General features: G+C 40.9%; 76 protein-coding genes and 1 pseudogene (2 of these 77 only partly in view). 8 read left to right on the forward strand and 69 right to left on the reverse strand.

The genetic code is table 11. The features are described 5' to 3' along the window. The 5 genes from guaA to BA81_RS13730 form a co-directional block, all read right to left on the reverse strand. A protein-coding gene (gene guaA / locus BA81_RS13710; protein WP_024424487.1) for a glutamine-hydrolyzing GMP synthase crosses the window boundary here: on the reverse strand, positions 1-144 show its 5' end (the start). It extends 1398 nt beyond the left edge of the window; only the first 144 of its 1542 coding nucleotides appear in the window; its start codon is at positions 142-144; its stop codon lies off the left edge, out of view. A 186-nt stretch (positions 145-330) separates the two neighbouring features. After that, positions 331-2535: a DUF4129 domain-containing transglutaminase family protein gene (locus BA81_RS13715; protein ID WP_034282874.1), complete on the reverse strand. Its 2205-nt coding sequence runs from the start codon at positions 2533-2535 to the stop codon at positions 331-333. A gap of 9 nt (positions 2536-2544) precedes the next feature. Continuing rightward, on the reverse strand, positions 2545-3735 hold the full coding sequence (locus tag BA81_RS13720; RefSeq protein WP_034282876.1) for a DUF58 domain-containing protein: 1191 nt from the start codon (positions 3733-3735) through the stop codon (positions 2545-2547). Beyond that, complete coding sequence (locus tag BA81_RS13725) at positions 3732-4694, reverse strand: AAA family ATPase (RefSeq protein WP_034282878.1); 963 nt, start codon at positions 4692-4694, stop codon at positions 3732-3734. The genes BA81_RS13720 and BA81_RS13725 overlap by 4 nt, the downstream gene beginning before the upstream one ends. Before the next feature lie 102 nt (positions 4695-4796). Then, positions 4797-5696: a cation diffusion facilitator family transporter gene (locus tag BA81_RS13730; RefSeq protein ID WP_034282879.1), complete on the reverse strand. Its 900-nt coding sequence runs from the start codon at positions 5694-5696 to the stop codon at positions 4797-4799. Positions 5697-6178: 482 nt separating this feature from the next. Between BA81_RS13730 and gabP the strand changes: the two genes are divergently transcribed. The 3 genes from gabP to BA81_RS13745 all read left to right on the forward strand — a co-directional run bounded on the left by gabP (position 6179) and on the right by BA81_RS13745 (position 9843). Beyond that, entirely contained in the window at positions 6179-7567 is a 1389-nt protein-coding gene (gene gabP, locus BA81_RS13735) for a GABA permease (RefSeq protein WP_024424482.1), read from the forward strand. A gap of 98 nt (positions 7568-7665) precedes the next feature. Then, positions 7666-9198 carry a multicopper oxidase family protein gene (locus BA81_RS13740; RefSeq protein WP_034282881.1) on the forward strand — a complete coding sequence of 511 codons (1533 nt, stop codon included), beginning with the start codon at positions 7666-7668 and terminating at the stop codon, positions 9196-9198. 273 nt (positions 9199-9471) lie between these two features. Continuing rightward, entirely contained in the window at positions 9472-9843 is a 372-nt protein-coding gene (locus BA81_RS13745; protein ID WP_034282883.1) for a carboxymuconolactone decarboxylase family protein, read from the forward strand. Between the two features lie 214 nt (positions 9844-10057). Here the strand turns inward: BA81_RS13745 and BA81_RS13750 are convergent, their stop codons facing one another. Together BA81_RS13750 and BA81_RS13755 are read right to left on the reverse strand one after the other, a co-directional pair. Beyond that, entirely contained in the window at positions 10058-11107 is a 1050-nt protein-coding gene (locus tag BA81_RS13750) for a hypothetical protein (RefSeq protein ID WP_034282886.1), read from the reverse strand. Between the two features lie 73 nt (positions 11108-11180). Further along, positions 11181-11549 (reverse strand): RlpA-like double-psi beta-barrel domain-containing protein, encoded by a 369-nt coding sequence (locus BA81_RS13755; RefSeq protein ID WP_024424478.1) that lies wholly within the window; start codon positions 11547-11549, stop codon positions 11181-11183. 209 nt (positions 11550-11758) lie between these two features. Here BA81_RS13755 and BA81_RS13760 point away from each other — a divergent pair, with 209 nt between their 5' ends. The 3 genes from BA81_RS13760 to BA81_RS13770 all read left to right on the forward strand — a co-directional run bounded on the left by BA81_RS13760 (position 11759) and on the right by BA81_RS13770 (position 13514). Further along, positions 11759-12433, forward strand: coding sequence for a hypothetical protein (locus BA81_RS13760; protein WP_024424477.1), 675 nt, complete (start codon positions 11759-11761; stop codon positions 12431-12433). 124 nt (positions 12434-12557) lie between these two features. Further along, entirely contained in the window at positions 12558-13025 is a 468-nt protein-coding gene (locus tag BA81_RS13765; RefSeq protein ID WP_024426723.1) for a hypothetical protein, read from the forward strand. Between the two features lie 138 nt (positions 13026-13163). After that, entirely contained in the window at positions 13164-13514 is a 351-nt protein-coding gene (locus tag BA81_RS13770; protein WP_025092751.1) for a DUF4064 domain-containing protein, read from the forward strand. 30 nt (positions 13515-13544) lie between these two features. Here the strand turns inward: BA81_RS13770 and BA81_RS13775 are convergent, their stop codons facing one another. Beyond that, on the reverse strand, positions 13545-13979 hold the full coding sequence (locus BA81_RS13775; protein WP_024426725.1) for a hypothetical protein: 435 nt from the start codon (positions 13977-13979) through the stop codon (positions 13545-13547). Positions 13980-14223: 244 nt separating this feature from the next. Here BA81_RS13775 and BA81_RS13780 point away from each other — a divergent pair, with 244 nt between their 5' ends. Then, on the forward strand, positions 14224-14760 hold the full coding sequence (locus tag BA81_RS13780; RefSeq protein ID WP_024426726.1) for an LptM family lipoprotein: 537 nt from the start codon (positions 14224-14226) through the stop codon (positions 14758-14760). Positions 14761-14870: 110 nt separating this feature from the next. Here the strand turns inward: BA81_RS13780 and BA81_RS13785 are convergent, their stop codons facing one another. The 4 genes from BA81_RS13785 to BA81_RS20075 all read right to left on the reverse strand — a co-directional run bounded on the left by BA81_RS13785 (position 14871) and on the right by BA81_RS20075 (position 16762). Next, on the reverse strand, positions 14871-15509 hold the full coding sequence (locus BA81_RS13785) for an FMN-binding negative transcriptional regulator (protein ID WP_034282891.1): 639 nt from the start codon (positions 15507-15509) through the stop codon (positions 14871-14873). Positions 15510-15529: 20 nt separating this feature from the next. Further along, a complete protein-coding gene (gene paiA, locus BA81_RS13790; protein ID WP_034282894.1) occupies positions 15530-16048 on the reverse strand; it encodes a spermidine/spermine N(1)-acetyltransferase in 519 nt (172 codons plus the stop codon). 21 nt (positions 16049-16069) lie between these two features. Then, on the reverse strand, positions 16070-16522 hold the full coding sequence (locus tag BA81_RS13795) for a MarR family winged helix-turn-helix transcriptional regulator (protein WP_024426729.1): 453 nt from the start codon (positions 16520-16522) through the stop codon (positions 16070-16072). A 108-nt stretch (positions 16523-16630) separates the two neighbouring features. Next, positions 16631-16762 (reverse strand): hypothetical protein, encoded by a 132-nt coding sequence (locus BA81_RS20075; RefSeq protein ID WP_255290936.1) that lies wholly within the window; start codon positions 16760-16762, stop codon positions 16631-16633. A gap of 478 nt (positions 16763-17240) precedes the next feature. Between BA81_RS20075 and BA81_RS13800 the strand changes: the two genes are divergently transcribed. After that, positions 17241-17576, forward strand: coding sequence for a YolD-like family protein (locus tag BA81_RS13800; RefSeq protein ID WP_034282897.1), 336 nt, complete (start codon positions 17241-17243; stop codon positions 17574-17576). A gap of 171 nt (positions 17577-17747) precedes the next feature. Here BA81_RS13800 and BA81_RS13805 read toward each other — a convergent pair whose 3' ends face one another. From BA81_RS13805 to BA81_RS14070, 57 genes and pseudogenes are all read right to left on the reverse strand, one after another. Further along, positions 17748-18212, reverse strand: a complete 465-nt coding sequence (locus BA81_RS13805) for a hypothetical protein (protein ID WP_034282900.1) — start codon at positions 18210-18212, stop codon at positions 17748-17750. Between the two features lie 183 nt (positions 18213-18395). Then, the gene (locus BA81_RS19365; protein ID WP_034282902.1) at positions 18396-19211 is read right to left on the reverse strand and encodes a peptidoglycan recognition protein family protein; all 816 of its coding nucleotides are present in this window, start codon (positions 19209-19211) and stop codon (positions 18396-18398) included. Positions 19212-19266: 55 nt separating this feature from the next. Continuing rightward, the gene (locus BA81_RS13815) at positions 19267-19530 is read right to left on the reverse strand and encodes a phage holin (RefSeq protein WP_034282905.1); all 264 of its coding nucleotides are present in this window, start codon (positions 19528-19530) and stop codon (positions 19267-19269) included. A 19-nt stretch (positions 19531-19549) separates the two neighbouring features. Continuing rightward, positions 19550-19828, reverse strand: a complete 279-nt coding sequence (locus tag BA81_RS13820) for a hemolysin XhlA family protein (protein WP_080701224.1) — start codon at positions 19826-19828, stop codon at positions 19550-19552. A gap of 64 nt (positions 19829-19892) precedes the next feature. Beyond that, on the reverse strand, positions 19893-20093 hold the full coding sequence (locus BA81_RS13825; protein WP_034282908.1) for a hypothetical protein: 201 nt from the start codon (positions 20091-20093) through the stop codon (positions 19893-19895). A gap of 1 nt (position 20094) precedes the next feature. Then, positions 20095-23652 carry a phage tail spike protein gene (locus tag BA81_RS13830; RefSeq protein WP_034282910.1) on the reverse strand — a complete coding sequence of 1186 codons (3558 nt, stop codon included), beginning with the start codon at positions 23650-23652 and terminating at the stop codon, positions 20095-20097. A 20-nt stretch (positions 23653-23672) separates the two neighbouring features. After that, positions 23673-24440, reverse strand: a complete 768-nt coding sequence (locus BA81_RS13835; protein WP_034282914.1) for a distal tail protein Dit — start codon at positions 24438-24440, stop codon at positions 23673-23675. After that, positions 24437-29587, reverse strand: a complete 5151-nt coding sequence (locus tag BA81_RS13840; protein ID WP_034282917.1) for a phage tail family protein — start codon at positions 29585-29587, stop codon at positions 24437-24439. Before BA81_RS13840 ends, BA81_RS13835 begins: the two co-directional genes overlap by 4 nt. Positions 29588-29591: 4 nt before the next feature. After that, positions 29592-29900, reverse strand: a complete 309-nt coding sequence (locus BA81_RS13845; protein ID WP_034282919.1) for a hypothetical protein — start codon at positions 29898-29900, stop codon at positions 29592-29594. 20 nt (positions 29901-29920) lie between these two features. Next, positions 29921-30427: a tail assembly chaperone gene (locus BA81_RS13850; RefSeq protein ID WP_034282921.1), complete on the reverse strand. Its 507-nt coding sequence runs from the start codon at positions 30425-30427 to the stop codon at positions 29921-29923. 68 nt (positions 30428-30495) lie between these two features. Beyond that, positions 30496-30771: a fibronectin type III domain-containing protein gene (locus tag BA81_RS13855; protein ID WP_285857146.1), complete on the reverse strand. Its 276-nt coding sequence runs from the start codon at positions 30769-30771 to the stop codon at positions 30496-30498. Continuing rightward, the gene (locus BA81_RS13860) at positions 30758-31282 is read right to left on the reverse strand and encodes a phage major tail protein, TP901-1 family (protein ID WP_051627357.1); all 525 of its coding nucleotides are present in this window, start codon (positions 31280-31282) and stop codon (positions 30758-30760) included. The genes BA81_RS13855 and BA81_RS13860 overlap by 14 nt, the downstream gene beginning before the upstream one ends. Positions 31283-31295: 13 nt before the next feature. Further along, entirely contained in the window at positions 31296-31694 is a 399-nt protein-coding gene (locus BA81_RS13865; protein ID WP_034282926.1) for a DUF3168 domain-containing protein, read from the reverse strand. A 15-nt stretch (positions 31695-31709) separates the two neighbouring features. Continuing rightward, positions 31710-32129 (reverse strand): HK97-gp10 family putative phage morphogenesis protein, encoded by a 420-nt coding sequence (locus BA81_RS13870; protein ID WP_034282928.1) that lies wholly within the window; start codon positions 32127-32129, stop codon positions 31710-31712. Between the two features lie 8 nt (positions 32130-32137). Further along, on the reverse strand, positions 32138-32479 hold the full coding sequence (locus BA81_RS13875; RefSeq protein ID WP_034282931.1) for a phage head closure protein: 342 nt from the start codon (positions 32477-32479) through the stop codon (positions 32138-32140). After that, positions 32473-32769, reverse strand: a complete 297-nt coding sequence (locus tag BA81_RS13880) for a phage head-tail connector protein (protein WP_034282933.1) — start codon at positions 32767-32769, stop codon at positions 32473-32475. The genes BA81_RS13875 and BA81_RS13880 overlap by 7 nt, the downstream gene beginning before the upstream one ends. A gap of 4 nt (positions 32770-32773) precedes the next feature. Then, complete coding sequence (locus BA81_RS13885; protein WP_034282935.1) at positions 32774-32965, reverse strand: Rho termination factor N-terminal domain-containing protein; 192 nt, start codon at positions 32963-32965, stop codon at positions 32774-32776. Then, positions 32966-33268 carry a fibronectin type III domain-containing protein gene (locus tag BA81_RS13890; protein ID WP_080701225.1) on the reverse strand — a complete coding sequence of 101 codons (303 nt, stop codon included), beginning with the start codon at positions 33266-33268 and terminating at the stop codon, positions 32966-32968. Then, a complete protein-coding gene (locus BA81_RS13895; protein WP_034282940.1) occupies positions 33228-34214 on the reverse strand; it encodes a hypothetical protein in 987 nt (328 codons plus the stop codon). Before BA81_RS13895 ends, BA81_RS13890 begins: the two co-directional genes overlap by 41 nt. Before the next feature lie 12 nt (positions 34215-34226). Next, positions 34227-34892, reverse strand: a complete 666-nt coding sequence (locus BA81_RS13900; protein ID WP_034282943.1) for a phage scaffolding protein — start codon at positions 34890-34892, stop codon at positions 34227-34229. A 140-nt stretch (positions 34893-35032) separates the two neighbouring features. After that, on the reverse strand, positions 35033-35221 hold the full coding sequence (locus BA81_RS13905; RefSeq protein WP_034282945.1) for a hypothetical protein: 189 nt from the start codon (positions 35219-35221) through the stop codon (positions 35033-35035). A gap of 2 nt (positions 35222-35223) precedes the next feature. Beyond that, positions 35224-36144 (reverse strand): phage minor head protein, encoded by a 921-nt coding sequence (locus BA81_RS13910; RefSeq protein ID WP_034283039.1) that lies wholly within the window; start codon positions 36142-36144, stop codon positions 35224-35226. Continuing rightward, positions 36125-37585, reverse strand: a complete 1461-nt coding sequence (locus tag BA81_RS13915; protein WP_034282948.1) for a phage portal protein — start codon at positions 37583-37585, stop codon at positions 36125-36127. The genes BA81_RS13910 and BA81_RS13915 overlap by 20 nt, the downstream gene beginning before the upstream one ends. Before the next feature lie 2 nt (positions 37586-37587). Then, entirely contained in the window at positions 37588-37863 is a 276-nt protein-coding gene (locus BA81_RS13920) for a hypothetical protein (protein ID WP_024720096.1), read from the reverse strand. Next, positions 37860-39164 carry a PBSX family phage terminase large subunit gene (locus tag BA81_RS13925; RefSeq protein WP_034282951.1) on the reverse strand — a complete coding sequence of 435 codons (1305 nt, stop codon included), beginning with the start codon at positions 39162-39164 and terminating at the stop codon, positions 37860-37862. Before BA81_RS13925 ends, BA81_RS13920 begins: the two co-directional genes overlap by 4 nt. Next, positions 39151-39870, reverse strand: a complete 720-nt coding sequence (gene terS, locus BA81_RS13930; protein WP_034282954.1) for a phage terminase small subunit — start codon at positions 39868-39870, stop codon at positions 39151-39153. The genes BA81_RS13925 and terS overlap by 14 nt, the downstream gene beginning before the upstream one ends. 47 nt (positions 39871-39917) lie before the next feature. After that, the gene (locus BA81_RS19790; protein ID WP_169737555.1) at positions 39918-40085 is read right to left on the reverse strand and encodes a hypothetical protein; all 168 of its coding nucleotides are present in this window, start codon (positions 40083-40085) and stop codon (positions 39918-39920) included. A 126-nt stretch (positions 40086-40211) separates the two neighbouring features. Then, positions 40212-40430, reverse strand: coding sequence for a hypothetical protein (locus BA81_RS13935; RefSeq protein WP_034282957.1), 219 nt, complete (start codon positions 40428-40430; stop codon positions 40212-40214). A 97-nt stretch (positions 40431-40527) separates the two neighbouring features. Continuing rightward, complete coding sequence (locus BA81_RS13940; protein ID WP_034282959.1) at positions 40528-40983, reverse strand: hypothetical protein; 456 nt, start codon at positions 40981-40983, stop codon at positions 40528-40530. Positions 40984-40986: 3 nt separating this feature from the next. Continuing rightward, positions 40987-41475 carry a sigma factor-like helix-turn-helix DNA-binding protein gene (locus tag BA81_RS13945; RefSeq protein WP_034282961.1) on the reverse strand — a complete coding sequence of 163 codons (489 nt, stop codon included), beginning with the start codon at positions 41473-41475 and terminating at the stop codon, positions 40987-40989. Positions 41476-41696: 221 nt separating this feature from the next. Beyond that, positions 41697-41957 (reverse strand): hypothetical protein, encoded by a 261-nt coding sequence (locus tag BA81_RS13950; protein WP_034282963.1) that lies wholly within the window; start codon positions 41955-41957, stop codon positions 41697-41699. 168 nt (positions 41958-42125) lie between these two features. After that, positions 42126-42557: a hypothetical protein gene (locus BA81_RS13955; protein ID WP_034282964.1), complete on the reverse strand. Its 432-nt coding sequence runs from the start codon at positions 42555-42557 to the stop codon at positions 42126-42128. A gap of 16 nt (positions 42558-42573) precedes the next feature. Then, complete coding sequence (locus BA81_RS13960) at positions 42574-42864, reverse strand: hypothetical protein (protein ID WP_034282965.1); 291 nt, start codon at positions 42862-42864, stop codon at positions 42574-42576. A gap of 11 nt (positions 42865-42875) precedes the next feature. Continuing rightward, complete coding sequence (locus tag BA81_RS13965; protein ID WP_034282966.1) at positions 42876-43301, reverse strand: hypothetical protein; 426 nt, start codon at positions 43299-43301, stop codon at positions 42876-42878. A 2-nt stretch (positions 43302-43303) separates the two neighbouring features. Further along, entirely contained in the window at positions 43304-43474 is a 171-nt protein-coding gene (locus BA81_RS19590) for a hypothetical protein (RefSeq protein WP_155267117.1), read from the reverse strand. After that, complete coding sequence (locus BA81_RS19955; protein ID WP_169737556.1) at positions 43471-43953, reverse strand: hypothetical protein; 483 nt, start codon at positions 43951-43953, stop codon at positions 43471-43473. Before BA81_RS19955 ends, BA81_RS19590 begins: the two co-directional genes overlap by 4 nt. Beyond that, on the reverse strand, positions 43950-44126 hold the full coding sequence (locus BA81_RS19595) for a hypothetical protein (RefSeq protein WP_155267118.1): 177 nt from the start codon (positions 44124-44126) through the stop codon (positions 43950-43952). Before BA81_RS19595 ends, BA81_RS19955 begins: the two co-directional genes overlap by 4 nt. Beyond that, positions 44113-44496, reverse strand: a complete 384-nt coding sequence (locus BA81_RS19005; RefSeq protein ID WP_051627359.1) for a hypothetical protein — start codon at positions 44494-44496, stop codon at positions 44113-44115. The genes BA81_RS19595 and BA81_RS19005 overlap by 14 nt, the downstream gene beginning before the upstream one ends. Positions 44497-44499: 3 nt before the next feature. Next, positions 44500-45192 carry a dUTP diphosphatase gene (locus BA81_RS13985; RefSeq protein WP_034282967.1) on the reverse strand — a complete coding sequence of 231 codons (693 nt, stop codon included), beginning with the start codon at positions 45190-45192 and terminating at the stop codon, positions 44500-44502. Positions 45193-45213: 21 nt separating this feature from the next. Further along, positions 45214-45672 (reverse strand): hypothetical protein, encoded by a 459-nt coding sequence (locus BA81_RS13990; protein WP_034282968.1) that lies wholly within the window; start codon positions 45670-45672, stop codon positions 45214-45216. Positions 45673-45699: 27 nt separating this feature from the next. Further along, positions 45700-46164: a hypothetical protein gene (locus tag BA81_RS13995; RefSeq protein ID WP_034282969.1), complete on the reverse strand. Its 465-nt coding sequence runs from the start codon at positions 46162-46164 to the stop codon at positions 45700-45702. Beyond that, positions 46161-46409 (reverse strand): hypothetical protein, encoded by a 249-nt coding sequence (locus BA81_RS14000; RefSeq protein ID WP_034282971.1) that lies wholly within the window; start codon positions 46407-46409, stop codon positions 46161-46163. The genes BA81_RS13995 and BA81_RS14000 overlap by 4 nt, the downstream gene beginning before the upstream one ends. Before the next feature lie 15 nt (positions 46410-46424). Next, positions 46425-46631: an XtrA/YqaO family protein gene (locus BA81_RS14005; RefSeq protein ID WP_034282973.1), complete on the reverse strand. Its 207-nt coding sequence runs from the start codon at positions 46629-46631 to the stop codon at positions 46425-46427. Positions 46632-46704: 73 nt separating this feature from the next. Then, positions 46705-46860 carry a hypothetical protein gene (locus BA81_RS19800; RefSeq protein ID WP_008348759.1) on the reverse strand — a complete coding sequence of 52 codons (156 nt, stop codon included), beginning with the start codon at positions 46858-46860 and terminating at the stop codon, positions 46705-46707. A 113-nt stretch (positions 46861-46973) separates the two neighbouring features. Beyond that, positions 46974-47439: pseudogene (locus tag BA81_RS14015) on the reverse strand (DUF1064 domain-containing protein). Between the two features lie 118 nt (positions 47440-47557). Then, positions 47558-47776: a hypothetical protein gene (locus BA81_RS14020; protein WP_034282981.1), complete on the reverse strand. Its 219-nt coding sequence runs from the start codon at positions 47774-47776 to the stop codon at positions 47558-47560. Between the two features lie 93 nt (positions 47777-47869). Beyond that, positions 47870-48046 (reverse strand): hypothetical protein, encoded by a 177-nt coding sequence (locus tag BA81_RS19805; protein WP_169737557.1) that lies wholly within the window; start codon positions 48044-48046, stop codon positions 47870-47872. A gap of 1 nt (position 48047) precedes the next feature. Continuing rightward, a complete protein-coding gene (locus BA81_RS14025; protein WP_051627360.1) occupies positions 48048-48977 on the reverse strand; it encodes a DnaA ATPase domain-containing protein in 930 nt (309 codons plus the stop codon). Next, complete coding sequence (locus tag BA81_RS14030) at positions 48880-49536, reverse strand: DnaD domain protein (protein WP_034282985.1); 657 nt, start codon at positions 49534-49536, stop codon at positions 48880-48882. The genes BA81_RS14025 and BA81_RS14030 overlap by 98 nt, the downstream gene beginning before the upstream one ends. Before the next feature lie 161 nt (positions 49537-49697). Then, on the reverse strand, positions 49698-50537 hold the full coding sequence (locus tag BA81_RS14035; protein WP_034282988.1) for a recombinase RecT: 840 nt from the start codon (positions 50535-50537) through the stop codon (positions 49698-49700). After that, on the reverse strand, positions 50537-51487 hold the full coding sequence (locus tag BA81_RS14040; RefSeq protein WP_034282990.1) for a YqaJ viral recombinase family nuclease: 951 nt from the start codon (positions 51485-51487) through the stop codon (positions 50537-50539). Before BA81_RS14040 ends, BA81_RS14035 begins: the two co-directional genes overlap by 1 nt. Positions 51488-51489: 2 nt before the next feature. Then, positions 51490-51669, reverse strand: a complete 180-nt coding sequence (locus BA81_RS14045; protein ID WP_034282992.1) for a hypothetical protein — start codon at positions 51667-51669, stop codon at positions 51490-51492. Then, the gene (locus BA81_RS14050) at positions 51662-51901 is read right to left on the reverse strand and encodes a hypothetical protein (protein ID WP_034282993.1); all 240 of its coding nucleotides are present in this window, start codon (positions 51899-51901) and stop codon (positions 51662-51664) included. Before BA81_RS14050 ends, BA81_RS14045 begins: the two co-directional genes overlap by 8 nt. Before the next feature lie 206 nt (positions 51902-52107). Further along, entirely contained in the window at positions 52108-52386 is a 279-nt protein-coding gene (locus BA81_RS14055) for a YqaH family protein (protein WP_034282995.1), read from the reverse strand. Continuing rightward, entirely contained in the window at positions 52383-52949 is a 567-nt protein-coding gene (locus BA81_RS14060) for a helix-turn-helix domain-containing protein (protein ID WP_034282997.1), read from the reverse strand. Before BA81_RS14060 ends, BA81_RS14055 begins: the two co-directional genes overlap by 4 nt. 58 nt (positions 52950-53007) lie before the next feature. After that, the gene (locus tag BA81_RS14065; RefSeq protein WP_034283000.1) at positions 53008-53754 is read right to left on the reverse strand and encodes a Rha family transcriptional regulator; all 747 of its coding nucleotides are present in this window, start codon (positions 53752-53754) and stop codon (positions 53008-53010) included. Continuing rightward, a protein-coding gene (locus BA81_RS14070; RefSeq protein ID WP_034283001.1) for a hypothetical protein crosses the window boundary here: on the reverse strand, positions 53751-53985 show its 3' portion. 80 nt of this gene lie beyond the right edge of the window; 235 of the gene's 315 nt are visible here — the last part of the coding sequence; its start codon lies off the right edge, out of view — the gene reads right to left on this strand; it ends in the stop codon at positions 53751-53753. The genes BA81_RS14065 and BA81_RS14070 overlap by 4 nt, the downstream gene beginning before the upstream one ends.

Raw genomic sequence — 53985 nt, forward strand, 5'->3', positions numbered from 1 at the left:
CATTTCTTTAATTTCTTCAGCAGTTAAAGTGTGCGGATGAAGCTCACTGTACACACCAAATTCACGAATACGGCGTGTGATCAGCTGATTGTACTGACTGCCGAAATCGAGAACCAAAATCATTTCATTTACTAAATTTGTCATGGTGTCACCTCTATGTCCAATATAGTTTTTTATAAACGCACAGAAAAAATGAGAGGAGAAAACCTGCTCTCAGTGTGAATCACGCTTTTGAAGCGCCCAGACTCACATCCGAACGCTTCAATTTCATGTATTTTAGAAGGTTTTAATATTCACCTATTCTAACAACAGGAAGGTACGCGGTCAAGACTATCTCCTGTTTATTAAATTTTCCCATAACTTTGCCGATTGCTGCCAAAGCGCCGACGCATCCTCTCGCCGGTAGAGCGCACGTTCATAAAGCTGCGTCAGCTCTGACATATGATGGTCTCCATCCTTCTCATCAACCAGCGAAGCGAATTCTCTTAGCGTCATACCTGGCTTTTTCTCGATTCCTCTGCGCCCTAGCTGCTTTAATAGAGCTGCATACGCATAGAAGAATGCTTCATCCTCTGGCAGACGTTTCACCTTTCTTACAATAAAGAATGGCAGCCATCTTGTTCTAAATCGATAAAGCAGCCAGCTGATGAATCCAAGCAGGACAATAGCTCCTGCCGCATAACCTATAACCCAACCAACATGCACCATATTTGGCTTTGCCTGCGCTGTTTGTTCCTTTGGTTGTGCAGGCTGCTCTGTCTCCTGCTGCTTCGGCTGGTCTTGCTGCTGATCTTCACTTGCATCAGAACTAGACTGATCTTCTTCTTCTTTTTGATCATCCGTTTGATCGCTTGAAACGGCTTCATTCGTAAATGTCTCTGGGTTTGTAAAGCCTTTTGTCGGTTCAAAGGTGACCCAGCCTCTGTTTGGAAAATAAACCTCTACCCATGAATGCGCATTGTTATTGGTCACTTCATACACATTGTTTCCATCCATTTGTGTTTCATATAACTGGCCAGACGTATACCCTTTCACCCATCTCGCCGGAATTCCGATCGAACGAAGCATTACAATCATAGAGGTTGAAAAATTATCACAATAGCCAATCATCGTATCAAATAAAAATTGATCCACATAATCTTCATTACGACCAGGCACAGCGACATTCTGCGTTTCATATGAAAACTTCGCAGATCCTAAATAATCCTCGATTGCTTTGGCTTTATCATACATATTGTCCTTCGTTTCCGTTAAGCTGTTTGCCAAAGTTTTCACACGCTCTGGGAGTGAGGATGGAAGCTGCAAGTATTCACGGCCAACCTGCTGATTCACCTGCTTCTTTGTCGGTACTTTGATTCTCTGTAAATCCTCCAGGATAAATGTAGGGGATAAAAAGCTGACTTGATAGTTCCCTAAATTTTTAGGTGGGTTTTGCATAGACGGGACAATTTTCTCCGTTTTGCCCATGATTTGCAGCGGAATATTTTCCATTGGCGTCAGTGTAATCGTACCAATCGGATAGACGGCATGATTAAATCGATAGTTCGATTCCATATCGACTCTCGTTTCATGTACCTCTGTTTTCACTCGCTCAGTAAACCACCGATTCGGCACAGTGTCGTCCTTTAACCGAGTAGACTTCGTATCATTTGAAGCATCCTCCCAGCCCTTTCCTGTGTAAATACTTTTTGTTTCTACACGAAAGTAAGACGGCTCCTTTCCGCTCCATTTAAAGACAGGTGTGCGGTCCTCACTAAATGGTCCGCCAAGCGCCGAATCATCTGCACTATATCCCACTTTATTCTGCCCAGCTGTCCCATCTTGATTCGTAACTGCCTTAAAAAACGGGACAGGATCAGGCCATTTCGGATCAGACTTTGGCAAAGAAGCGCCGAGTGACGCTGATAGAAGGACAAGCGCCAGCATGGGCAAAAACCACTTTAGACGTGCTTTCTGTGACACCCGAACGCCCTCAGCCGAACGCAGTCGATCAAAATACAGCAATCCAAGCAAACAAAAGCCAAATACCATAATACGAACGATCGCAAAGGTCGCATCATATGGCGTAAACGTATCAAGAATCGTGACATATACAATCGTCATCAGTAAAAAGAAAAAGATACGCTGCTGATAGACCACCCAATAATGAAGCAAATAGACAAGCAGCCACAGCAAAATATAAAACAACAATGTGCGGAAAGACGGATACATGTCACTCCACATGCCCATGCTCATTAACATGATATTATCCTTGATATCAGCAAACAAAGCAGCCGGATAACCTGGCGCTGATTGATAAAAGATCAAATATAAGGCGAGCAAAATCAGTCCAGCACAAATAGGAAACGTCACATACCACTTCAGACGAAAGAACGTAAACAAACACGTAAGCCCGATAAAAATGATGAAATAAGACGTATGGCTCGTCTCTGTAAAATCTTGAAGTGGACGAAGCCACTCCCACAGCAGCAGAAAAGCTACAGCATAATAGATGAACAATTCAAAACGGCTTTGCCGCAGATGCGTATGCAGCATAAATGTTTGTCACCTCACAGTTCTTTCGTGCAGCCGGTCTTCAAATAAAAGGGTGATGCGTATTCCAGAGGCCTTGAGCCGGTCTACAAGCTGTTTTTCTTTTGTCGTCAAATGGTCAACGGCTTTCTTCACTAAAAGCACGGTGATGTTCTTTCTGTTTCGATTTCCAAAAAGACTTGTCGCAAGCTCCTCCTGCAGCTGACCCGTGACGACATATTTTCCTGAGTGCTGGTACTCACTCGCTGCTAACGGTTTATATTCTAGTGCGCGGGAAGGCTGATGCTGCACCCTTGTTAAATAATAAAGCATGTCCTGTAAATGAAGTTCTCCTTGATCGACTCGAAAGGCATGCTGATCTCCTAGAGGGACAAGACCTGACGGCACGCCTTTTTTCACAGCCGTTTGAAGAACAGATGCTGTAATAGAGACGACTGTTTCAAAAACAGCTTGATCAGTAAAATCAGCAAACACGACAAGGTCCTTTGCTTGATTCTGTTCAAATTCCTTCGTCATCAGCTGGCCTCTTCTGGCCGTTGTCTTCCAGTCCACCCAAGCAAAACGGTCTCCTTGCTGATATTCCCGTACGCCTGTTGTTACATGGGCCGGTTCATTTAACCACGAGTGAACCGCTTTGCCTCCATTTTCACTCACTGACTCAGCAGGCTCCACCGGGATATCCAGCACTTTGGGGTAGACAAGCAGCTTCTTCTCTAACGGAATGATGATTTCTTTCTCAACAAACCCAAACATATCACCCGTTTTAATTCTAACGGCTGTCAAATGATGCTCTCCCCGTATGACATCATTCAATTGATAGGAAAATCGCCAAGTTTTCCGAAACCAAGGAAAGAGCATTTGCTTCATTTCAATCTGTTCCTGTAAGTGAAAGGTGTCTGGCGGAGCATCCTCTATCATGACGTAAACGTACGGAAATGGATGTGTCCGCTTGATCTCAAGGTCAACGGACAGCACATCTCCCGCCTTCAAGCGAGTTTGCTGTAATGTCCTCTTGGCTGTCGCGCGCAGCGGAACGAGTGCAAACAGCAATGCATACAAAGCATATGGTAAAAATGCATAAAAAAGGAACCAGCTCACAAACCCTCCCTGAAACATGGCATAACAAAAGGCTGCCGCAGTGAGAATGATGAGCATCATCACCCGTAACCATAATGAAACTGCTACACGATGACGTGACTTCATTGAGTCATCGACTTTTGAACTGGCACGCCAATTTGCTCAAGCATTTGCCGCAGCAGTGTCTCCGCCTTCTTCCCTTCATATGTCGCTTCTGATGTCAAAATCATACGATGCGGTAATGTATAAGGCGCCAAATACTGTACATCATCAGGAATCACATAATCGCGCTGATTCAAAAGTGCATACGCCTGTGCCGCTTTCATCAAGGCGATCGATCCCCTTGGACTCACACCTAGATAAACAGATGGGTGTTTACGCGTCGCTTGAGCAATTTCAACAATATATTCTTTAATGGATGCATCCACATGAATAGTCTGAACAGCCTGCTGCAATGCATGGATATGATCCTTTGTCATGACAGCTTGGAGCGTATCAATCGGGGATTCTTTCTCCTGCAAGTTGAGCACCTCCAGCTCCTCGAGCATGGTCGGATATCCCATCTGCAGCTTGAATAAAAACCGGTCCATTTGCGCTTCTGGCAGCGGATACGTCCCTTCATATTCCACTGGATTTTGCGTCGCCATGACGAAAAAAGGATCCGCAAGCGGCATCGTTTCTCCGTCCACTGTGACACTGCCTTCCTCCATCGCTTCAAGCAATGCTGATTGCGTTTTAGGAGAGGTCCGGTTGATCTCATCAGCCAAAATAATCTGCCCCATGATCGGCCCTTGCCTAAATTCAAATTCATTCGTCTTTTTATTGTAAATCGACACGCCTGTTACGTCTGAAGGCAAAAGGTCAGGAGTGAATTGGATTCTCTTAAACTCACAGCCAATGGATTTTGCCAAAGCACGAACCATCATCGTCTTCCCTACACCAGGCACATCCTCTAGCAGCACATGCCCCTTCGCCAAAATCGCAACAAGGCTTAATATCGCAATGTCTTTTTTCCCAACCATGACTTTATTGATGTTATCTACGATTTTTTGTAAATCTGAATGCATCGGTTCATCAAATGCCATCCTGATCCTCCTATCACGTTTCTGTCAAATTTCATATAGTCTAACTTTACCATACAACGCGCATTTGCATATAACATCAGCACGTATAAAAAAGAAGCCTTCTCACGATGGAAAAGACTTCTTCTCTTCTTTCGGCTCACTTGCTGGCTCCATATGAACATGAGAATGTAAAATATCATGCTCCTGCTTCATTCTACGTTCAATTTCATCTGCAATATCATGGCTTTCTGCTATGTTCAAGTTAGGCTCGACCTCAACCACTACATCCACATGGACTGTACTTCCAAGATAACGCGCTTTTATATCCTTTAAATCGCCCACTCCTGGTGTTGCTTCAATGGTCTCTTTATATTTAGACATATCTTTTATATGAAAACCGTCTGTTAACGAATGAGAGGCATCTCTGAAAATCTCCCACGCAGTTTTACAAATAATTAAGCCAATGACAAACGCTGCAAGCGTATCAATCCATGCCAGCTGAAATTGAGAAGCCATAATTCCTACAAATGTGCCAATACTTACATACGCATCTGATTTATTATCAGCAGCTGCCGCATGAAGAGCCTGGCTATTGATCCGTTTGGACAGATTGCGATTATAGATATACACACCGTACATCACAACAGCACTTCCTGCTGCTGTCCAAGCCGCGATCATATCCGGCGTTTGATGCTCAGATGAGAAGAGCGACTTGCCTGCACTCAGCAAAACCTGAAGCCCAACAAGCATCATGATAAAGGAAGCCACAAGAGACGCAATATTTTCCGCTCTAAAATGACCATACGGATGATCTTCATCAGGCGGCTTTTGAGAAATACGCAGCCCGATCAACACAGCAAGGGATGCAATAATATCCGTCGTGTTATTCAATCCATCTGCTGAAAGAGCCTCTGAATGAAACACATACCCAATAATGAGTTTGACCGCAGATAAGATCACATAGGCAATGATGCTGACCCAAGCACCTGTTTCACCTTGTCTTAATTCGTTATAGCGCTCCATGCTGAACCGCGCCTCCTCACACATCACTTTTCTATTATTTATCTTACAAAGCAAAGCTCGTGTGGGTCTACAGCAACATGATTCGCTTATGTCAGCAAAATAGGATAAATAGAAATGTGTTGACCTAAGCAAACTTATTTTTACAAGGTCAAATGACCTCAAGACCTACTCCTATCAACCTTTTTCCATTTCTCTTCGAAATAGACATATCGTCAAATCACTCTTCTTGGATAAATTATCAGAATAATTTTATTTTGGGACACAACTTCCCTCCTTCCTTTTTTATGCTATTTTAAAAATAAACAGAGGGAAAAGAGGGAACATAATCTCTCAAATCCTTTCTACTTTTTAACATCATGTTAAGAGGTTTGAAATGTCAGTTTGATAACCTGTCCAATGCTGAATGACAATTCAGTATGATAAAATTTAAAATATTCTAAAAACAAATTCTCTATTCATGAGAAATGTTTGGAGGTAAAGAAATGTCCAACATGACAAACGGTCTTCAAAAAAACCTTAAAACAAGACATATTTCGATGATCTCCATTGCTGGGGTCATTGGGGCAGGGCTATTTGTTGGTAGCGGCGCTGTCATTCATTCTGCAGGGCCTGGATCCATTCTTTCCTATTCTTTTGCCGGACTTCTGGTGATCTTTATTATGAGAATGCTTGGAGAAATGGCATGTGCCTATCCGACAAGCGGTTCTTTCTCACAATATGCGAGCGATGCCATCGGTCCATGGGCCGGGTTTACAATCGGCTGGCTTTACTGGTTCTTCTGGGTGATCGTCATCGCCATCGAAGCCATTGCCGGTGCTGCCATTATTCAATATTGGTATGGAGATGCACCTGTTTGGCTCACAAGTCTTATCCTCACAATCCTCTTAACATTAACAAATATCTTTTCTGTTAAATCTTTTGGCGAATTTGAATATTGGTTTTCATTAATTAAAGTCGTCAGCATCATTCTCTTTCTACTCATTGGTTTTGCATTTATCTTTGGTTTTGGCGGTCATCATACTTCAGGTCTTGCCAATCTAACAGGCAACGGCGGTTTTCTTCCAAATGGATTCAGCTCTGTGTTACTCGGAATTGTCGTCGTCATCTTTTCCTTCATGGGAACGGAAATTGTGGCCATAGCGGCCGGTGAATCAGCAGACCCAGTCAAATCTGTGACGACAGCCACCCGCTCTGTTGTATGGCGTATTATCGTATTCTATGTCGGATCAATTGCTGTCGTTGTCACCTTGCTTCCTTGGAATTCCGCAAGTATTTTAACAAGCCCGTTCGTTGCGGTATTAGAATACATTGGTGTTCCATCAGCCGCTCAAGTCATGAACGTCATTGTCTTAACAGCTGTTTTATCTTGTTTAAACTCCGGGTTGTACACAACGTCCAGAATGCTTTATTCATTAGCAGAAAGAGGCGAAGCGCCGAAACGTTTTATGAAAATCAGCAAACGTGGTGTTCCTGTAGCGGCTACAGTCGCAGGTACCTTCTTTTCCTACATTGCCGTCATGATGAACTACTTTTATCCTGAAACCATCTTTTTGTTCTTAGTCAACGCATCTGGTGCCATTGCCCTTCTTGTTTACTTGGTCATTGCCGTTTCACAATTAAGAATGCGACGCAAAATCGAAAAAGAAAATCCAGAACAGCTCAAAATCAAAATGTGGCTGTTCCCATACCTCACGTACTTTACCATTTTGGTCATTTGCGCCATCTTGGCATCGATGCTGTTTATCGAATCCATGCGGCCGCAGCTCATTTTGACGAGTATCATTACCTTTGGTGTACTAGCTGCTTATTTTATCTTTAAACCGAATAAAAAAGTGCCTGCAAATGCGGCGCTTGAAAATAAACACCCGTAATTTCTCCCGCTGAAAAGCGGGTTTTTTTATTTTATTCACCTATTTGGATGTCCGCACTTATACTGTATCAAATTGAATTTAAGTGAGGATTAGTCAACATGAACCTAGAAAAATTTGTTGACGAGCTTCCAATTCCAGAAGTCGCGAAGCCCGTCAAAAAGAACCCAAGACAAACGTATTATGAAATTGCTATGGAGGAGGTATTCTTAAAAGTTCATAGAGACCTGCCCCCAACCAAGCTATGGACCTATAATGGCAGCTTGCCTGGTCCAACCATTAAAGCCAATAGAAATGAAAAGGTCAAAGTGAAATGGATGAACAAATTGCCATTGAAACATTTTCTGCCTGTCGATCACACCATCCACTCCGGTCATCACGATGAACCAGAGGTGAAAACAGTCGTTCATCTGCATGGCGGCGTCACACCAGCAAGCAGTGACGGCTACCCAGAGGCCTGGTTTTCACGGGACTTTGAAGCAACCGGTCCTTTTTTTGAAAGAGAGACTTACGTCTATCCCAATCATCAGCAAGCCTGCACATTGTGGTATCACGATCATGCAATGGCATTGACACGACTAAATGTGTACGCCGGTTTAGCTGGGTTTTATTTGATCTCAGATGCATTTGAAAAGTCTTTAGAGCTGCCGAAAGATGACTATGACATTCCTTTGATGATTATGGACCGTACGTTTCAGGAGGATGGCTCACTGTTTTATCCTAGCAGACCAAACGACACGCCAGAGGACAGTGACATTCCAGACCCATCCATCGTGCCCTTTTTTTGTGGAGAAACGATCTTAGTCAATGGAAAAGTATGGCCATATTTAGAAGTAGAGCCGCGAAAATACCGTTTTCGTATTTTAAATGCGTCCAATACTAGAACTTACGAGCTGCATCTAGATAACGACGCTACAATCTTGCAAATCGGTTCCGATGGGGGCTTTTTGCCAAGACCCGTTCGCCATCAATCCTTTAGCATCGCGCCTGCTGAACGTTTCGATGTCATCATCGACTTTTCAGCTTACGAAAACAAAACGATCACTCTCAAAAATACAGCCGGCTGCGGACAGGATGTGAATCCTGAAACAGATGCGAACATTATGCAATTCAAAGTCACACGTCCACTAAAAGGGAGAGTACCTAAAACATTACGTCCGATTTTCAAACCGCTGCCACCGCTTCGGCCAAGTCGAGCTGATAGAGAGCGTACACTCACACTTACCGGCACGCAGGATAAATACGGCCGCCCTATCCTATTGCTCGATAACCAATTTTGGAATGACCCTGTCACAGAAAATCCTCGTCTTGGCAGTCTAGAGGTTTGGTCTATCGTCAATCCAACCAGAGGGACACACCCTATTCATTTGCATCTTGTTCAATTTAGGGTTTTAGACAGAAGGCCATTTGATACAGAAGTCTATCAATCGACAGGAGAAATCGTGTATACAGGACCAAACGAAGCGCCTCCTTTACATGAACAAGGCTACAAGGACACCATTCAGGCGCATGCAGGTGAAGTCATTCGGATCGTTGCTCGATTTGTTCCATACAGCGGCCGATATGTGTGGCATTGTCATATTTTAGAACATGAAGATTATGACATGATGAGGCCGATGGATATCATTCAGTAAAAATGAAACCACTCTTCCACTAAATGCGTAGAACTTATGAAACTGCTGATTACAAAGGGGCTAACGGACATCCATTCATTAGCCCTTTTATGATCCATTTCAAAATGGAAAAATAAATCGCATGAATCATTCCTTTGAAGAGCGTTCCATACTTAAAAAGTTGACGCAGCAAACCGATAATACTACTATATACCCATTACATCTATCAAAAGGCACATAAGCCATAATGAACGAACAAATGGAAAATTGCGATAAAAAACGGAGGAGTTCAATTTGAATGAAGAAAAAGAGACTTGCCAGGTCAAACAAGAAACAGCGGCAGGTAACAGAGAGAAGCTTTCAATCCATGAGAACGAGAGCATTCGCTCAAACATTGAACAACTAACCATTGAACTCAGTGAACAAAAAGAATTCAATCACTTCATATTAGATGAAAAACAAAAGGCCATCAGCACATTATCTTCCCTCATCACAAAAGGCGATTGTGAAGAAGACTTAAAGACTCATTTTGAACAAGCATTACATATTGGACTTTCTGTCATAGAGATTATGGAGATTATTAAACACTGTACAAAGGTTGCTGGATTCCCTCACTCCATTAATGCCCTGTTTATCTTTCAGAACTTATTAGATGAAAACAAATAAAACAGAGAAAACGAGATGTCATCAGTCCTCTCGTTTTTTTATGTTCACTCATACTACCCTTTTTCTTTTCTTCTGTCACATAAGTAAAATATGAAAATAGCCCTCGTATCCCTGCTTAAAAACTGATTTTCCTTCTATAAATCCACCATTTCTCCAGCATTTCAAGTGACAAAATAAAAAAACGTCCAGTTATATAAATAACTGAACGTTTCCTTTATCGATTGACAGTGAAATTGTTAACGATTCCGCCATCCTTCTCCCAAGCGGCTTCCACTGTTTTCTTCTTCATATTGTATTCAAAAATCGTTCTTACCTTCGCCTTTCGTCCGGTGTCATCCTTTAATTCTTTTGCGTTTTTTGCAACACCTAAGAAATAAACAGACGACCCGTCCGTAGAAAATTGCGGCTGTGCAGCACTTAAAATATGAACATCCTGGCTGTTTTTAACGAGTGTCGTCGTTTTTCCTGTTTCTACATCAAGCATCTTAATCGAGGATATTTCTTTTTCTTTACGAACCTTTACTTCTGTATAAATCAATTTCTTATGATCTGGAGAAAATGAAATATCATTGATCGTTTGTGAGATACGTGCAATGCGTTTCCCCTTCTCACCTGTTTGAAGGGTGATCTTCATGGTCGTTGGTTCAGGATCTCTTCCCTTTTCATTCGCTTCATCGGTTTTTTGATAATCTTCTTTTAAAGAATAATGCTGGATCGCCAAATCATTTGAAGTCGGATCATATGCAAAAGAACTCACCGTATCATCCTTGCTTTTTTCTGGATACAGCTCCTTCATTTTGTGTGTGTTCAAATCAAAAGACGCGACAAAAAATTGCTCTCCAGAATCCTTGTTATACCTTAGAAATAACTTCTTTCCGTCACCAGACAGCCTCATACTGTCGATAGAATCATCACTCGTAAACAGTGTTTTTTCTTCTTCAGATTTCACATTTAATTCCCGAATACTCACCTTTTGCGTGTCTTCATCCGTATACGTGTAATATAAAACTTGTTTCGTAGAATCATAAGCAATCGAAGGATATGCTGTCAGTTTCTCCGTATGAAGCGCCTGATCATGCAAGTAATAAGTATTGTTTAACTTTTGATCTGTAAATGAAACGAGCAATTCGTCTTTTGCATCTTGATTTGTTTTGACTTTTCCTGTATGTTTCGCCTCTTGCCCAGGCTTCATCATGAAGAAAATAACTGCCGCAATCACTGCGACGCCAATGACTGTGATGATCCACCATGTTGATTTTTTCATTGCCTTTCAGACCCTCTCTACAAGAAAAGAAGCCAGAAAATGAACTTTTCCCGCTTCTTTGCATGCCTATGTATTAATAAGTGTAATGCCCTTTTACGACACCTTTACTTGTTTTATACCCAAGTGCTTTGAATGCTTTTGGACTTACGTCTAGTACAGCATTTGGCATTCTGCCTACATCATATTTATATACTGTAATCACTTTATGTGGTTTCGCTTTTGTTGTCACTCTTAGTTTTGTACCTTTTTTCGGTACGTCAAAGCCCATTTTAGTTGCTGCATCCCAATGACCGAGTTTTTTTCCATCTGCGCCTTTTTTGCCGACACCATTGTACCAAGTAATATTGCCGCTTACTTTTTTTGCACTTGCTCCATGTGAGAAACTGAATGCTAAAAATAAACTAGCTACTGTTACGATTGTCGTGATAAGCTTTTTATTCATTAAGAAATCCTCCGTTTTTGGTTTCTGCACTCATTATACATGAAGATGAACCCAGTTATTTTACAGACACATTACAATTCAAATACAAGTTGACCACTTTATGACCGATAAAGTTCATAAATACTACCATAAACAGCCAGAACATTGTAAGCAGCCCCCCTCCTTCATTTTATATAATGAAAGTGAATCAAATTTAAGGAGGAATTTTCATGAAAAAGTGTTTCACCGTTTTGATTGTAAGTTTGGCCTTCGTTTTGATGTTTTCAAGTCTTCCTGCCTCAGCGGCTAGTCCTCGTCACGGCGCCATTGTGACGCAAACAGATGAAGCCAAATGGTCAGGTATCTCTGCTGATATTGTCCTGCCGAAAACAGCCACCATTAAAAATGGCTATGCGGACTGGTATCTCGGTCTCGGCTCTGCTGTTGTAGAGAGCGGTATTTCAAAAACGTCTTCTGGCTATAAGGTTTTTCTGGGCAGCGGCTCACAAGGCGGCAGTAAATACTGGAACAGCGAATACGATACAAGTATTAAAGATGGCGCACGGGTCAACTTAAAGCTCATCAACAATGGTGATGGCACGGTGTCACTATATGTCAATGGGAAATTGCGCTATAAGCAGCCTGTTTACAACCCTAGCCGTCTGAAAAACCTTGATGTTGTCAAAATGGTACATGGCGTACAGGATAATGGAACAAACAGCTATTCACAAGCAAGCTTTTCGAATGTACAGCTTCGTGCAAATACATCAGGAAGTGTCTATAAAAATTGGGACGGGTCAATCAAATCGTCACTTTTACGTAAAAATTTAGAATCCGGTGCCGCAGCTCCTAAATTCACCGTCATTTCTTCTATCCCATTAAGTACAAGCCTTTCAGCACAATAAGAAAAAAGCACCCTCCATTGGGTGCTTTTTATTGTTCACAGCTTATCAACACTTCTCTTTTAATCAAAACAAGGATTCGTGGTAACATAAACATACAACATTCGACGAAAAAAGGAGAACGAACGTGAAAAAAAGTCTACTTGTTTTCATGAGTCTAGTTGCAAGTCTCTCCATTCTAGCAGCTTGCTCAAATACGACAAAAGAACAAAAACCAGAATCTAAAGCACTTCCAACGATTAATGAACGCATTCAAAAGGAAACGAAAGAAGTGATGGAGCAGTCTAAGCTCATCAAAGACACTGACATCACCGTTGATCAAAAGAAAAAAATCATTTCTTTAAACGTAACGGCTTCCTCTGATACCAATAGTGATTACGCTGAAGTCATCGGTTTAAACTTTGCAAAAACGCTGGCCATTGGAGCATCAACTGAAAAAGAAAACAATCTGCATAAACCTGAAAATGACAGCCTCGGCGCCCTCTATTCCTTTTATGACCTAAACATCACCGTGAAACAAGAAAACGGCAAGGTGCTGGCAAAGGGAACGAAAAAAACAAATGAAACAAAAATCACTTGGGAGAGAGCCCAATAATTGGACAAGAAAATCCTTTATGGATTTTCTTGTTTTTTTTAACAAAACTATTAACTTTATGAAAAGAATGCCGATTAGTAAGATTGTGTTGGTTCTTAAGTACCAATAATTCTTATTTACATATCGGAGGAAAGTATCATGAAAAGAACAACTGAATTTGTTTTAGGTTTAATTGGAGGTATTTTTGGATTTTTCGGCGCAATGTTCGCTCTTGCTTTCGGAGGAATCGATGCAGCATTTAGCGATTCAGGCACGAGTGAAATTACAGGATTAGGCTGGGCAGCAATGCTTTTCTCTATTCTTGCCATTGTCTCATCTGTCATTGTAAAGAAAAAAGCAAAGCTTGGTGGAATTTTATTATTAGTATCTGCTGTAGGCGGCATTATTTCTATTTCTATGTTCTTCATCCTTCCAGCTGTATTAATCATCATTGCAGGCTGCATGGGCGTGTTTAGAAAAGAGCCTGTCGTCAATAACACAACTGCATAAAAATAGAGAATAAAGCTTGTAGAGATTGCTCTACAAGCCTTTTCTCTCTACTCTTTGTAATTCATATTGAATGGCATCAACTAACTCTATTATGTTTTCATCTGTCCAAAGATCCAACATAAATAATATATCATTCACCATGTGTGACAAATCTTCTTGGCTCATCAATTCTTCTTTGTAAGCAGGGACAACAAAGAAATAGAGTAGATCAGCCAATTCAAGAACGACACGTACATCTTTTTCATCCATGATGGCTTTATGCAAAGAATGAATCAGCCATTTGAGGTCTTCATGAATTTCAATAGGAACATACATCAATTGGTGTATTTCATCGGTATCCCTCTCACTTAGAATCCTCTCAGCAGATTCCTTTGAAAGAGCCCCAACTGTATTTGAAGATATATTCAGAAACAAGAATTCATGTTGATCCTCTCTATTAACCGTCTTGATTGACGAACCTTCCATCTCAATCACTCCCAATCCCTTATAATAATTCTATTATAAGGAAATTCAAGTTCGTTTTAAGTCACAAGAAGTGGATTTTATGTAATTTTAAGCTAACTGGTTTATAAAAAACACTCCAAAACAATTATTTTCTATTTTTATCATTTTTTGTTGATTTACAAGTACTTTTATCCTATTATAATAGTCATGATCAATATATAAGCACAGGACGCTTATATAAATTAAACAAAAGGGGATTTTCATTTTGAAGAAATTCTATGCTTTATTTTTAGCTTTAGGGCTAACATTTACACTGGCTGCTTGCGGCTCAACAGAAGATGTGTCTACAGGTGCATCTAAAGAAAAAGAGTCTACAAGCACAAAAACACAATCAAAAAACAAAAAAGACGATGGTTCAAAGAAAATAAATGCGAGCAAACACAAAACAACTGCTCAAGGAATGAAAGTAAACCTTGGCGAGATTAAAATTATGAAGGATAGAATCAATGTTGGGATGAATATCGAAAATACGACAGATAAAGTTCTAAACTTCTATCCAGATCAAGGTAAAGTTGTAGCTGGAAGCATGCAATTAGATGCCAATATGTTTATGACTGATGGTGATATTGGTGGCGAAGTTGAAGGTGGCGTTAAACAAGATGGTGTTATTCAATTCTTAGCTCCTGAGGGCAAAGAGATCAACATTAAAAATATCAAAGAATTAAAGCTGAAATTTGGAAATGTCACAACTGACGATTACATGAATAGTAAAGATGTAACCTTCACAGTTAAAGTAAAATAATTTGTTTCATTAAAGCCCTTGAATGATGAGGGCTTTTTTATTTATCATCACAAAAAAACACTTTCCTAGAAGAAAGTGTTTAAGTAACGTTCTCATTCATTTTTAGCGCTTCATAAGAATAACTGATCTTTCGAGAAGCCTCTTACACGGAACTCTCTTTTCATCGCCTCAGCCATTTCCACTTCACCCTCTGCCTCCAGCTTTTCAATGATGCGGTCATAATCCCTTTCGTGGCGATTTTGGCTTAATTTGAAAGCAGCCTGAACTTCATCAATGATGATCTTAAAACCTACAATGCCTTTCATTTGCTTCTCTAACAGTTCCTCAGACAACGTATCCCATAACACCGGCTGTTCTCTGTGACTTTCGTATGTCTCCAGCATTGTGGTTAATTCCTTAACCAGTTCCGATTTTTCAAGCAGTTCCGCCTTTCCATAAACATGAACAGCCTGGTAATTCCATGTTGGTACTGCTTCTTTTTCATACCATGAAGAGGATATGTAGGCATGCGGCCCTTGAAAGATGACGAGCGTCTTCTCGCTCTCTTCAAACGTTTTCCACTGAGGATTCCCAATCGCCATATGCCCTGAGATCACATACGAATCGTCAACTTGATGAAAACTCAACGGAATATGTGTCGCAATGGGCTTTCCATTCGATGTCGTCACAACTGTTGCAAATGAATGAGATTGAATAAATGATTTGATTTTCTCCATATCTTTCACTTGAAAAAATGATGGAACATGCATGTACCCTTCCCCCTTTTTGATCAGCTCAATGTTTTGGTCATAATGAAATCCATTTGCTCTTCGTCCCCCATGAGAAAGGCGTGCACCCCTGTTTGAACAAACCCAAGCTTTTGATAGAAAGCGATGGCCGCTCTATTGTGCTCCCACACCCCAAGCCAAACATCCCGTTTATGATGATTTTTCGCAATTTCAATGGCTTGATCGATTAAATATTTGCCTAATCCTTGCTTTTGAAAGGATTGCTTGATATAAATTCTTTCAATCTCTAACGCGTCATCGCCCATCTCTTCTGATTGGGCATCATTCATATTGATCTTTAAATAACCAGCTACTTCCCCATTCACTTGAACAAAATAAAACTGTGAAGAAGGGTGCTGTAATTCCTTTAACAGCTGGTTTAGGTGAAAAGCTGTCTTCACGTAAGCTTCGATATGTTCCACTTTGTTTTGATCCAGAAAGGTTTCTTTAAACGTATTGATCCCTATTTTCTGAAGCTCCTTTACATGTTGTACATTGCACCGAATGAAATTGACGGTCATAAAGTCGTCCCTCCTTATTAATTAGTAGCTTCTCTTTATCCCTTTTTTCACATCTTCCCAGTCCTTTTCTATATTCTTTCGCACCCTTAGAAGATACTCATAAATCTGTTCCGCTTCTTCCTCAGAAAACCCACTGAGCGCCACTTGATTCGAATAATCATGTTCTCGTTTGATCATTGGGTAGACCGTTTTCCCTTTTTCAGTTGGAAACAGCTTTTTGATTTTTTTATTCACACGATCATCTTTTTTCTCAATAAACCCATGCAGTTCTAGCTTTTTGATAGCCCGAGCCGCCGTAGTTCGATCCACCTTAATCATTTCCGCCAGCTTTTCCTGAATGATACCAGGCTCCTCACAAATACGCACAAGATACAAATACTGCCCCTTCGTTAAATCGTATTCTTTAAATTCAATATTACTTATGGAATCAAGCGCACGAGCAATCACGCCGATCTCCCGCAAAATCTCTTTCATGTACCTCGTCTCCTTTTGTTGCATTTACAACAAACAACTAAAATCAGTATAACCAATTAATGTTGTATTTGCAATAAAAAACCCAACCTCCAATTGGAAGTGGGTTTTTTATTTATCACGCTTCTTTGATCCAAACACTCCAAACACGACGGCCAGTGCAACAATAATCGCTACCCATGTAGTGAAGCCCATATGATCACCGCTTTTCTTTTTAAAATACCGTATCGGGTAAAAACCCATGAAATCACTTACTCTTATTTTAACGATTGAAAAGCAGAAAAGGTTTCAATTCAGCAGCCCTGATACTTTTTATTGCATGTGATCAAATTCATGAAGACATAACAAAAACCCCTATATTTCAAGGGGTTTTCGAGGGTGTTACATCATTCCGCCCATAATTCACCCTGTTTTCGCGTGATTTCGGTCTCTTTCATTCAAGGGTTTCAGTGATAAAAAACAACAATGACAAAACAAGAAAACATCGCACTTTTTCGTAGTCGGGTGGGGTTTTCGTTATTTTCGTGTTATTTTTAAAAAAATAACAAAAAAGAACTGTCTTGAGAAAGACAGTCTCAATTGTGAGTAATATAAGAAGTTAATCATTGAAATATACGAATTTTTTAATCCCGTTTCCGCGGGTAAACCGTATACTCTAATTATACACCACATTTAGACACCGAACAAATATTCGGTTATAATCTCTAATGAGGTGTATGAAATGTGGAATGAGGAAAAAGATCAAAATCGCTGGAAGATGAAATTCATCTTGCCAGAACATAACGAGGCTTTAAGACAGCTGCATCTTGCGAAACATAAGATTGAACAGCCGGTTCTAAGTCCGGAGCAATTAGAAGAATTTGAATACACCATCGCAACCGCAATGAGTGAGGACATGCCCCTCAATTTTGAGTTATTCGATAATGGGTTTGTCAGAGAAATTTCGGGACGGGTTGTATACGTGGACCACATAAAGAAACTGTTTCATGTAAAAGATAGCCGTTCTGATACAAATTTAATAAAATTTGCAAATATACTTAATGTAAAAACACTTTAAATAAAAAGGCCGTCCTTCTAGGCGGCCAATAACTTTCATTTGTTAATGTTTTTCTTTAAATCCTCAATTTCATTTTTGAGGATTTTATTTTCTTTCTTTATTTTTGAGACCTCAACGACTGTAAATAACAAAGTTGCAACTATAAGTAAAATCAAAATATACTCAAACATGTTAAATATCCATATAGTAGTCATCAAAGCCAAATGTTGCTGCAATTCCGATAACCGGAACAAGTGCTGCTCTGAAACCCCATCTGTGTTTTTTATAAGTTGATTTCGTTAACTGCTTGCGCTTGTAAAGTTGATTGGCGATATAGCGACCAGCAGCATATCCACTCCCCACAATTGCGGTCATCCCAGTAATTATACCGATCACAACAAGTATAGGATTATGTACTGTGGCTTTATCTTCTTTGTCGAAAAGACTGTCGATTTTAAAGATTTCATTGTCAGTTAGGCCAAGATCTAACGCGCCTTGATATAATTCAGGATCGTTTTTAGTAAATGATTCAGACTGTGTTTTTTGTTCATATTGTGGCTGATTAGCTTTTGCATCTGCAAACTCTCCAAGAGTACAGGAGATACCCAACACAGCTACAATGGATAAAGAAATTCTTGTTATCCATTTTTTATTCAAATTAAACCCTCCCCTTTGTAAATCCCAAATTAAGCATAACTTAAAATATACAGTAATTTCCATAGTTACAAATAACCGAATGTCAAATGGTGTATTAGTAGTAAAGTATGTAATTTAAGACAAATAAAAAAGCCCCTTTCCTTAATGGATGGGGGCTTTGCTTGGTTTCCTATAGACATACGACTATAGATTTTTATTTAATAGCTTTTCGAGAGTGGCTTTTGTCTTCGGTCCATATATGCCGTCAGTAGCAAGCCCATGCATGAGCTGGAACCGCTTGACCGCATTCGCCGTTTTTGGGCCATAATAGCCATCAATACCGTTGTTTTTCGCGCCCTTATCAGGATAGAAGAAAAGAGCGGCTAGGGCTTCCTGTACGGCTTTTACGCCTGCACCTTTCGTTAATGGCTTGGTTACTTTTAAAATGCCAGAAGGCAGGTTGTATGTCTTTTTAGCAGGCTTGGAAGCTGGTTTTTTGGATGGTGCTGGTGATGCCTTCGTTGGTTTTGTAATTGTTTGCTTTACTGTACCAGCTAAAACCGCCTTATAATCAAAGACAGGACACGCTTTCCAAGAATAGCCCGGAAACTCATTATGACCTCTTGTTCTTTTGTAGTTCGGCATATCTTTCTTCAATGCCGTTACTAAAGCTCTGAAACTCGCTTCCTGTGCTGCTGTCGGCTTTTCACTTCTGAAATCACCCACAAGACAAATGCCGATCGCAAAGCGGTTTGAATTACCTACATGATAGGATTTGATTCCTAGATCATGATTCCATTCAATTGTTCCGTCTTTGAGAATGACAAAATGATAAGCTACACCCGGCCAACCATTAGTGCCTACATGATAGTTTGCAAAAGCTGCGCTGTTTCCCGATGTTGTTAAGCTATGATGTACCGCGATGTCCGTTTTTGCATTGACACCCACATTTGAATAGCTCCCGTTTCTTTTTGTTTTTCCTCGAAGATCAACAAGCTTGCTTAATTGTCTAAAATTCATTTGCGTTCTCCCCATTCGTTTAATGGAATTTAAAAAAGCCACCCGAAGGCAGCTTCTATTTTGTTAATCCTTTTTGTTTTAGGATTTCTTTCTGCTTCTGTCCTTTAGGTGTCACATAGTTGTTCTTAAACCATGTGATTAGCGTCATAATCGTTGTAAAGATTGTGGAGCCAGCAACATATAAAACGTTGGCTAAATTATTCACAGACTCTTCATCCAATGGTAAAGGCGTTTTACCGAACATAACTAAAAACTGATTGATCAAAGCAACTAAAAGAAGCACTGTTCTTATCACAGTGCCTTTGTCTAAATTCTTCATATTCAATTCCCCATTTCATTTATTTTTGTAAGAATGTGAATGCAAGGGCAATCACACCACCAATTACACCCGTAATAACAGCTGTTATCATTGCACCTGTGATTGTCCTTTTAATCCATGTCGTGTTTTCTTCAATTTTGTTTAGCTTCTGATCAAGACTTATAATTTGCTGATCGTGTCGGTCATACCCTCTTTCAAGTACAGAAACACGCTGCTCCAAAGCTTTTTGACTGGTCTTTAATTCCGATACATCTTTTTGAATTATGTTCACATCGTTAACCTCCGTCATTCCTGACATCAGTAAGCCCCCCTAGTCCTATTTCAAGTTCCTCACCTCCTTAAAGAAGGCAAAATAAAAACGCCTATTCAGCGTGGTTTGAATTGTCTTGTTTTAATTTAAGTAATTCCTCTTTCAGCTGCTTGTTTTCATTGTCGCAAACTGTAAATTGTGCCCTTGCTTCCGCCAGTTCTAAATGCGCTTTTGTTAGCTGCTCCGATAAAGCCATTGCTTTATAAAAAAACAACTCTTCTTTTTCTGTAAGTTGTTGTTGTTTTTGTTCCATCTCAATTCCCCATTTCTTTTATTTGATTTTCTAAGACATACACCTTATCTTTTAATTCCTTAACTATTGGAATTAATAATGCATACAATCGGTCATACATAACGCCTTCGATTTGCCTTTCTCCGTTCTCGTCTGGATCACTCCAGAAAAGATATTCTTTCAATCCCGCTTCGTAAAGATCCTCGGCTATTAAACCCGGAACTCTTTCAAGATATGGTCTATCTCCATCATCTGAACCGTTTGACTCAAGTATTTCTGCATATGATTCCGCAACTTGTTTATCAAACCATGTTTTAGGTTTCAACTTCAAGATATTTTGCAGCTTGTCGTCAGGGTATTCCTCGATGTTTATTTTGTACTTTTTCGATGAAACAACACGGCCCAAAGTTCCGTATTGTGTTATATATACATTTGCCGACCCTGTGTACATTCTAAAGTATATATCTTCTGACCAGACACGCTTTCCTGTGTTATCCCTTCCGAGAAATAATGATCCGTTCCATCCCCCTCCATCCAAAGAAATTCCACCATCTTTTTCTGCCTGCCCTTTTATTGAAACGCGACCATTGTAAGCAGATATATTGATTCCTTTGTCACCGTATATATCAGTTCTTATTCGGCCATTCATCCAAAGGTATCCCTCTGCAAATAAACTTATATCCTCGTCTGCTGACAATGAAGCATATTGTTTTACTGAAACACTATAAGATTTTAATGAAGCCACATGCCCCGTTTTTAATCCATTAAATGCAAAACTTGGTTCTCCACGATTTAATTCAACACTAACCTTGAAGACCACTTCATCATTTTGTGAGAAGATCATATGAGTACCACTACTACCCACGCCTAAATCATTAGGAACCCCTGGATTAGTCTCTATTCTTAACTTATGAGAAATGTTTTCATTTCTAGGGTTCGCTGCTGCAAATAAATTGATTCCACCTCTTTTTATATCAACGGTACTAATCGGTTCTTGCGTCTCATTTTCACCAATTCTATTTCCATATTCTTGTGAAATCAGGCCTGATTGGATTGTGAGTTTCTCATATCTTTTAACAGTGACATCATATATAGTTTTTCTGTATTGATAAATTTTATCGGCTTCAATGAAGGATTCAAATGCAGTTGACCCCGAAATAGGTTCAATCCTTGCCCCTCTAATAAGTGAACCCTCTATCGTGATCCCTTTAATCGTGCCAGCTGTGATTTTGTCCGCAGATAGATTGGCTATTTTGGCATTTGTAATGGCACCATCTGTGATGTGCGCTGTGTCAATTATCGCTGTGCCTAAATGTGCTTTTTGGATTGCGGCGTTTGCAATTGCAGCTGATCCTATCGCCGCATTAGATATGTGCGCTGAATTAATAGCAGCATCATTGATATGCAACGATGTTATTGAGTTTTCAGTAAGCATTACATCGTAAGGACTGGCAGACCATTCTTTTGTAGATTCACCCATTCGTAATTGACATTTTCTAACGACAAACGAACCTTCATCTGTTGTGTTTTCTGTTCGAGCCCCGAACATCATATAATAATTGTTTGCGGTGTCACCTGTGTAAATAAAAGTAAAATTCAGTTTCACAAATTCATCTGAGGGTAAATCAGAGACATCGCTGAATGGCGTTTCGATTATTTGACTTTTAAAAGTAGTAGGTGTGTTGTAATAACGGAAATTCAAATAATTAAAATTCTTTAAACTTCCTCGCTTAACTTCTATTGAGAAAGTATACGTTTCCCCATTAATAAGTTTTAATGACTTGCGATTATTCGTCACTAACCCGTAAAGTGTATTGTTCATGTTCTTTTTCGTTATAGTAACTTCATTGTACTCTTGTTCATTTACAGTTATTTCAGCAGAGTTTAATCCAGTTATGTCACTTGATCTTAAAAGAGAACCCGGAAGGATATTGGAATTCTGAATATCCGTATACAGTTTGTCCGCTGTAACTGATAGAGCTGCCAGTTTATCTGCTGTGACAGCACCAAACATGATGTCGTCATTAAGAACTCTTACCGTCTTCGCCTCATATTCACTAGACCAGTCACTGGCTGTGCCATGTGTGTTTATCGCACGCAAGCGGTAATACCATACTTGATCAACATCCACACCGTCTTGGTGGTGCCAGCCTCCTGTTTTCCCGCGGAAAATAAGTTGTGCGGCTGTTGGCGTAAATCCTTTATTTTGCGATGCATACACTTCATATGCTGCAATGTATGAACTAGGGTTGTAATCCCAAGTAAGAGATACCGTTTTGAACAAACCTTCTGCTTTGATATTTGATGGACGGGGTGGCTTTGTATTCGGAAAACTGCCATCCGTCACGTTGCCCGCTTCCGGTTTTCTTTCCCAGGTACCACGATTGCTATCAATTATCTTTTGCAACTGCTTTACTCGGTCATCACCCTGTAAGACTGACAAGAACTGTCCTATCTCAACGACACACGTATTTTCAGGATCGGTGATATCATATTCCATTGAGATAATGCGCTGTGATGTTTCAATCGGAATAGCAAAATTACGGTCAATAGCGATGGTTGTATCTCCAAGATCGACATGCTCATGCTCATACCCCTCAACACCTTCAAGCAGCTTCACTGATAGCTCATAATTGACCTCTGTTTTTGATGCCACAGTGAGTAAATGATTGTAAGTTGCTTTCAACAATTCTTCGGGATCTTCAATATCTTCATCGCTGAAAATATCTTCTCTGTGGATCAATTCCCCATTTTTTAAGCGGCCGTATTTTTGTAATAGAGCAGGATCACCTACCCACTCTTGCCCCTTTGGTTTGTCTACTGGATCACCATTAGATTTTTTCCACTCAACATCTGCGAAGTCGATGAAACGAGAATAACCTCCCGTCTCTTCCCCGTCTTCGTCAGTCGTCTGTAATGAAGCACCATAACCATACAAAGCGGTCTTCGGATAGCTGATCACGGTACGTCTGATACTTTCAGTGTCCTTATCAATTTCAAAACGCTTGCCGCTGTCTTTTCCTCTTCGTGATAAAACCTTGATCGTGCGTTTAGTGATGGTATTTCCGTCAAACTCCACAACATCTTTAAACTCTCCGCCCCATTTGTTCAAAACATCGCTTAAACATTCAAGAGCAGTCATTTTATAGAATGATGTCGAGTTTAGTCCTAGCTCGGCGGTCACTTCTGCGGTCCATCGGGTTCTTTCAAATACTTGATCAAGAACATATTGCGCCGTTTTATCTTTTGGTCGCTTCTCTTTAATGATTGTTTCAGCCAATTCCATCATTGCGGCTTCGCAAGTAACAAGCGTATTGATCTCAGCACCATCATCTGTATCATCAAGCTCTTTTATAACAAACGCCCGCAATTCGCCGTCCTTATCTCGGAACACGACTTGATTCTCTTCAAACAGATACTTAGCATCTGGATGTGAAGCATCTGCAATAAAAGAAAAAGAAGAACCCAAGTTGAGTTCTTCTTTGTATTTAGCATCCCAGAAATTACACGAATCCTGTCCGTCACTGGACAGAACAGCCAAAAGTTCATCTTCTGGCGATAAAATGAATATCTCAGCCATGACGGACCCCCTTTCTTATTCTATAGATAGGCTTCATTGAATTTGATACTACTTTTATGGCTGAACCTTAGCTTGACCGGCTTTTGAGCAGGAAAATCGAAAAACTCAGATTGGATTTGCAGGCCATTCATGATAGCTTTTCCATTGTTCATTATTTTTCGTTTAGCAATGTCAATCACAAGCGTGTCACCAACGATGAAATTATAAACAATTTTAATAGTTTTCCTCACACTGTTATCTGAGTTTAGAAGAGACACCTCATATGAAGTGGCTGCTGCCGTGAATACACATTCAATCTTTGGTTCGATTATGGCTAAACTTGGATTCGTAAAAGTCCTCAAGCCGCTCTCGAATTCATAAATCGCCGCTAATCCGTATTTTTTTGGATCAGAACAAAGGAAAGTTAGTGTGGCATGTTGTAAGCCTCCCTTTGTCTCACCCTCTGTCAAACTCTCAAATATGGCGTTATATGTCCTGTCTGGTTCATCGAAGAAAACAAGCGGCTTTTCTTCATCTGTGTGAAGAATATAGTTCAATTCCTCCTGTTTTTTCTTCAATTCACTTTCACTACTGAATGCGAATAGCACTTCTAGGGTTATCACTCTTACAGGTAATCTAGTACCACGAAGAAAACCGCCTGCGCGGTTCCCTATCGTGTCTATTTTCACCTCTCGACCTACAACACCCCTGCCGCTGGGTGTCTCTTTAAGGTAGAAATATTGTGATATATCGGTGCCATTAAAAGTGATCTTCCATTCATTGGGGACAAGTTGTTGATAATTAATCATGTGATCCTCGTCCTCCTTGCGTTCGCTCTTTTTTGTTCATTCTCAACAGGCTTCGCGACACCTTGACCAACCTTTTTGCTGTCCATTTCAATAACAATCACTTGTTCAGGAAGTTCAATATTTTGAAGCTCTGCACTCAATTCGTGTTTAACCGCTCCTATTTTACTGTTTGTAATAGAAGCATCGTAAGCGATGTTTAAATCTTCTTGTTTGATATACATAGCGTCAGTAACAGCATTCATTGCCTTACTCACAGTACCCACGCCCTGCTGAATCCCCACAGCAATACCAGCTGGCACCATGACACCCACTTGATCACGCATTAAACGTGAAGGCGAATGAATTTTCAGCTTCTTCTTAATCGTTTTTTCGATTGTAGATGCGATGCTATTGGCTTCCTTCGCAAGCTCGCCTTTCATGTTTTTCATTCCTGAAATAATGCCGGACATCGTGTTAGATCCAATCGCTTGCCCGCTCTTTTTAAGCGATCCCAGCTGCTTAACATTGACAGTCAATTCAGCAATTTTATTCATGTAATCATTTTTCAGTTTGTTTAGCTCTGAATTTGCCGCATTTCTCAATTCAGTGATCTTTTTAGTTGTTGCGTTCTTAAGATCCGCAAGCTCTTTGGTCGCTTGTTCGCTTGCCATGCTGTGTTTTTGTTTCCATAGAGAGATATATTTATCTAGCTCTGGAGCAGACATGGAAGCAATAGCTTTTATTTGATCAGCTGATCCCACGCCCATTTGTCTTAATTCATCAACGAATTCTTTCGGGGCACTGCCTGTTAGTTTTGATAGGTCAGACTGGAAACCTTTCATTCTATCAATTTGCGCTTCCAAGTTTTTTAACAGCCTGGATCCACTGACTTTTTCAGTTGTTACACTATCAAACAACCCCATAGCGTTATAAATAGAATCAGTACGATCTTTAAGAGCATTCTTATACTCTTCATTTGCTTTTTTAATGTCATCAGTCAATTTGTCATTAATGCTCTTAAACTTGGACAAATAGCTGTTGTTGGCAGATAGAAGACCTTTATTCAGCTTGTCAGCCGCTTTTTTCTCATCATCTTTTTTCTTCTGCGCTTCTTTCTGAAGTTTGGTTCTAGTTGCATAAATTTCTTTCTGAACCTTATTACGCTGAGCAGCAGTCAGTTTTTCTTTCTTTTTGATCTTCTCAAGCTGCTTCATATACGTCTGACCACTTATTTTCTTGGTGTCATATTTCACTTCTGCATTAGCGATCTTCTGTGAAACCTTCTTTTGATAAGCAAGCTGCGCTTTTGCCTTTTTGCGCTGCGCCTCAAGTGCCTTCTTCTTCTGTTGACTCTGCGTTTTCTTCTGTGCATTGTATATTTCGCGCTGGATCTTCGCATTTTGCGTGGATGTTAACTTGTTTTTCTTTTTAATCGCGTTTAATTGTTTGATGTATGTCTTTGAGCTGATCTTACCTGTGTCAAACTTGGTTTCGACAGCTCTGATTTTGTTGTCAACGCGTGTTTTTCTTCTAGCATTCGCTTTACGTGCCGCAGCAGCTTGTTTTTTCTTCAATGCTGCCGCTTGTTTTTGCGCTTGCTTTTGTGCTTGCTTCATTTCAGCTTGCGATGCTTTTTGCGCCGCCTGTGTTGTCTTTTTAGCAGAAGAAACAACTGTATTTGTTGATCTATCAAGACCTACAGCCATACCAGCACCTAAGTTATAACCGATCTCATCACGCATCCAGCGTGAAGGAGAATGAATGTTAAATAGTTTGGTAAAGGTATTTTTGACGTTGTTGACAATATCAGTAGCCTTTTTATATAAGCTAGATGCCATCCCTCCAACACCACGCACCAAACCTTGAATAATGTTTTTCCCGATGTTGTAAAGGTTAATTCCTTTGAAGAAAGCCATTACCTTATCCCAAATACTCTTGATCTTGCTTTTGACATCATTCATTTTGCTTCCAACAGTATTCTTTATATCGTTGAACTTGCCAGAAACAGCCTTCCATATACCGCCGACAACGTTTGCGACTGTCGATTTGATCTTATTCCACACACTTCCGATAAACGTCTTAACCGTATTGAAAACAGTCGTTGTCGTGCTCTTGATTTTGTTCCAGTTGTTCACAAAGAAGTTTTTAATGCCGCCTAAAACAGTTGAAAAGAAGGATTTGATTCCGTTCCAAACTGAAGAGGCGGTATTTTTCAAACCATTCCAAACAGCCGTGACAACCTTTTTGATGGTGTTCCAAGCTGTAGTGAAGATCGTTTTATATATCTTAAATACTGTCGTAAAGTACGTTTTAATCCCGTTCCATATGGTTGTGGCCGCCTTCTTGATTCCGTTCCATACTCCAGTTATAAAGCTTTTGATTCCACCCCAAACACTAGAAGCAACTTTCTTGATGCCTTCCCATAACCCTTTCAGGAAGTTTGAAGTTGCTCCCCAAGCTTTGATAGTGAACGCTTTGACTTTATCCCAATTGGCGATGATTAATGCAACAATTCCAATTACTGCGGTCGTTATCCAACCAATAGGACCCATCGCAACAACCCAAGCTGCTGCCATCCGTACAGCATTCGCCATAGCTTGAGCGGCCATAACAGCCATTCGAGCAATGAATAAAGCCATTTGTTTTATTCCATTTTGTAACATGAGAATGAATGAACTCATCTTCGTTGCTGTCCACGCTGCGGCCATTCTCGTTGCTTGTGTTATAGACTGTGCGGCCATGACTGTCATTTGAGTGGTCCATAAGATCATTTGTTTAATGCCGTTTTGCAACATCATGATAAATGAATTTATGTTCATGATCGTCCATGCTGTTGCTGTTCTTGTAGCTTGAACAATTGACTGAGCAGCCATAACAGCCATGTTTCTTATCCATAGAGACATTTGAACGATTCCGTTCTTTAAAGCAGTAACAAACGCCGAAATTTTCATTGCTGTCCAAGAAACAGCCATTTTCGCGCTGTTTGCTATAGCTTGAGCCGTCATAACTGCGTATTTTGCTATGAATTTCGAAATCCATATGATTCCTAATCTCAACTGGCCCACTAAAGTAATTAATTTAACCCCAGCTGCTGTTTCTTTGAAGTTTCTTATATACAATGCCGCTGCTTTAAAATCTTTAAAACCATTAGTTAAAGAGCTAACAGCAACCATTGCCGGAACAATCGCTCTAACGACACCGATAAGAGATAAGCCAGCTGCGATAAATTGTCCAATTGCTGGATTTGCCTCCATTGCAGCATTAGTAAATTTCAAGAAACTGTTTACAGTTTCAAGGATCGTCTTTCCTAGTGGTGCCATTCCAACAAGTAGATTTATAATAGTCCGGGCAATTTGACCAAGTGTGCTCCACACTGTCGGACCTGTTTTTTCAATGTATGCGATGAAGTTTTTAAACCCTTCTGTATGTTGAACGGTACCAGCCCATTCTCTGAACCTCGCAGTCATATCAACCAATGATGTGAGCATGTCTGCTGACATTGGACCAAACGCAGCAAATAAACGGCGTAATGCGCCTGAAAAGTTTGTGATGACTTGTAAGAGCTTTGGCCCATTTTCACGAGTGTAAGCAACGAAGTCTTGGAATCGTTGTGATGAGCTTAAACCTGCCGCCCATTTAGCCCAAGAAGCAGTTGCTTTTTCCATGCTTGCAGCCATATCATTTCCTAGAGGACCAAAAGCCACAATAAGATTCATGACTGTTCTCATAACATTTCCAGCAATGTTCCCGAAGGTCACAAAAGCTTTTCCTGCATTGTTGTTCATCCATTTGATGAAATTTTGCATGTCTTTTGCTTTGAAAGCATTATCAAGGTTTTTCGTTAATGTAACCGCTCCATTTGCCACGTTAACAAACATAGGTCTAAGACTATTCAGAACCGTTTTAAACGTTGTGAGTGAGTTGGTGAATGATTTAAGGATAGGTTTTTGTGTGATCTTCGCAATGTCCTGCCAGTTATCTTTAAAATCTTCTAAAGTAGCAAGGGCTTTCTTCTCTTCTTTCCCTAGCGACTCTTGCAAAACTTTGATTTTTTCCATGATTTTGGCTCGCTCTTTCGCATTGGTGGCATCATCTAGCTTGGCTTGGAGCTTATCTAGGTCCTGACCAGTTTTGATAACACTACCTATAGATGTAACTGCCAATGCACCAAACGCAACTGCACCAGTTCCAGCAGTAGAAAAAGCACTAACAAGCCCCATTAATCCACCTGTAGCCGATCCTATCATTGGACCAAGTGCCCCAATTACTCCCACAGCACCAGCTAAAGCTGGAGCGATAGCAGGTAGTAAAGCAAGCAATCCACCACGTAAAGCATTCCCCATGACGTTTGAAATTGAATTTGTGATCTTTGAAAGTCTGTTCATGGCATTCTCGAATTTATCTAGACGCTTTTCAAACCCCTTCCATACTGCTGTTATTTTAATAACAACATTATTAGGAAGGCTCGCCAAAGCCGCTCTTGCAACTGTTACAGCCCTAATTAAAGCCGCTGAACTTGCATTTATAATTGTTGTAACCCTGTTCGGTATGCTTGCTAATGCAGCACGAGCAGCGGCGACAGATGAATTTAAGTTACTTGCGTTTCCAGCAATCATTGTCGTCACTCTCTGCGCCATTGAAGAAAGAGCGGTACGAGCAACGGCAACTGTTGAAACTAGCGGGCTGGCATTAGCTGCAATGATTGCAGTTACTCTTTGAGAAATAGAAGATAATGCCGTACGTGCAACAATTACAGCTCGTCCTAAAGGAGTAGGATTTCCAGCTATGACGGTTGTCACTCGTTGAGCGATTGACCTTAGCCCTGCTTTAGCACGAGCTATAGAACTAGTTAACGGATTGTTATCACCCGTAAAATAAGTATTGATCCGTTGGGGTATTTCTCGCAATTTTTGACGGGCAATACGAACCGCCCTAGTTAAAGGGTCTGCATCAGCGTCTAGGTCAACTCGGTTGCGTTCGTGTCGGCGTAAGAAACTATCCATCTGCTGCTCTGCCTCACGAACACGCCTTTGGAAGTCAGCGATTTCAGCATCTACTTCGACAGTGTGATGATCACGCATACGGCGCATCATATCATTCACTTTGTCCATTTGCTTTTTAAATTTGCGCGTTTGCGCCTCGACAACCGCCGTTAATTTTTCGATCAAACCCTCACCCCTCTTCTTTTGATTTTCTAAGTATGTTTCTTAATCCAATGTTGAGATCGTTCAAGCGTTTAGCATCCACTTGATTTTTGAAGCCATTTCCAGTGACATCACGCTCAAGATCAGCTCTAGCTTTTTGTGCGTCAAACATTTGTGACGGCTTAACTTTTTTGGCATTTTGCGCATACCGATGAAACATTGCATTTATAGTCATTCGATCTATTTCATCAATCTCACGCAATTTAGCCGCCTTGAGTTTGCGTTTATACTCGTTTGGAGTCCATGACATGATGAGATCGTTGTCATAGACACCCATCCAACGAGCTGCGTCTTCAATTACTTGGAGGTAGTCGATCCCGTCAACTCTTTGCGGGCTTGTTTCAGCATTTCCAAGTATTCCTTGCCGGTCTCTTGTTCCTCGATCCGCTTCGCTGCCATTTCTGGTGTCTCGTTCGGAGCAACTTTCTTCGGTTTGTTCATCTTCTCGAGTAGCGTCCAGTTCTGACGGATCTTTCCTTTGAAAAAACCAGCGTTTTCAAGTGTTTGGAAAGCTTCTTTAACCAAGCGATCCACCGCGTCACCTTTTGTATCTTCTTCAATGATTTTCATAATTGCATCTTCGATTTGCTCTGGAGACGGTTTACTCCCTTTAAGATGAGAAAGAGCGCAATCCCAAAAAGCAGATAACATAAAAGCATCTTCATTGAGTAAACCCATGTAAATGTTAAGCGTACCGCCTGCTTTGTCTTCCTCTTTCGTTGTGTATTTTTCGTTTGCTGTACGGTCAAATGCAAAGTCACATCTTGCTGTATATTCTTTTGATCCAATTGTTAAAGTAGCCATTTATAAAAACCCCCGATTTGTTTTTTGTAATAGAAAAGAGCCTCCAGATAATAGAGGCCCTTCAAGTGTTATTGTCCTGTGGAAGCTGGTGCCGTCTGTGTAACGATTTCACTCATTGGAGACTCGCCAGCTTCATTCACTGCTGTCACATTAATAGTTAGTTTGGTATCAGGATTCATCCCTGTTGCGACATAACTTGTGTCAGTGACGTTTTTATCAAGACGCTTATCAGCGCCTCTATACACGTTATATGAAGTCGCCCCTTCTACCGCATCCCACTTTACTGAAATACTGTCAGACGTGGCGGTAAACGATAGATTTTGGGGCTGCTTAGGGTGTCTCAACTTTCTTATTTAGCTCTCCGAACTGCTTGAAGCTGTCAGCTCCAGCAGTAGAACGAATTTGAGCAATGAAAGCAGGATCAAAAGCCGGTAATTCGCCTTTAAATGTTTTCCCAAGAACAGGAAGAGTGGTTGAAACCTCAATAAATCCATCCTGTGGCGCGCTTTTCTCAAGGTTTTCAATAATTGCATGACCATATTCTGAATCATGCTTTCCGTTTTTGTTTAGGTTTAAATTTACTTTCCATACCTGGATAGCTTCTTCGTTATCAAAAGCATCTTCAATGGCTTTTTGCCCTGGATCATCATCCGCAGCATAGAAAGATAATTCAATAGATTCACTTTTTGTGCCGTATCCAACAATACGACCTGACTTTGTACTTTCATCCAGAGTGTCTTGTTCTTTCGTGTGAGATCCCTCAGTTTGAAAAGCAATAAATTGACCTTTTGTATCTGTCGAATCCATCGCTTGAACAATGTAAATTTCATCTTTACCATTCAATAGGTTTACCACTAAAACCATCCTCTCAATTGTTTATCGTGTATCTCATTCGCAAGATACCGTGTTTTGTATATCCGTCTATGTCTGTGATCACCTGCATCCCTCTCAGCTCAGAACGGCATAAAGAAAAGCCCTCTATTTCTAGGGGCCTTTTGGTCAATGCTTGCAACATAAGGTCTATAACCTGCTGTGCTTCTTTTTTTCCGTTGTAATCTGACCAGCAGTGTAAAACCACGTTTACAACTTCGCCAGCAGATGTTTTTGTCTCAAATAAGGCAACATCGTCATCACCCATTGAGACATAAGGCTTTTTAATATCTTTGGAAACCGCATCAAAAACGCCTGTGACTCGTTCGTTTAGATTCCTGTCCATTGATAGCCTTTCAAATATAGCAGCCTGTAACGGCCACAATGATGAGCGCATTTAAGCAGCTCCTTTCTATTGCATTTCCCTTGCGAAGTGCCTCATGCCTTCTTCGACAGCTGGGTTAAAGAATGGCTGCGCCCTCATACCTCTAGTCATCACCCATCGGCCTAGCTTTTCGTCATAGTAAACCCACGGTGTTTGACGGCCGCCGCCTTCCTCACTATAAATTCCTGTTCCGTATTCCACATATACGGAATAATCGGCACCAACGGTGATGATGGCTTTCAATCCTTCGTCTCGATATTCAACCTCAATCGAGTTTTTAAGGTTTCCGCCATCAATCATTGCTGTTGGTGCGTTAATGACAGCATGACTGTAAATGAGTTCTGCTGTTACTGTGACAATTTGTTTTGCTCGATCTATGACTTTGCGCTCGAATTTCTCAACCGTTTTCGCCATTTGTTTAGCCCATTTGCCGCTTACCTCAGCCATTTAGCACCTCAGCCATTTAGCACCTCTGACACTTGGCATTTGAGACACATAATCTCATTTTCTCCGCCTTGATCAATAGGATCTGATTTCAACGTGAGTATTTTATTTTTGTGTCTAATTCTCATGGTATTGTAAATGTCTTCTCTGTACTCGAAATAGACATTGTGATCAACTGGGTTTTGCAGCTGTTGAGCTTGATAAAACTCTCTTGATGAAACACTCGTGACCCGAGCGGGTATTGTCAGATGGTCCACATACTGTTCAGTGTATCCACCGCCACCGTCCGGCACTTTTTCGAGTTTTTGAAACGTGATTTCATGTGGGAACTCTTCAAATACATAACTCACCAATAAGCCCTCCTATACGGGTACAGGTACTTAGTGACCGTTTCGGGAAAATCAGTGTCATAAGAGTACGACACATCACCCATACTTCGACTTGCCAAACCTGCTGGCTTTAAGTTGTACTCAGCGGCTTTCGCAACAAAGAATTTTACACCCGCCGGCAGGTCATCTGCATCAAACTTGTTCTTACAAAAATCAGAAGCATATTCAACAAAAATAGGAACAACCTCAGACAAGTAATCATCGTGCTTATCTGTGGTCATTTCTATCATTCTTTTAATCTGTTGGATGTCCATTGGATCACCCTTTCAATTTTTCAAGCAGTGTTTCACGCTTCATGTTGTAATAACCAGCGATTCCTTTATCTTTCGCTTCCTGCTTTAGCTGCTCAACAGTCATTTCTTCATAAGACAGGTCGTCTTGAGCATCTTTTTCAATCTTCGCACGCCTTTTCAATTCTTGTTCCAAGAGCCAAAAGGTTGTTGCTCCCATTTACTCGGTGCCTCCTTCTGCTTCTGTTTTAGTTGCGATTTCCGACATTGCAGATTCGCCGCTCTCATTAACAGAAGTGACATTGATTGTTAACTTAGTATCAGGAGTTAGACCGTCCGTGCTGTATTCAGGCTTGGTTACATTCTTATCAAAACGCTTGTCTGCTCCGCGATAAACATTGTATGAATCCGCCCCAGCTACGGCATCCCAATTGACAGTCACAGATTTACTTGTGCTTGTAAACCGTAGGTTTTGGGGCGCATTAGGGCGTAGGAATAGGCTCTTCCACTGGTAGTGAATCATCAACAATAATAGATTTTTGAAGGTATGTTCCGAAACCTACATCAGCTCTGTTGTTAGGAATGAACTCAATCAAGTTTTGTTTCTGTAAATTTGTATGCGTTACCGAATGCATTGCAATTGAAGTAAATTTCCCTTTAGCATCCCCAAGTAATTGAGCTGCATCAAGAATCACTTCTCCGCTTAATTTAGACTTAGCTGCTGCATCTGGCCCTTCATTGGAAATGATCTTCACAATTCGGACTTTCTTTTTGTCATAAACACGTTCATAGTTCTTTGCGCTCGCCAACTCTTTGAATGTAGGCATTTCTTTAGCAACATCAGCTTCAGTCCATTTGAAACCACGTGGATGCATAATAAACTTCTTACGATTGATCAGAATGTCCTCACCTTTTAGTGAGTTTCGATCTGTTTCCGTTGGTGTTTTAGGCATTCCCGGAGCATAACCAACAGCACCGCCAGCAAATAGGTAAGTTGTGTACTTTTTCCCGTCACCGCTCGAAATGTCTAAGACTAGATCACCATCGTTATTAGTGATGTTGCTACCAAAGACACCATCCAACATAAGGAAGATCATTCTTTGAAACTGTCTATCCCAATAGTAGTTCACACGATCCCCAATTGCTCTCATTGGATCTGATCCTGCAAGCTCTCCCGCTAAATCTTCTGCGCTCCAAGCCTTTCCATACTCAAATACCCGGGCAACGTCTTTACCTGATTTGATTTTCTCTGGAGTTAAAGCAAAATCTGATTGAATAGCTTCTGGATCTCCTTCAAGGTCATTCCAGAAAGGCATATTCACTGTATCTCCGCCATTCGGAACAATTAGGCCCGGTACAGCCTGAATAATTCCACTTCGATATACTGCTGTTTGTTCCACAGTGTTATTCATTGTGTACTGGTTAAAAATTTCTGGGATGATAACATCCTGAACTCTAGTTACTGGCATTTAAATTCTCCTTTATAATCCATAGATTGCAGGATTCCCGCCTGCTTGGATGATTAATTTTTTAGCTTGCTCTGGATCACTGCTTAAAATTTGACCCTGCTCAGTCAGGTTTAAATGTTCCTTACTGAATGGATTTTTCGCAGTTGGCAAATTAGCCGCTGAATTACTTGTTCCATGTGGCTGTCTTCCAGCTAAACCTGGAGGGTTATCATTTTCGGTGTCAAACAAATAGCCGTCACTCTCTTTCAGAGCGGCTAACTGCTCTTCAAGACCAATGACCTTATCGCCAGCCAATTTAAGATCTTCAACGTTTAAATTAGCTTTCACAGACTTAATGTTTCGCGCCTTTGCATCACGTAAAGCACTTTCGAGAGCAAAGTCAAAGGCTTGTTTGTCCAGCTTTTGCTGATATTCCTCAGACACCTTTTTATTTTCTTCCTGCAGCTGCTCAATTGCGTTTTGTAGCTCTTCATTTCCTTTTGCTTGCTTTTGCAGTGTGCTTAACTGCTGATCCCGCTCGTCAAGCTGGCTTTTTAATTCCTTCTTTTCATTGTTAACAGCGTCAAATCGCTCTTTAGGGAACCATTGACCATTGCTTACAATATCAATCTTTTGGTCTCCAGCTTTTTCAATGACTTGAGCATACAGATCATCACCGAGTAATTCTTTTAAACTCATTTCAACCTCTCCTTTGATGTTTTTTTGCGTGTCCACCTCACGCACAGGATTTACGCTTAGTTTGGCTCCAAGCCTTTAGAATGAGCAAAAGAGCCTTTTTATGTCATGCTCAGGACAAAAGAAAAACAATTTCATAATGACTAACTAATCCATTCTATTTTTTGAATTTCTCTGATAGGGAAACTGCAATTACAATCGTTGATGTAACCTTCTTCTGCTGAAAGAGCGTCTTTTTTCATGGCAACCAAAATTTGTTTACTCACATGCTCGCTTAAAACCACTCTCTCGCCACTTTTAAGATGTAATACAGCATGACTGATCTTTTCCATCATCATTTCCCCTTTCTCTCAATTGTTTTGTACCACTCTTCATAGGTTTGGTACGGAATGACCTCACCCGCTCCAGAACCGCCTTTTCTCGCTCTTCTCGTGTCAGGCATTTTGCCATTCACTTTGAAAGAGACTGTGCAGCGGCAATTTATATCATCCTTTGCGTTGTTCATATGACCCGGAGCGGGGCCGACACCGCCATATATAGAAACGAACAAGCCATTTTTAGCGGTCTTCCCATCTAGCTTTCTGTGCCCCAGCCTTGTTTTTAGGTCAAGGGTAGAATTCCAAGTCTTTTCTAAATTGGCGTGCTTAGAAGCCTGTTCAGCGCTTTTCATTCTCCCCAAGACTTGTACCCTATGAGTCTCTGTTCTCGCCACGTCACGAGCTTTTTTTCGAGCAAATTCTGTGCTTCTCTCAATTCGCTTGGCTATTTTGCTATAATCCTCACCAGCTTGAATACCTTGAGCAATGGAAATTTGAATCTGCCGGACATAATCATCACGGTGACGCTTATATAAGGCTGAAAGAGTCAATTCAGCTATCGGGTTTAGAATAGCTTGTTGAATCATTGCCGTTGTCGGCAACGTATAACCCATCTTCACCGCTGCTTCTATCTCGTAGAGATAAGCGGATCGCATGTAATTCTCAAGAAACTGCTTGGCGGCTAATGCTTCGACAATGATGATCACAGTTTTGAATGCTTTGCTTGATTCCTCAGTCATCCGTTCCATTTCTTTTTTGAAGCGGTTGTATTTGTTTAGATCAGCCATAGACAGCTTGCCATCTATACTGTATTTCGCATAAAGGGCCGCGATTTGCTGATTAATCTCTTTTAAACGCTGTGCAAAGACAGCATCAATTTTCTTGGCATCCTCTGCGATCATGTCGTCTAGCAGCTTATCAATCTCGTTTTGGTTCATCTTCATCACCGCCCGCTTCTGGTTCGATCTCAGTTAACGGCGGCATGCTGTTTCTGTATTCGGCTTCCTCTGCCTCGATACGCTTTAATTCTGCTTCCACGTCATCAACCCACGGATGATTCGCAATACGCGTTTCTCGGCTTAAATCTGTGCTCTGATTAGACATTTGAACCTGCTCAAGCTCGTTTGTCATTCGAGAGCGGTTAAATGTCATCTGTAAGAGCGTGGGATCGTATTCTCCTTGTCCTGTCATCTTTAGATATTCAGTGAAGAACCAAAAAAAGGCGCTTAAAGCTGGCCGGAACTTCCGCTCTGCTTCATTCGCCTTTAGATCAAGCAAGGAATATAGATTTTTAATAGCAACATTGGTTGGTGAATTTCCCACTTTGTCGGGATTGTTGTTTACTCCCTGTCCGAAGCGGTAAATATTCTCTTCTAATCGGTCCAGATGTGAATTTGCGCTATCCATCGGGATTTCAGCGCTCTTCATTTCTAGTCCTCCATCACCAGACACTTCCACGGCTTTATAGTGACGTAGATTTGTTGTAAACTCGCTTAAATCTTGCCCTGCGAAGTTTCTCAGGACATAGATTAAGTCTTGCATTTCATCAAACGTATTTGCGTTATTTGAAATGTTGTTATTATATTGATCGATCAAGTCTTTATAGAAGATAAGGTCACTGACACCCTCTTCATTGTTCTTAAACTCGATCAGCGGTACCTTACCCCAGCCATATCCATTGCCTTCTTTGTCGTAGAAATGGCTTTCGGGATTCTTCTCATATTCAAAGTCTTGGATCAAAGACCCGTTATGCTCTACATAGTAGAAAATCTGTTCATCTGTGTACAATTCCACTTTGCGGGTGATCTCATCTTCAATGTTTTTAACATCATAGTAACGGATAGCATAAAGCAGGCTGCGCTTTTTTGTTGAATCATAAATCGGTATGACTTCCTCAGCCGGAATGCGAAGATAATCAAAATTACCTTCTTCATCAACAAATGGATGGAGCCACTCTTTACCCTTGTTACTAGCATTCTTGAGCAGTTCTTGCATGCAGTCGTCAAAATCTTCGTCTATAAAGTCGTTCACAACTGCAAGGAACGTTTCATCTTCTGCGTTAAAGGTGATCGGTTTCCCTAAAAGATACTGGACCTTTTGCTGAACAAGCAGCTTATGCCAGTTATGAGAAATTCGATTGTTCGGTTTATCTGTATCAACCATTTTAACGCCATGTTTATAGTAATAGCGAACGCGTTTCTTAATGTCCGCTTGGTTAAGATAATAAGCGACACCTTCGAGCATCTGATCCCGCTCTACAGCGTGTTTATCAATCAGCTTTTGAAGAATGGTTGTATCGGGTAGCTTGTCGGATGTTTCTGCGCTGTCTTTGATGATTTTTATCAGCTCTTCTGTATGTGTTGGCGATGTTGGGTACATGGTCATTCCTCCTCTCTATACCATTGTTCAAACATGTAATCCATTAGCGTATGTGTCATATTCAATGCTTCTTGATAAGTGGCACCTCGATAAACCAATACGTACTGATCTTGGTCAACCTCAGAAACAGCAATCATTTTGTGTATCTTTCCGCTTTTTGCATCAGCAAGCATTTTTTCTAATGATTCCACTATGTTTTTCTGATCTTCATTAAGCTGCACACGATTCTTTTTGCGCCAATCATTTGGTTTTTCAGTTTCAAAGCTGATCTTTTTCACGTTAATACCCTCACCCCCGATTGTTGCATATCGCGCTCAAACGCGTATCTAGTCGCATCAATAGAGTGATTTTCTTTATCCTCAAGGCGTGGTTTCGGGTTGCCGTCTTTATCTGTTTGATAATCAATATTCTCAAATTCACGGGCTAGATTTGGTGTTCTTAATGGATCAATGACTATTTCATCTAAATCACCAAGCCATTCCTCACCATATTGAACCGAGTCAGGGCCTTTCTTTGCTCCTGAAACCCTTCTAATGCCGTGTTCCTTTTTCAACTCGTCTATACTTTTTGGCTCAGCGCTATCGGCTGTAATCTCATTGCTTTCATAGCCTTTTGATTTAATCCACTTCGCTAGTTCTCTATTAGACACTTTGTGGTCATATAATTCATCCAGCGCATATATTTTGCTTCGCTTCTTGTCATAATGCCATCTGACGAAAGAAAGCGGATCTGGACCATATCCAAAGTCAACGCCTTGACGTATATTGTCAAAGGAGCGGAGCATATCATCAGTTATGCTGCCTTTCTTGATTTGAAGGTTATCAAATGGAACAACACCAGTTCCGATCGCTTCCCCAAGATATTCCCATCTATATTTCTTATAATTTTTGGCTTTTGTTTCCTCAGCCTCATTGATAAACGCTTTTGATAGATGAGGGTTGTCTAAATAAGTGGAATGATGAATATACGTGTTTTCGGCAGGGAAAGACGTTTCATACTTCTTGTTAACCCAATTTTGCTTACGTTTTGGCGGGTTATAAGTGTAATAGAACGTATAATCAAACTTCCCTGCCCGTTTACGTGGGTTTTCTGGCTTTGTTTTGTGTGTTAGTTCTTCACGTAACACCGAGTTCATGATGGTGCTTACTTCTTCATCTGACTTAAATTCTGCAAGCTCTTCAATCCACATAACACCTATTGGAAAATCAGCGTCTTTGATTGATTTGAGCTTTTCAGGATCGTCAGCACCTGCAAAATATATCTTGTTCCCTCTCGGCTTGTATGTGATTTCTAACCTAGAAGGAACAAACTTGAATAAGTGAGAGACACCCAGCGTTATCGTTGCTTGCTTTATCTGTGCGTAAGCTGATTTAAGAAGCGTATTCTGTACTTTACGCAACACGAGAGCGGAAACAGGATATTCGATAATATCTGTTACCACACCAAGTCCCGCTGAAAACGATTTACCAGAGGCACGGCCACCCTTCATAACATAATGAAGGTGCTCTTTTGCTCTTCTGTATCTCCAAAACTCACGAAATGCCGGTGCCAGCACTTCCGATACTTTAATCATCGTCATCACCTATATCATCAACAATGTAAACTGGTGCAACGTCACCTAATTCCATTTTCTCGACTTCGGCTTTTGTTTTATCAATGTTCAAGCGCATCTGCTCCAGTTTAAGCCGTCTTTCGTCTGTCTCATGGGCTATGTTGTCAAACTGCTTTATTAAGCCCCTAAGCTCAGACATTGCCCTAGATTGAGCGTTTAGGAATGTGGCATGACGATCCCAAGCAAACTGGAATTCGTATTCTTCTTCTTCAATATCAGCTGAATCTGAAACAACTGACTTTTTCTTTTTCAGTTCTTTGATCATTTCATCCTTATTCTCGACAAACATGATCTTCTGTGCCCGCACAATAGCGGTGAACTGAATTTGTATTTGCTCCCACAGCAGGTCAACAGGTGAAAACTCTTGTATGTCCTGCATGATCTCAAACGCTTCTGCCGGCATGTGCTTTGAGTAAAAGCCATGCGTCTTTGCGTTTTGGTTTCGTATTGGTGCTGCTCCCCCGCTGTTACCTAACGCATTAACGTTACCGGGTTGACCACCCTTTTTTGTGTGCACACTTTTTCTTTTGGGTGCACCCTTTTTTCTTTCCCAACCATGCCGCTTTTTCCATGACTTTATGGTGTTGATCGACACCCCGTATTTCTCGGCAAGGTCCTTGTATTTCATACCTTTGACGTAATCTTTCTCCGCCTGAATGTGCTTGGATTCCATTTACATTCACCTGCCGCCTCCTTCTGATTCGTGTTTGTTTCGGGATTTTATTTCTTCACTTGGTTCTTGATGAGGTTGTTGTACTCTTCAAACCACTCAAGGGGAATTTCTGATCTTGCTGATATTCTTCGTTCAATAGCTGCTGCAATATCTTCTGTTCTACGTTCATCATGAAGCCACTTAGGAATAACACCTAAAGGCGGTTCCGTTGTCATGTCATTCACTCCTTTGATTTATTCGCTCTAAACTGCCGCCGCACTCTACCTTTAAGCCGATACTTTTTATAGAGATTCTTCACCGGAAGCAGTTTACAGGGAACAAAAAAAGCACCCCGCAGGATGCTATTTCAATAGTTCTATTAATTTATCTCTTTTTTCTCTGTCAAGCATATGGTTAGTTTGAAGCCATGCTTGCATTAATACATACATGCCGTCAGGTGTTAAACCGATTTTCTTTTCGTCACCTTGTTTGTTCAAAATATCTACTTTTCCGTTATCTTGAACCGAAAACAAAGGTGATTCTGCTTTATTATAAGTACTCAAATGGTTTTTGTTCCACATAATAATATCGCCTCCTGCCTTTTTATCGACAGAAAGTGAAAATATATTAATTTGTGGTGACGCGGGAAAATTGTGCCTCCCCGTCCTGCCTTCCATTTTACACTACGGATTTTTCGTCTTTCAACAAGTGCACAAAGTGGCAATATTGGCATAATTGGTCGATGATATTATCTTTCATCTGACGGACCTTTTCACGAGACAGCCCCAAGTGAAGTCCAATGGCTCGATAGCTCATCCCTTCCATCATGCAGTCATAAACCACTCTGTTTTTCTCTCCTTCGATTTTGCTTGCTGCTGCCTCTATCGCATATACACGTTCTTCAAACTTACGAAGTCTCTTAAACAATCTTTCTTCCCTCATATCCATGTCACGTAATTCAGCTTGGCTTTTCCCTTTGCTCCCCTTTGGAAGAGTTGCCTCGATACCGTATTGCGCCACACCCCAACTTCGCATAGGTATGTCAGTGCCGTATAAAACACGCTGGAGCCGTTGAACCTCTTTCGCCATCCAGTGATAATTGTGAATGAGTCCTTCAATCTCTTTTTTGTTCATGGTTCATGCTCCCTTCGATCGTATTAAATCTAGTTGAATAGCAATCTTTTTCTTTGCTCTATCTACAGTTTTTTGAACCGTTCCTTTACTAACTCCCATGAGACTTGCAATCTTATCTAATGAATTGCCGTCAGCAACATGTGAGAGATACATTTCCTTTTGCTTTTGTGTAAGGGTGGATAAGGCGTACTCGATCAGCCTTTTATCTTCATCACTTAATTTTCGTGGTGGCTCTTTCACGAAGTTGTATTCATTTGCTAAAGCCTCAAGCACTTCTGGTGAAGCAAATACAGTGCGTTGATATACGGATCTTCGGTCAATCGCTCGTTTTGCTTCCGGCTGCCTACCAGTGGATAACCATTTCACCACGTACTCAAGGTCATTTATCATGGCACTGAAAATCTTGCGGCTTGGATCTGTTTCGTCCAGCTGCTCATATCTTCTTTTTGTATCTTTTAACGCTCGTTTATACTCAAGAATCAACTTGTTCATCGTTTCCTCCTATTTACGCTTATAAGCCCCACCTTTGGCTCTTTTCAGCCTTTGCATGTTTTGCACCATGAGTTCACGTATCTCTCTTTCTGTAAGCTCCTGCGGTCGTTTTTTTGGCTTTTCCTTCTTCATGGCCGCTCCTTTCCGACAAATAAAAAACGGACACCAACCAGCACCCTTAAAAGGTGTTGATCAGTGTCCGCAGGCTCTCCGTCTTGGACTTATTTAGTTACTCTTTCAAAATCTCGTTCAAAATCATCAGCAAAGCAGGTATCCGTGTTTCCGTTTTCCCATACAATAAATTTTCCCGGTTGAGTAACTAACAATTCTTTCTCTTTTACGATGTGCAATATACCGCCTCTAAATCTTACTTCCAATACATCGGGACGAAGGTCTAAAAATTCTATGATGTCTTCATGGTTTTTCCCGGTCCATTGAATCGCTTCAACCTCAATGACAACTGGTCTTTTTCTATACTTCATTCTAGGACCTCCGCTTGGACTTATTAAATTGTATCTATGAAAATATGTTCCCAATCATCGTCGCCTTCGGAATAATTCTCCATGATATACAAATAGCACTTTGATTTATCATCTGATTCAAAAAGTATTGCAGTGGACCTGTCGTCATATACTCTATATTTCATTCCGCTACCTCCACCATTTTTCTTCCTCGTTATTTCCCGATGCCAGTTCCTCTGTTTTACCAAGTAGCTTTTCACATTCTCTGCAATAGGCTTTTGTGCCTCCGTGGTGTCTCAGGCCGTCATACATAGAGCCTTGTTCTATTTCTAAATCACCTACTGAATTGTAGTAGATGTGAGCTGTTCCAGTTACTCTCTCTTTCGTGAAAAATCCATCAGCGCTCTTGCAATGAGGACATACGATTTTAACTGGAAGTACATCTATTTCTACCTCATCACCGAAAACATTGTCATCCAATAAGAGAGACCATGTATCTTCGTGATGGCGTTCGCCTCTTTCTAAAATATCTTCTTTTGTTTCAGCAGCTGTTTGGAGCAGAAATCCGCTCTCATTGATTATTTTCGTATCGTCAGGCAGGTTTGATAGTTTGATTGTCATTCCGCTACCTCCAATTTCACACTATGCCTTCAAGCAATTTCAAAATGTCTTCGATGTCCTTTTTTTCAACATAATGATGTTTTGCCCTTACGCATATTAATTTGATTTCCTGCATTACTTTCACACACTCGTATAAGCCTCTTAACTCCCTATCGCTATTCAGACCTTTTTCAGCCAGTTTAATAAGGAACGACATATCTGATACCTCTATATCGTAATAGGGTAAAGTCTCACCCTGAGACAGTGCCATATCAACACAATCTAAGTAAGACTCTTTTATTTTTTCTAACTCTTTTTTCTCATCCATTCCGCCACCGCCTATCGGATATTAAATTTAACGGACTCAAAGGTCCCGATGTAGTTTCGTTTCTTGGAATCGGTGTAGCAGTCAATCTGGATAACATATGTTCCTTTGCCGGTACGCTTGCGAATTTCACTCACGCTAAACGACTTTAGAGGCGTGGCCGCTTTGAAGCTGCCCCTTTGTACAAGGTTCGTATCAGTTAGGCCGCCACCGCTTCGCTTTTTATATACTCCAGCGGTGTAATAAAGCGTGCTCGATCCCTTCTTTTCCGCTCTCCAATCGACCGTTTTTGCTCCTGCATAGTAATTGGTGTCATCCGTAAAGACTCTCGCTTGATGCCCGAATCCCTCCGTTTGCCAGTTTGACCAAGCAGCTTGAGCAGACGGCGCATAAAGCACCGCCGCAATAATAATAGTTAGTGTGATTAGTAGTTTTTTCATAATTAATCCCCCTTAGTAATCCCGTACCGATTTTTCAGTTCATTAACTTCACATGTAATCTTTTGGAGTAAACGTTTTTCCTCTGTTATCTCTTTATCAGTTGCATTCGGTCTAGTGATGTAATGCTGCAATGAATGTTTGATGATCTGTAATTCTTTGTATTCCTTCCTCATATCAAACTCCCGTCAATGATCAGTACCATTTCTTCTTCATTTGTTAAATGCTCAAGCACTTCTTTGACCGGGATCACATTGTTGTCCTCTCCATTTACTCGGCTGTATATGATTGTTGCATATGCTTCTGTAACTTCGGTTATTTCTTCTGACAATCCCCCATCATCATCAGCGACAACATCAGTATAGATTGTCATAGCATTTTCATCGTTTTTCGCTTTGATCAGTGCGTAATACGGCTCGTTCACCTCATAAAACTTCATTTCTTCTTTTTTGCTTTTAACCTGTTCCTCCAGCAACTGAATGGCCGTTTCTAAATATGTTGTAAAATCAATTGCTTCTTGCTGAGCGTGTTCCAACCATCCTTTTAAGTCGTAGGAAGATGTTTCAACCTCAACCCCATACTTTTGCAGGCCTTTTTCCTGCTGTTGGTGTAGCTTTGTAATTACAGATGAGATAATCGGGTTATTTTCGTTCATCGTGCTTCCTCCTTTAGTGTTTCCATATCAACGTTTAAGACCTGTAGCATCCAAAGAAGAGTAGCCATGCCTGCAACAGCTTCTTTATCCGCTCCATCCGATTTCACGCCTCTTTCTCCAAAGTCGTTCATTCGTTCAATGATTTGCCGCTGTTGCTTTTTATTGAGCTTCATCGGTATTCCCCTTCCAGTGAGGGTAATCCTCAAAATCCCCTATATGCTCATCATGTGATGCCGCATACTCTTTCTTTGTCATGTCCCAGCAGTCTTTACACATGCTTGAGCCGATGTCACCCATAAAAGGAGAAGGACGCACTTTGTTTGAAAGTTCATCGCAGTAATCACACAAGCCGCCATTATGAAAATCAAGCTCGATCTTTGCCAGTTGCTCATCGCTTATTTCAACTTGTCCGATTGGTTCTTGATAGAAAGTGTGTGTTTCTACTAATTCAGGAACCCCGCTAAACGCTTTATGCTGACTCTTTTCGCCTTGTCCAAGATCAATAACGAGTCTGTCGTCAATCAAATATAGTGAGTAGTTCATAATCTAGTAACCCTCCTGCTGCCGCTTATGATTGACGGCGTTTTTGTTCATGTACGCATCTTCTATTTGTTCAGGTGTGAAGCCGAAGCCAACGATTCCAATTGCAATAAACAGCCACCATGCTAAACGAAAATTTGATTCTTTTGTGTATTCGTCACTAAACATTCGAGAGTTCAGTAAATGCCACTGCATTTTTAAAAATGCTTCTGAAAGCCCACCTTCAAAGCCTTCCCTTTGGAAATCTTCAATGGATTCTTTTAATAAATACAGATGCCAACCCTTTTTAATCGCAATTGATAAGAAGAAGTGAATGCAGTCCGCGTATTCTTCTAGCAAGGGATCAACTTCACGGTATATAGTCACGCTTCCAGCTTCGCAAATAGGACACTCATCATAATTGGGTTCAAACAAATTTTTAAAATCTTCTATGGTCGGAAATTCACCGCAATCATCACTTTCGCATCTAAAGTGAGTAGCATTTTCTGGTGTTGCACCTGCAGTGGTGAATACTTTTCTTTTGGGTTCTTTCTTATTACTCCAATGCTTAAACCAGCGGCCTTCATTCGCAAATTCGCCTAGTTCGGTGATAAGTGCTACATATGTGTTAGGCAGCAGGTCTTGACCTTCCAGCCCTTTTTCTCGGATGATGCGGTTGTCTAACTCCGCCTGCATCTTAAACATTTTTTCGAGATTCATTTTAGTTGGCCCCTTTTCAATTTAATTTAATGAGAATGATGGAACTGCTCGAAATTCAATGTTTTTACGTTGTCTGGACCAACCGTTTATAAATGGTTTTGAATCTCTGTAAGATATCTCCCACTTCTCCTTGCAAATATCTCTATGAAACTTCCATATCATTACATCTTCATTCAACGAACCTTCAATATCTCTACGTTCCCATAAGTTCCAATCATCCCATGCATCACTTTCCAGCCAACTTTCTAAATCATAATCAGTTTCAAAAACGAAGAAAGGACCGTCATCAATCGAATACAGCAAAAACAAATTATCGTGCATGTTACCTTCCTCCATAGATTCTGATGCTGAACTAGGATCCAATGTTCGAATTACATTTAGGTTTTTTGTGTTTCGCTCATCCGTTTTTTTCAGTTCGTCCTTTATAAATTCAACCGCTTCCCTAAGCGTTTCAAATTCCTTTAACACATGTTCACTCATACCGTTTCCTCCTAAGCCGCTAGGCTGTTATATAAGCTGCAAATTAAGTGCTTTTTTCCGTTCTTCCAATAGTTTTGCTTTGACCTCTTTGACTGGAATAGGTCTGATAGGTCTGCCGAGAAAAGAGACAACAATATCCGTGTATTCAATGCTCACATCTGTATACCCGACTGATTGATACGGCTTGCCCTCAATCCACACAAGTTTTCCAAGTTGTATCTTTTTCAAGATGTGTTCTTTCCCCGTTCTGATTCTTGCTACAATATCCACTGTTTTATACTCAGCAGGATTAAATGTCTCTGGCTGATACAGTATTTTTTCAGATGTATTTTGACATGTGTATACAATTTCAAGCTGGCTATATGTGATTGAAACTTCTTCTATGCCAATGATGATCCAGTTAGTTTGTTTAAACTCCAGCAAGTCGCCTATCTGCAACGGCTGCTTGTACAGGTTATAAGTCTTTTTAATAGACTTAATAATGTGTTTCATTGCATCAACCCAGCAATCGTTATAATCCCCATGAAAAACAGCAACGTGAAGATGACAGGCCCGTTTGACTCACGCTTTGCCATGATGACATTGCCCTCTATGATCAAGTCTGGGCAATAATCAGCAAGCACTGGTACGAAAAATTCCGGCACGCCTATATGTGCAGCTGCATCATCAATCGTCATCGCTTTGTTTTTGCAGGCTTTGACGGCCTGCGATAGTTCAACGTGTTTTGGTAGACTCATAATCTCAACCCCCGTTTATTTTTTGATCTTGAATCCTATTTCATGGTCCACTCTCGCAAAGTGACCTTTAGCAGTTTGAATAATTGTTTTTCCGTGTTCAGGCGCGTCTGTGATATGGGCTGTTCCTTCGTTGCCGTCAATCACGATGATGCGGACCTTCCCAGGTTCTAAATTCTGATCAATGGTTGTAGCAAAATCTTTTATTTCTGTTGGTTGGTTCATCCGCTTCGCCCCCATGTGTTATAATTAAAGTGTTGGATTTAATTAGCACTGGAGCAGCGGCTTCGGTGTTTTTTTATGCCCATTTATCCATCTGGAACGTTGGTGACGGTTTTAGTTCTTCTCGATATACGATAGGATGTTTTGCTAGATACGCTTCTAGCTCCTCTTTAGTCATCTTCCACTCGATGACTGGACCCGCAGCGTATGGGTTGTTAGGCTTTCCGCTCATGTTTTCCACCTCCGATCCTCGGTATTTCTGCTCCGCCCATTCGCTTGCAATCTGCTCCGAAGCGGCTTGAACATTGTTTGAACTGCTTGCAACGTGTCATACAGGCCATAAGCTTATCTTCTTTTTGAACCCACAACGGACGATCGTCTGCTATTACCACGTTTAACAGTTGGTTTCCCCCGCCTTCCTTTTCAATTTTTTCAATTTTTTGAGTTTGTCCAGCTCTATGAACCCTAGCGACCGATCAAAAGCAATGACCTTTAGCGGCGTATCAAATTTGCGTTCGTACAGCTTTCGCTTGATGGCGAACTCCTTTGTTTCCATGCCTTTGATGTCGATTATTTCTTTTGATCCATCGAGTTTAGTGATCTCGAAGTCTGCAATATATTCAATCTTCCGAAAAGTCTTGTCGTTCTTTTTGAATGCTTCTTGCAGTTCAAAACGTGGCTGCAATGAAAAATCTTTTATCTGCTTGGATTGCTTGAGCCATTTAAGCTGCTCATAGTATTTGGCTTCTGCCTTACTATCGAAGGTGAAGCCGTCTACTACCGTTTTACGTGCGCCGTATTTATTGGACATGTTTTGTTGATCCTCGCTTTCCGTTGCTGGAAGTGCTTTTTCAGTTCGGCAACGAGTTTTTCTTTTTCCGATTCGTTTAGGTTGGTTCGTTTCAGTAGTTCAGTGATGCTAGGATTCATTATTTTTCCGTTAACAGCTCCGGATTTTCGTAGATGCTTCCGATTCTGGTGTTTCTGTGGTCTGAATTGTGGTAGACTTCCCAAAACTTTCCTTCCCCGTCTGTTAACTCAATTGTTCTCCGTTTATGCCTCACAAAAATTCCTATTTTGGTTGGGTTCATTGTGCCAGCCCATCCATTTTCGATGATGTCACCAAATTTAAACTTTACCTGCTTCATTCGCTTACCTCCCGTCATCCCGCATCCATTGCAGGAGCTTCCTTTCTCTTGATGATGCCGTGAAAGCGATAGTGATTAGTGCTGCCATCGTCTTCATGCTGTCTTGCCTTCTAGTGCTTGCGCTTTCGCAAGCATTTGATTTAATTGCTCGATGACTGGCTTTAGGCTTTGCTTACGTCCTGTGGTGTTACAATCAGGACAAGGGAAGAAGCCCGCCATGAAGGTATTTTCGTTTATGACGACTTTCTCGTCATTGCATGTGTTGCACATTTTAAACCGCTCCTTCTAGTCGATGATTTAACTTTATATTCTTCTCAATAGTGACCGTGTAGTCTTTTGCCATTTCATAGATTCTTGCTGCAAATGCTTCGTCAATCTCCAAGAGCTGGTTTAAATCAAGCTCACATGAAACCATGATCGGCTTGTAATTTATATAACGATAGTTGACGATCTCTTGTATCTGTGTGAACTGCCACTGTGTCACTTGAGGAACGCCGTCCATTGGCTTGAATAGGTCATCAATAAACAAAACATCTACGGTCTTTAAAAGATCCAGCTTAGTAGCTAGTTGACTAAAATCTTTTCGTAGATCGGTCATGCCCTCCAGATAAGGGAAATACATGACAGATAATTTATACCGCTCTATAAATCCATTTGAAATGCTCGTAAGAAGGTGTGTTTTCCCTGCTCCTGACTGACCAAGTAGGGCAATGCTGTTTTCTCTCATGTCTCTAATCTCATTAAATTTTTGAGCATATTCAAATGCACAGTTATAAAGCTCTTTAATCTCATCCGCCTTATTTTCAAGAGAGAAGTTTTTAAAGGTTAGTTTCCTGAATCCTTCTGAAATGTTGCTGGCACTCATCAGCTTCATTTGCTTCTTTCGTGCTGCTCTTTCAGCAACACAAGGACACTGACGGGAATAAGTCGTTTTCCATTCCTTTGCTTCTTGAGGGCTGCACACTTTGCCAGCGAGAAAGTCTTCTTCGCGAACCATTTCATGAGCTGAAAGATCAAAGCGTTTCCCCTCTTTTTTCATACGCTCTTCCGTGCTTTTGTGAATCCGATACACGATGATTCCTTTATCCTTACATTCATCACATTCATACTTTTCTTCTGAGACGGCCTGTACCGAAGATTGGCGTGACTTTAGATTGGCCTTCATTCTTTGAAACACTTCGTCTAGCGTTGCCTTTGGCATCCTGCTTGCCTCCTTTGTTGATTGGTCTGTACAATACCGCTGAAACCCAGCCTATTGATTTTCGATCCTTCTCAACAGCTTCTTTCATGACTTCGATCACTTTAGCTTCTCCGTGATCATCAATCATTTGATTGATCTTTTCAGCATTAATCGGGCTTAATGTGCCACCAAAATGACTTTCAAAAAAAACGAATGGGTTCATTGGCTTGTCCTCCTGTCGTGTTGGTTTTTCTTCTTTCGGCTTTTCAGGTTCGTCAGGTACAGGGGCAATGCTTGCTTTAGTCTCAAGACTTACGATGCGATAACTACCCGCTGATTTACCTTTAGGCTTGTATTCAATCCGGCCATGTTCTATCAATAGTTTCCGATGATCTATCATGGTCTTTTCGGCGACTCCTAACCGCGAATAAAGACGACTGTTGGAAACCGTGAACCATTCTTTCCAGGTGCAATTATTGTTAATATCCATCAAGTGAAACCACAATGCTTGAGTGGTAGGTTTTAGTTCTGTTGTTTCAAGCCATCGCATGAAGCCGTTTATTTCTTTCAGGTAATTCACTTACTCACGCCCTTTCGCATAGAGCTGTCATTCCGTCGATGCGGACAAGCTGTAAATTTGGTTCAGTTCTTTTGATGTAACCCTCGACATAGTTTCGGAACAACTCAGACCTATTAGGTGCCCCTTCTGTCATCCATACATAACAGAAGGGAATAGGCACTCTAATTGAACGGGAGGTCGTCATCTTTTATATCAACCGCTTCGCCGTCAAAAGGATCGGCATCTTTTGCGCTTGGCTTTTCATCAGCATCAATAATTTCCGTTTCCGGCATTTCATCCGTAATGTCGATGCGCTCACGCTGTTCTTCTCCGTCTTCTTTCAGGGCTGACTGCATTTCAACCGACAAGATGCCCCATTTGCTCAAGATTGCTTTTAATACCGTTTTGAGTGCCATAGCATCCCAATCATTTTTCCACCCAAAATCGGACTTGCTGAAACGTTTTTTATGCTTCTCAACGTCTGCTTTAGTCCAATATGTTGTTTTTCTAAAACCGTTTAGCAGCTCAAAATATGCGGCATATCCAATGACTGATTCTGATTCGCGCTTTTCAAAATCTATATCAATTTCTTCCGTCAAAGGGTTCCATTTTTGAAGCTCCCCCTCACGAATAGGTATACAGTTGATAAATTTGTATTGTCCGGTTCTTAAAGCCAGCTGGATATAACCTTTGTAGCCTAGTTGAAATTGTGCTTTTCCACCGTAGGGAACAATCCAGGCATAACCCAAGTTCTTATCTACTGGCAGATCAAGCGTAGCCGCTACCATTGCAGATGAAATAACGCTCATCGGCTCCGCTTTTTGAAGCATCTTCTCGCTGCTATATAGACCTAAAATTGACGCTGTAAACTGTGGCGCTCGCTTCCCTAAAACCTCTTCAAAGCGGTTCATGACTGTTGGTGAAGAAAGTAGTGATTTGAGTGATGTTCCTTGAGCAGCTGGTGCCGCCCCGTTACTTTGCCGTTTCTGAATGTTGTTTTTTAATGACTGATTTGTAGCCATCATTCGACCTCCTTGATTCCGAAGCGCCTTGACTTCGTTTCTTTTATGACTTTTTGATAAACATCGGGGAAATGCTCTTTCAGTTTGTTTGTGTCTACTCTGTTAGAAACAACTGGCTTCCAAGTTGCTTGATACTTCCCGACAAACCCCGTTTCAGCGTCTTTCAATTCTTGCTTGATCTGATTCTCAAGCTCTTTGGCTTGCTCTTGAAGTGCGGCAATGTCTGCTTTAAGCCTTAAATAGTGTTGGATGCGGTCTTTATTTGCGCTTGTGAGATCAATAATTTTGGTACTATCTGATTCAGCATATTTCTTCTTCAAGAACTCTTCGGCTGCGCTTGATCCGTCTAATGCTGGAGCAACACCTTTTAGCACATGGTCATTCCAAAAATTCACGACAGATGAGAAGATCATGTTAATTAGTTCTTCATCACGCTCAACTTCTTTCCACACAAACCGATTACCGCCAATCAGTACAGCGAAGTAACCTTTTTTGTATTCGGGGCCTAAAATCCCTAGATAATATTGAACCTGAACAATGTAACTGGCGGGAATCTCATCATCTATCCATTCCTTTGCGTTATAGGCGGATGTTGTCTTGCATTCGAGAATAGCTTTTTCACCAACGATCATGCGGTCAATGTTTGCTAGAATCATAGAGTGTTCAGGATGCTGTAAAATGGCGTTTTTTTTACGAACCTTTTTGCCGCTCCTAATCTCAAATTCTTTCGCCACAATGTCTTCAAGAATGGTTCCAAAATAAGCTGCGTCGCTCTGCTCATCATCCAGCAAGACTTGCCCTGTCTTTTCAAGCCATAATTCAAACGGCGTTTTCCATTTACTCAAGCCAAGCACGACAGCAGCATCAGAACCACCTATGCCCTTCTGACGAGAGAGAAGCCATTCCTCACGGGACATTTCAGCTGTAGATGAAAGGACCTTCGCTTGCATGGCTACATACCTACCTTTTGGCGATATGCCGCCTGCCCTAACTGGATATATTTTTGTTTGGCTGCTGCGTTTGGAAAGTTGAACACGGGTTGTCCTTTTTTGTAGTCGATCCAACCGCCCGCTTGCTCTAAACGTTCTTGCGCTTCACGGCGGTGATCAAAACTGATTTGGTATTTACTCATTTGAATCACCTTCTTTTTCTGAGAAGCTTTGAACAACAGGTGTACCTTTGGTTTCTCTCATCACACTACGAAGATCGTTTCGTGGTCTTTCTACAATGTCTTTTACTGTAGGATTAACACCTTTAACAAAATGTGTGATGTGTCCTACTAATCCTTTCAGCTCATCACTGGTTAGCCCATCCGCTTCTAGGTTTATTTCTAGCTCATTTCGTTTAATTGATAATTTCATCATTGTGTATACCTCCATTGAATTTTTGTGAAAGATTTGGTATACTGTCTGTACCTAATCAGAAGCAATACACCTTAAAACTCGCTATGCCAAGCGGGTTTTTTTATTTGTCTTCATCTTCTTCATCTTCATATCCATTGCGCTCCGCTTCGTCCTTCCAGTAGTCTTTCGGATAACCAAAGCTATTAATCTGCGTTACCATCGGATGCTCAATATTCAATGGTTTCAGTCCTTTCATTGCGTTTGACAAGCTCAAGACGCACACCATATTTCTGTTGGATTTCCTTGGCTTTATTAATTAAAAGACCCTTGTTTCCCATCCTCATTAGATCCTCACTAATGATTTCAACGCTTCCAGCTAGACTTGCTAGTTCCTCATAATCACCATCTTTTAGTGCTTGGTGAGCAAGGTGTAAAAGCTGGTTTATGGAATCAATTTTGTCTTTTGCTTTCGATAAGTCTTCTTTCAAAAACTGTTTCTCAATCATGCTAGTACGGCCTCCCTATCCTGTCTTTTGTGCATTGCTACCTCTGCGACAATGGCCTTTTTAGACCATTTCTCAGTTAGGTCTTGTATCTTCAAACCAAACTCTCTCGACATTGAGTACATGAGCGTTTTGTTTGCCTGCGTTAGATCATAAATCTGTTTTATCGCCTGCATTGGAAGCTCAGCATGTTTCCCAGGTCTAGTATTGTTCAACCATTCGGCTAGATCACTGATAGCCTTTTGTGCATCTTTCATTTCTTGCACTAGATTGATAAGGGCTTTATGAGCACTATCATTTAAGGCGGGATCAATTGGCGCGGCTGCCATTGGGTGAAGCTTGAAAATGAAATGAACAAGGTCAATATGTTCATAGGCACCGCATATCTCAAACCAACGGATACAAATTTCAGGGGAAATAGGGGCAAGGCCATTTTCAATGTTTGAGACATATTTCTGATTCCTCCCTAAAAGTTTTCCCATTGCTATTTGTGAAATTCCTATCTCAAGACGCTTCTTATGCATCATCTTGCATAGGTTCGCTACGTTATAAGGGCTGTTCGCCATATGTTCGCCTCCTGCTTTATACTTTTTGTGGTGCTAAAATATTAATGAAGGGACAGGCTCAGCTGGCCTGTTGTTTTTTCAAGCGGTTGATGATGTAAGCTTGTCCCTTTGGCGTGATCTTCATTGTGAGCCATGCTTTCGATGACCCGTTTACTTCTCGGACACCTTGGGCAATTTCGAAGTAACCACGGTTTACATACTCTTGATAAGGCTCGTTCTTTTGGCTGAAAATCATTTTCCAATCTCGCAGTTTTTGAAATAGTTTTCTTTCGCCTATGATGATGCCTTGCTTTGATGCCAGCTTTGCAACCTCACGAACTAATAATGATTTTTCTGAGGCCATACAGCTTTCAGCAAAGTTGACAAGCGGTTCTTGAATTTGCAGTGTTCGTTGTAACTGCTGTTTCTCTTCTTGTTCGGCGATCCATCGCTTTGCACGGCTGACTGGATCTTCAATCATGTAAGATGGTGCATTCATTTCTTGGATGTAGTTTTTCATTTTCTTAAATTCATTGATGAATTTTATTTTCATTTTCATTGCTGCTGGCGTTGTATATGACATAGCAACCAAAGCAAAAGCATCTTCTGTTAAGTTGTATTTGCGGTATTTTCGCTTTCGTTCATTCTCGTAAGTTGACTCCTCAAAGTTGAGGAGTGAAAAATCTGTTTCACCAGCTTGTTTCAACTTTTCGATTTGAACCTCAATGTCTCGTAAAACAAAGTCATGTCTTTTATCAAAAACCTTTGAGATCGTCAGGCTGTCTGTAACAACTTGATTTCCTTCAACGAAAACGAGTTCGCTCATGCTGTAACTCCTTTCTTGAAATACTTGGTGTTGTCCTCAACCCATCTTGTGTTGTTCTCAATCCATTTAAATAACATGGCAGTAGGAATCTTTTTCCCGAACTCATGATTCACAGGGAAATCAGGTCTAGCCATTAATTCAGCCATTTTTGTTGGACCGCAGCGTAAAACCTTCATTGCTTCGTCTCTTGTGAGGATTTTTGGAAGCTCGTTGAGCGATGATAGTCTTTCA

This window comes from Bacillus safensis FO-36b (genome assembly GCF_000691165.1).
Lineage (GTDB): Bacteria > Bacillota > Bacilli > Bacillales > Bacillaceae > Bacillus > Bacillus safensis.

Bases quoted from the DNA above. Each gene is read 5' to 3' on its own strand.
- BA81_RS13905 (WP_034282945.1), bottom strand. From the start codon at position 35,221: ATGGAAAAGATCAGTCATGCTGTATTACATCTTAAAAGTGGCGAGAGA.
- BA81_RS14050 (WP_034282993.1), bottom strand. From the start codon at position 51,901: ATGATGAAATTATCAATTAAACGAAATGAGCTAGAAATAAACCTAGAA.
- BA81_RS13870 (WP_034282928.1), bottom strand. From the start codon at position 32,129: ATGGCTGAGGTAAGCGGCAAATGGGCTAAACAAATGGCGAAAACGGTT.
- BA81_RS13880 (WP_034282933.1), bottom strand. From the start codon at position 32,769: ATGGACATCCAACAGATTAAAAGAATGATAGAAATGACCACAGATAAG.
- BA81_RS19805 (WP_169737557.1), bottom strand. From the start codon at position 48,046: ATGTGCAACACATGCAATGACGAGAAAGTCGTCATAAACGAAAATACC.
- BA81_RS13985 (WP_034282967.1), bottom strand. From the start codon at position 45,192: ATGAATCTCGAAAAAATGTTTAAGATGCAGGCGGAGTTAGACAACCGC.
- BA81_RS13750 (WP_034282886.1), bottom strand. From the start codon at position 11,107: ATGAAAAAATCAACATGGTGGATCATCACAGTCATTGGCGTCGCAGTG.
- BA81_RS14005 (WP_034282973.1), bottom strand. From the start codon at position 46,631: ATGAACCAACCAACAGAAATAAAAGATTTTGCTACAACCATTGATCAG.
- BA81_RS13740 (WP_034282881.1), top strand. From the start codon at position 7,666: ATGAACCTAGAAAAATTTGTTGACGAGCTTCCAATTCCAGAAGTCGCG.
- BA81_RS14000 (WP_034282971.1), bottom strand. From the start codon at position 46,409: ATGAGTCTACCAAAACACGTTGAACTATCGCAGGCCGTCAAAGCCTGC.
- BA81_RS13955 (WP_034282964.1), bottom strand. From the start codon at position 42,557: ATGACAATCAAACTATCAAACCTGCCTGACGATACGAAAATAATCAAT.
- BA81_RS14040 (WP_034282990.1), bottom strand. From the start codon at position 51,487: ATGCAAGCGAAGGTCCTTTCATCTACAGCTGAAATGTCCCGTGAGGAA.
- BA81_RS19005 (WP_051627359.1), bottom strand. From the start codon at position 44,496: ATGAACTACTCACTATATTTGATTGACGACAGACTCGTTATTGATCTT.
- BA81_RS13830 (WP_034282910.1), bottom strand. From the start codon at position 23,652: ATGGCTGAGATATTCATTTTATCGCCAGAAGATGAACTTTTGGCTGTT.
- BA81_RS13990 (WP_034282968.1), bottom strand. From the start codon at position 45,672: ATGAGTGAACATGTGTTAAAGGAATTTGAAACGCTTAGGGAAGCGGTT.
- paiA (WP_034282894.1), bottom strand. From the start codon at position 16,048: ATGACCGTCAATTTCATTCGGTGCAATGTACAACATGTAAAGGAGCTT.
- BA81_RS14045 (WP_034282992.1), bottom strand. From the start codon at position 51,669: ATGAGTAAATACCAAATCAGTTTTGATCACCGCCGTGAAGCGCAAGAA.
- BA81_RS13865 (WP_034282926.1), bottom strand. From the start codon at position 31,694: ATGCGCTCATCATTGTGGCCGTTACAGGCTGCTATATTTGAAAGGCTA.
- BA81_RS14025 (WP_051627360.1), bottom strand. From the start codon at position 48,977: ATGCCAAAGGCAACGCTAGACGAAGTGTTTCAAAGAATGAAGGCCAAT.
- BA81_RS13800 (WP_034282897.1), top strand. From the start codon at position 17,241: ATGTGGAATGAGGAAAAAGATCAAAATCGCTGGAAGATGAAATTCATC.
- BA81_RS13915 (WP_034282948.1), bottom strand. From the start codon at position 37,585: ATGTACCCAACATCGCCAACACATACAGAAGAGCTGATAAAAATCATC.
- gabP (WP_024424482.1), top strand. From the start codon at position 6,179: ATGTCCAACATGACAAACGGTCTTCAAAAAAACCTTAAAACAAGACAT.
- BA81_RS13950 (WP_034282963.1), bottom strand. From the start codon at position 41,957: ATGAAGTATAGAAAAAGACCAGTTGTCATTGAGGTTGAAGCGATTCAA.
- BA81_RS13730 (WP_034282879.1), bottom strand. From the start codon at position 5,696: ATGGAGCGCTATAACGAATTAAGACAAGGTGAAACAGGTGCTTGGGTC.
- BA81_RS19790 (WP_169737555.1), bottom strand. From the start codon at position 40,085: ATGACAACGGAACCGCCTTTAGGTGTTATTCCTAAGTGGCTTCATGAT.
- BA81_RS19955 (WP_169737556.1), bottom strand. From the start codon at position 43,953: ATGAACGAAAATAACCCGATTATCTCATCTGTAATTACAAAGCTACAC.
- BA81_RS19800 (WP_008348759.1), bottom strand. From the start codon at position 46,860: ATGAGCGGAAAGCCTAACAACCCATACGCTGCGGGTCCAGTCATCGAG.
- BA81_RS13945 (WP_034282961.1), bottom strand. From the start codon at position 41,475: ATGAACAAGTTGATTCTTGAGTATAAACGAGCGTTAAAAGATACAAAA.
- BA81_RS13995 (WP_034282969.1), bottom strand. From the start codon at position 46,164: ATGAAACACATTATTAAGTCTATTAAAAAGACTTATAACCTGTACAAG.
- BA81_RS14035 (WP_034282988.1), bottom strand. From the start codon at position 50,537: ATGGCTACAAATCAGTCATTAAAAAACAACATTCAGAAACGGCAAAGT.
- BA81_RS13720 (WP_034282876.1), bottom strand. From the start codon at position 3,735: ATGAAGTCACGTCATCGTGTAGCAGTTTCATTATGGTTACGGGTGATG.
- BA81_RS19590 (WP_155267117.1), bottom strand. From the start codon at position 43,474: ATGAGGAAGGAATACAAAGAATTACAGATCATCAAACATTCATTGCAG.
- BA81_RS13825 (WP_034282908.1), bottom strand. From the start codon at position 20,093: ATGGAACAAAAACAACAACAACTTACAGAAAAAGAAGAGTTGTTTTTT.
- BA81_RS14065 (WP_034283000.1), bottom strand. From the start codon at position 53,754: ATGAGCGAACTCGTTTTCGTTGAAGGAAATCAAGTTGTTACAGACAGC.
- BA81_RS19595 (WP_155267118.1), bottom strand. From the start codon at position 44,126: ATGAAGCTCAATAAAAAGCAACAGCGGCAAATCATTGAACGAATGAAC.
- BA81_RS13935 (WP_034282957.1), bottom strand. From the start codon at position 40,430: ATGTGGAACAAAAACCATTTGAGTACTTATAATAAAGCAGAATCACCT.
- BA81_RS13900 (WP_034282943.1), bottom strand. From the start codon at position 34,892: ATGAGTTTAAAAGAATTACTCGGTGATGATCTGTATGCTCAAGTCATT.
- BA81_RS13960 (WP_034282965.1), bottom strand. From the start codon at position 42,864: ATGGATGAGAAAAAAGAGTTAGAAAAAATAAAAGAGTCTTACTTAGAT.
- BA81_RS14020 (WP_034282981.1), bottom strand. From the start codon at position 47,776: ATGAAGCAGGTAAAGTTTAAATTTGGTGACATCATCGAAAATGGATGG.
- BA81_RS13890 (WP_080701225.1), bottom strand. From the start codon at position 33,268: ATGATTCACTACCAGTGGAAGAGCCTATTCCTACGCCCTAATGCGCCC.
- BA81_RS13845 (WP_034282919.1), bottom strand. From the start codon at position 29,900: ATGGGTGTCTATGACAACGATCTCATCATGTCATGGACTCCAAACGAG.
- BA81_RS20075 (WP_255290936.1), bottom strand. From the start codon at position 16,762: ATGGGTTTTTACCCGATACGGTATTTTAAAAAGAAAAGCGGTGATCAT.
- BA81_RS13910 (WP_034283039.1), bottom strand. From the start codon at position 36,144: ATGAACCAAAACGAGATTGATAAGCTGCTAGACGACATGATCGCAGAG.
- BA81_RS13965 (WP_034282966.1), bottom strand. From the start codon at position 43,301: ATGAAAAAACTACTAATCACACTAACTATTATTATTGCGGCGGTGCTT.
- BA81_RS13760 (WP_024424477.1), top strand. From the start codon at position 11,759: ATGAAAAAGTGTTTCACCGTTTTGATTGTAAGTTTGGCCTTCGTTTTG.
- BA81_RS13755 (WP_024424478.1), bottom strand. From the start codon at position 11,549: ATGAATAAAAAGCTTATCACGACAATCGTAACAGTAGCTAGTTTATTT.
- BA81_RS13795 (WP_024426729.1), bottom strand. From the start codon at position 16,522: ATGAAAGAGATTTTGCGGGAGATCGGCGTGATTGCTCGTGCGCTTGAT.
- BA81_RS13850 (WP_034282921.1), bottom strand. From the start codon at position 30,427: ATGGCTACTTTAACAATTGGATCAAAAGAATATACAGCAAGATGTGAC.
- BA81_RS13835 (WP_034282914.1), bottom strand. From the start codon at position 24,440: ATGATTAATTATCAACAACTTGTCCCCAATGAATGGAAGATCACTTTT.
- BA81_RS13895 (WP_034282940.1), bottom strand. From the start codon at position 34,214: ATGCCAGTAACTAGAGTTCAGGATGTTATCATCCCAGAAATTTTTAAC.
- BA81_RS14055 (WP_034282995.1), bottom strand. From the start codon at position 52,386: ATGATTGAGAAACAGTTTTTGAAAGAAGACTTATCGAAAGCAAAAGAC.
- BA81_RS13725 (WP_034282878.1), bottom strand. From the start codon at position 4,694: ATGGCATTTGATGAACCGATGCATTCAGATTTACAAAAAATCGTAGAT.
- BA81_RS13715 (WP_034282874.1), bottom strand. From the start codon at position 2,535: ATGCTGCATACGCATCTGCGGCAAAGCCGTTTTGAATTGTTCATCTAT.
- BA81_RS13815 (WP_034282905.1), bottom strand. From the start codon at position 19,530: ATGAAGAATTTAGACAAAGGCACTGTGATAAGAACAGTGCTTCTTTTA.
- BA81_RS13775 (WP_024426725.1), bottom strand. From the start codon at position 13,979: ATGGAAGGTTCGTCAATCAAGACGGTTAATAGAGAGGATCAACATGAA.
- BA81_RS14060 (WP_034282997.1), bottom strand. From the start codon at position 52,949: ATGGCGAACAGCCCTTATAACGTAGCGAACCTATGCAAGATGATGCAT.
- BA81_RS13885 (WP_034282935.1), bottom strand. From the start codon at position 32,965: ATGGGAGCAACAACCTTTTGGCTCTTGGAACAAGAATTGAAAAGGCGT.
- BA81_RS13770 (WP_025092751.1), top strand. From the start codon at position 13,164: ATGAAAAGAACAACTGAATTTGTTTTAGGTTTAATTGGAGGTATTTTT.
- BA81_RS13940 (WP_034282959.1), bottom strand. From the start codon at position 40,983: ATGAACAAAAAAGAGATTGAAGGACTCATTCACAATTATCACTGGATG.
- terS (WP_034282954.1), bottom strand. From the start codon at position 39,870: ATGGAATCCAAGCACATTCAGGCGGAGAAAGATTACGTCAAAGGTATG.
- BA81_RS19365 (WP_034282902.1), bottom strand. From the start codon at position 19,211: ATGAATTTTAGACAATTAAGCAAGCTTGTTGATCTTCGAGGAAAAACA.
- BA81_RS13820 (WP_080701224.1), bottom strand. From the start codon at position 19,828: ATGTCAGGAATGACGGAGGTTAACGATGTGAACATAATTCAAAAAGAT.
- BA81_RS13925 (WP_034282951.1), bottom strand. From the start codon at position 39,164: ATGACGATGATTAAAGTATCGGAAGTGCTGGCACCGGCATTTCGTGAG.
- BA81_RS13785 (WP_034282891.1), bottom strand. From the start codon at position 15,509: ATGCATGTTCCATCATTTTTTCAAGTGAAAGATATGGAGAAAATCAAA.